Below are 57671 nucleotides of genomic sequence, written 5' to 3'. Positions count from 1 at the left end.
ATTCCACGTAACTAATAAGAACAACCACGAGGATCCCACGGGGATGTAGGTGATGTCCCCACACCATTTGGTATCGACAGCCGTAGCGGTGAAGTCTCGCATCACCAGATCCGGCACCGACGGAGCCGACTTGTCCGCGATGGTCGTGCGCTTGCTGCGGCGCAGGTGCCGGCCGACCACGTGGTGGATTCGCATCAGCCGGGTCACCCGTTTGCGGTTGATCTTGCGTCCGCGGGAGCGGAGTTCGGCGTGAACGCGCGGGGCGCCGTAGGCGCTGCGGTGCTCGGCATGGATGGCGCGGATCTCGGCGACTGTCGCAGCCTCCTCCGCCGCGTGCTCGGCGCGAGCATCCTCGGTGGCCAGGTGCCTGTAGTAACCGGAGCGGGAGGTTCCCAGCACCCGGCACAGCCGCTGCACGCCGAACTCGGCGCGATGGTCGGAGATGAAGTCCCAGCGGCGGGTCTTCACTTCACCTCTTTCGCGAAATACGCGGCTGCCCGGCGCAGGATGTCGCGTTCGAGCTGCCATTCCTTCTCGGCACCGCGTAACCGGGCGTTCTCTGCCCGCAGCCGCGCGAGCTCGTCCGCTTGGGTTTCCCCACCGGCGGTGCTGCGGGCCTCCTGGCGTCCATTGCGGGCGGTGTCCTTGCGGACCCACGTCCGTAGCGTTTCGCCACTGATGCCCAGGTCCGCGGCGACCGCCGCGTATGTGCGCTGGCCGTCGGCCGCGCGGTACAGCGCGATCGCGTCTTTCCGGAATTCCTCCGTGTACAGAGACTGGCGTCCCACTTCGACATCCCTCCTGGCTCTACTAGAACCATTGTCATCCCTGTAGGAGCGGGGCCTTGTCAACGCCCCGTTTCGAAGGTTTCGGGCTATGAATGGGCAGCGCCGGATCGGGCGGGGTGTCCAGACACAGCGCCCGCAGCGGCAGCGAGGACGAATGGTCTTGATACCGGACCGATCCTGCGCCAGAATCGCGAGGGTCCGAATACTCTCGGGCCTCCTCGATGCATCAAGTCGTTGTTATGTGGTTGTGGTGCAACGTCTCCAACGTTGGTGGGGTGGGCAGGGCCGAGGCAGTACTCGGCTGCCGGTCATCCCTTCGCCCGGCGGTGCGGGCATGGAGCGGTGCGCTGCAACATGCGGGATCAATCAGGGTGACGACCACGCTCACGGGGAGGGGTCAGACAATGGAGCGACCTCGCGCATGTTGCGTCCGAGCTGCTCATGCTGCCGTCTGCCCGTGGGACAGTGCGCGGATGTGCCCATCCCGCAGCCCGTAGTAGACGAGCGTGAGCAGTTTGCGGGCCGCGGCGACCTTGGCGATATTCCGGCCGCGGCGGGCTTCGATGCGTTTGCGGTCGGCCGAGATCTTGGACGTGTCCGGGTGTCGTTGGATGGCCTCGACCGCAGCCCAGCGGACCAGCTTGGAGCCCTGCTTTGTGATGTGACCGCGGTGCACCACCGTGTCTGATTCGCGGTGTTTGGGGGTCAGACCGGCCCATGAGCACAGGTGAGCGGGATCGGCGAACCGGTGCACGTCTCCGATCTCGGCGACAAAGACCGCGGCCAAGGTGGGTCCGACGCCGGGCAGTGCCTGGATTGCCGTATAGCCGCGATGGTGGTGCAGTTCGCCGGCGATCCCAGCGGTGAACCTCGCCTCGTGAGCATCTAGGACATCGATGAGTTCGAGTAAAGAGGTCACCCGCTGGGCATACGCGTCCCCGAGCGGCACCCGCGCCAGCTTCGCGCGTCCGGTGACACCGAACAGGTCCGACACCGGGATCAAGACTCCCGCCTTCGCGAGCACGGCGTGCACCTGGGCCTTCAGCCCCGAGCGCAGAGCCACGACCTTCGCCCGATAGCGCACCAGTTCACGTAGCTCCCGTGTGGCAGGCGGGGCAATCCAGGCCTCGGGTAACCGATGCATCCGCAGCAGATCCGCCAGATCGCCGGCGTCACGGACATCGTTCTTGACCCGCCGATACCGAAATCCCTTCACACCCAGCGGATGCGCGAGATGCACACTCGCGCCGGCCGCCTCTAAGGCATCAACAGCCCAGTACCACCCGTATGTGGCCTCGAGCACCACCTCCGGGTTCGGACCCGCCTTCTCGATCTGCAGCGCCAGCGCCACCGGGTCGTTGACGATTCGCACTACCGCCAGTTGCTCACCGGTGTCCGTCTGACGGACAATCACCGATCGCTGCCTGTGCAGATCGATCCCGACAATCTGTTTTCCTTCATACTCGTCCATAGGGGCCTCCTACGCCGTGATGGAACTTGAGACCCCCAGCATTCGCCAGGAACCACCTGGAGCGGGAGGCCCCGCCCCTACATGGCATCAGGGGTGTCCACTCCAAGGGTGCAGCCTCACGTAACTCCTCGATCTGTTCGTTGAGGTCGAACACCCGCAGTGCCGAGATCTCCTCGGGCAAACCGGCGGTGTCGCGGACGTTCAGCAGCCGGTGGTGCAAGGCCGCGTCATCGGCCCGCAGCGCCTCCCGGACCGGGTTCAGATGTGCTCGCTCGGTGCCCAGGACCTGACTGACAACGGAGTCCCAGATCGGGTAGAGCCGGGGGCGTTTGCGGGCGATCAGCTTGGTTGCCTTCGTTCGGCCGATCCCCGGCAACGCCCACAGGGCCGTTTCCAGGTCCCAGGCAGGCCACCCCGGGGTCAGCGAGTCCGGTTCGTCAAACCCGGTCCCGATCCGGGCCTACCGCCCGGAGAAGGGCGTTCAGCGCCTCCGCATCGGTGTCGAGGATGACCCGTGCCGCGGCCGGTGGGATCTGCACGGACAGGAACACCCGCCGCAACCAGGTCGTCCGCGGTGAACCGGTCCGCCTCCCCGGCCCGATTACCGGTGCTGGACCAGGAGTCGAAGTGCGCGCCGACGTAGGCGTCGTCGCCCAGGTACGGGCGGTCGTAGTACTTCGTCAGCGCCGCGATTGCCGCAGTATCCGAGTCGGTCGCGAGAGTGGTCGGCAGCCGCAATGTCATACCCCGCACCCTCTCACCCCCAGGCGACCGCGACCGGGAACCGAGACGAAGGGGTCGCTACGCGCCGAACCCGGAATCAGGGGCGGTGTCGGCCGCGGCGCGGCCGCCGGCCGTCTCCTGAGTTGGCTCATTTCGTTAGTGCGTGAGTCCGGGTCCGGTGATCTTGTCGATGAGGTCGCGGGTGTCGGGGTCGAGTTCGGGTGGGAATGTGTGTCGGGTGCCGTTGATCGCGATGGTGGCCGAGCGGAGAGGTCGGAGTCGTTTGAGGACGTTGCCGATCGCTAGTCCGCTGCGGTGTTGGGCCAGGTAGGACACCGCCAGGGCGGCGAACACGATGGTCAGGTGCGCTTCGATCGCGTCGCGGGTGCGGTGGAAGATCGGCCTGGCTCTCAGGTCAGTTTTCGACATGCGGAACGACTGCTCGACGTGCCAGAGGTCGTGATACTTGCCGATCACCTCGCCGGGTTCCATCAGGGTGGCGGGGATGTTGGTGACATAGCCTTTCTTAGGTCGAGTTCGACCTAAGAAAGGTTAGGACGATGTCGGGGTTATGCCGACATGGGTCGCATCGTTGCTGGTAGTGGCCTCGTCACCGGTGGATTGTTCGGCATAATCACAGGCCTTGCAGCCAAGCCAGAAGTGAGTCCGGTGGCGTGTAGTCACCCGCCACGACGTCCGGTTGACGTGTCCGTTCGAGAGCGCGTCGTTTGATGTCCATGTCGGCGTGTAGGTAGATGCTGGTGGTCGCGGTGGATTCGTGGCCGAGCCAGAGTGCGATGACCGCGGTGTCGATGCCGGCGGCGAGGAACCGCATCGCCGCGGTGTGTCGGAGGGTGTGGACGGTGACGTGGGTGCCGGCGAGTTCTGGACAGGCGCGTGCTGCCCGGCGCACGTGGGTGCGCAGCCGTTGCCCGATCGCGTCGACGGACAGTGGTTCGCCTCGCGGGTTGGGGAACAACGCGTGACCCGGATGCGTGTGTCGTTCGTGCAGATAGGTTTTCAACAACGCGGCGGTGGCGGTTGTCAGGGGTGTGGCGCGGTGCTTGCGTCCCTTTCCGGTGCAGGCAACATGCGCGGCGGTGCCGAGATGAACACTGTCGACGGTCAAGGAGATCAGTTCGCTGACGCGCAGCCCGGTGTGGGCAGCGAGCGTGAACATCGCCTGGTCCCGTCGTCCGGTCCAGGTCGTGGTGTCGATCCCGTCGAGCAGTGCTTTGACCTGCGTGGCGGTGAGGTAGCTCAACTGCGGTCGCGGGTGAGCCAGAGTGCGATGACCGCGGTGTCGATGCCGGCGGCGAGGAACCGCATCGCCGCGGTGTGTCGGAGGGTGTGGACGGTGACGTGGGTGCCGGCGAGTTCTGGACAGGCGCGTGCTGCCCGGCGCACGTGGGTGCGCAGCCGTTGCCCGATCGCGTCGACGGACAGTGGTTCGCCTCGCGGGTTGGGGAACAACGCGTGACCCGGATGCGTGTGTCGTTCGTGCAGATAGGTTTTCAACAACGCGGCGGTGGCGGTTGTCAGGGGTGTGGCGCGGTGCTTGCGTCCCTTTCCGGTGCAGGCAACATGCGCGGCGGTGCCGAGATGAACACTGTCGACGGTCAAGGAGATCAGTTCGCTGACGCGCAGCCCGGTGTGGGCAGCGAGCGTGAACATCGCCTGGTCCCGTCGTCCGGTCCAGGTCGTGGTGTCGATCCCGTCGAGCAGTGCTTTGACCTGCGTGGCGGTGAGGTAGCTCAACTGCGGTCGCGGGTGTTTCTTGACGGGGATCGCCTGAACTGCCGCGATGGTCTCGAGGTGCTCGGGCATGGTCGCGCACTCGAAGGCCAGCACCGCCTTGATCGCGGCCAACCGCAAATTGCGGGTGGCGATACTGTTGCCCCGTTCGTTCTCGAGGTGGTCGAGGAACGCGGTGACGCACCGGTGGTCGATATGTGCCAATTCGAGTGCGTGGGGCGGGATCTGCGTGCGTTCGGCGACGAACGTGAGCAGCAGTGCCCAACTGTCACGGTAGGTCCGGATCGTGGCCGGGCTCAGCGCCCGCTGGGTGAGCGCGTAAGTGGTGAAGTACCGCTGCAGAATCGGGGCGAGACGGTGGTTCATCACCACTCCTGGCCGTGGTCGAGGCGCCCGGCGGCGATCGCCGCGACTTCCGGGGCGGCCTGCAGATACCAATAGGTGTCGACCGGGTTGCAATGCCCGAGCCAGAAGGACAATACGGCGAACGTGTGCCCGGGATCGCGTCCTGTCCGGTAGGCCTCGACCATCGTCAGGGTGGCGAAACTGTGGCGCAGATCGTGCAGGCGTGGACGGGCGCCGGCACGATGGTCCAGTCCGACACGGCGGACCAGCTGGCCGAAGCCACCGCAGACGGTGGAGTAGGAGACCGCGGTGCCTGTGCCGGTGACGAACAGCGGCCGATCGGTGCCGGTGCCCAGATCGCGTCGAGGCGGGTCGTGGAGGTAGGCCCGTAACGCCTCGGTGGTGCTGTTATCGAGGCAGACGATGCGTTCGCGACCGAGCTTCGCGTGCCGGATCATCAGGGTGTTCTGCTCGGTGTCGAGGTCGCCGACATTCAGGTGCAGCGTCTCACCGATGCGCATTCCGGTGACGAAGAGCAGCCCGATGAGGGTGCGCATGGTGGCGGCACGCAAGGGTGTGAACATCGCATCGGTGGCGTCCATGAGGTCGACGACCTCGCAGGTCGAATACAGATACGGGGTGGCTCGGCGAGACGAGGTCGGTGTCTGCCGGGAGGCCGGCACGACAACGGGTAGGCCGGATCCGGCGAGGTAGAGCGCGAAGCCCCGCACGATCGACAAGCGAGCCGACACCCAGGAAGGTGCTGCCTGATCAGGGAGGTTCGCCCAGGTCAGCGCATCGGCGTTGCTGAACAGCAGACCGTCGTCGCGGCTGTCGGGCAGCGAGGCGACGAACTGCGGGAGCAATCGTTCTATCTTGCGGCTCGGTTGGAATCCTCGTGCGATGCGGAAGTCGAGGTACTCGTCGATGAGGACAGTCCAGGTGGGCATCACTGCCCCCTGACCGGCCACGGGCGGGCAAGGGGACGCATCGACGCGAGGTCGAACGACGAGTACGCCATGGTGACCTGCCGGGTGGCGTGACCGAGCAGCTCACCGACCTCCTCGAACGTGCCGCCACCGACGAGCACGGCGCGAGCAGCACTGTGCCGCAACCGGTGTGCGTGCACCATCCCCAGACCCGCCGTGCGGGCATTGCGCTCGACCACCTGCGTCACCGCCCCGCGGGTCATCGGCACCGGCGCCCCGTAGTTCGTGAGGAATACTTCACGGTGAGGGGTCGGAGTGGGACGCCGCTGCAGGTACTCCACCAAAGCAGAGCCGACATCGCCGGGAATGGGCAACTCGAGGACGTTCCCTCCTTTGACCCGCACCCTGACTTTCGCATGCGCCCAGTCGATGTCGTCGAGGCGAAGTCCGCCGACTTCGCCGGCACGGAATCCGAGCCGGGACATCAGGACCAGCAGTGCGTAATCGCGGGTTCCGCCCAGAGTGTGCCGATCGGGTGCCGCTAACAGGCGTACCAGTTCGTCCGGGTGTAGCGCCTTGGGGATCTTGCCGGACCGATGAGTGATCACCGGGCCGACTGCGCCGGTCAGATCCGAGCTCATCTGTCCGGACATCCACGCAAACCGCAGAAAGATTCGCAGCGCAGTTGCCTTGAGTTTCAGTGATTGTGGAGCGTAACGTTCGCCCAGATCTGTGACATACGAACGGACCTGTGGCCCCGACAACTGTTCGAGGTCGACCGCAGCTGCCGACTGCGCGACAGTGTTCAGGAACGCTCGTGCGTGTCGGGTGTAGCACTGGCGGGTCATCTCGGATGCGTTCTTACCCGTGATCAGGTAACGGTCGAAGTCCTTGATCGCGTCGTCGATCATGATCCAGCGAGTGCCATCGTCGGTGGTGGACATGGCTGTGTTTCCTTCCCTTCGACACCAGGGAACACCAGCATTACGCCTGACTCGGCATTCGGTGATTATGCCGAACAATCCACCGGTGACGAGGCCACTACCAGCAACGATGCGACCCATGTCGGCATAACCCCGACATCGTCCTAACCTTTCAACCCGATCAGCGACCGGGCCCGCTCGATCGATGCGGTGTCGAGGCTGCGTCCCTTGCCGGTGGTCTTGACGAACCGGGTCGATTTCGGGGCTTTCGCCCCGTCGACGACCTCGCGGGCTCGGGTTTCCTGGGCGTTCAAGGTCTGGTTGTCGCGGACCGCGCGGCGTTTCGAGTACTGCCAGACCGCCCGCCACGACTTCGGGTGCCTGGCCGGATCCCAGACCGGTTCGGTGCGGTGACGGATGTTGTTGACGGTGCTCTTCGCATGCCGCGGCGTGACGGTGTCGATGACTTGTCCGTCGACGAAAACGTCTCCTTTCCAATGGAAATGGTTCGACAGATCGATGGGTGCTTTGGTGACGCGGGAGCCGACGATGAACTTCAGGCCGGCGTCGTCGAGGTCCTTCAAGTTACCGGCGGAGAGCATCCCGGCGTCGGCGGCGACGACCATCTCGACCCCGGTGATGTCGTGGCGGGTCTGGAACTGCCGGATGATCGGGACGATGGTGTGGGTTTCGGCCTTGTTCCCCTCGAAACATCCGACTTCCAAGGGGAATCCGGTCCGGTCGACGAGCAGACCGACCACGATCTGCGGATCGACGCGGCGTTCTTTCGAGTAGCCGACCTTGCGGAGCTCGTCTTCCTTCTCCGCCTCGAAATACAAGGTCGTGACGTCGTAGAGGATCAGGGACAGGCCACCTGTTTCGGCGGCATGCTCGAAACATTTCGTCGCGATCTGGTCCCGGTAGTCGCGGTCGACGATCCACCGCAGGTGCCGCTTGATCGTGGCGTAGCTCGCCGGGGCCTTCCCGAGGTCACGAACCACCCTGGCGGCGTCGAGTTTCGAGCCGGGCTCGACGATTCGGGCGATCACTAGATCCCGGAACACCTCGTCGCCGAGCACTCCGAAACCGAGCTGGTCGTAGAGACTTTCGAGGATCTGCCGCAGTACCACCGACCCCGTCGACGCGGTCCGCCCCGGCGCATCGACGACCGGCCGGTCATCCGCGGCTGGCAACAACACGCCCTGGCCCGCCGCCAGGACGCTCGCCGCCGGTGTTTGCGGGGTGACGCCCAGGTCGAGGGCCTGTTGATCGGGCTCGATCCACGCTCGGGCCCGCTCGAGAAGCATCCCGAGCTCGACATCGGTGTGCGCTGACCCGATGTGCTTGACGATCTCCTGCCGGCCGTTGACATAGCGGGCGACCTGCACCGCTGTGGCCCCGGACTTCGTCCGGACCCGCCTGATGAACGTCACCCGACGAGGGTAGACCGGCGCCGTTAGTGCGTGAAACCGCCGCCGTAGACACGAGAAGTGCCAGGTCAAGAGATTGGAACGTCATTCCTCACCGAGAAGTGAGCCAAGACAGGTTCGACGAACCCAATCTCGTGTCGGCGGCAGGGGTTGGTCCCGGTCCTCGGACTCGCCGAACAGGCCGGCCTGTCGGAGCTGATCGACGCCCATGTCGACCTCACCTCCACGAGGGTGGCCTCGGGTGCGGCGAACCCGGTCGGGAAACTGGCCTCGATCATCGGCGGGATGTGTACCGGAGCGGATGTCATCGACGACATGACCCTGCTCCGGGCAGGCGGGATGCCCGCCCTGTTCGACCAGGTCTACGCACCCGTCGACCCTGGGGATCTTCCTGCGCGAGTTCACCTACGGACACAGCCTGCAGTTCGGGGCGGTGCTGCGCCGGCATCTGATCGCCCTCGCCGCCCGCACCCCGCCGCTGCCCGGCATCGAGGACCGGGCGTTCCTCGACATCGACTCGTTGCTGCGCCCGGTCTTCGGGCACCAGAAACAGGGAGCGTCCTACGGGCACGCGGAGATCGCCGGCCGCGCTCTGCTCCGCAAGGGGCTGTCGCCGCTGGTCACGACCTTGTCCACGGGGCAGGCGGCGCCGGTGGTCGCGGAGATGCGGCTGCGGGCCGGCAAGACCGGATCCGGCCGCGGCGCCGCCTCCCAACTGCGCTCGGCAATCAGCACCGCCCGCGCCTGCGGTGCGACGGGCAAGATCATGGTCCGCTGTGATTCGGCGTTCGGAAACAAGGCCGTCATCGGTGCCGAGGTCACCGCCGGCATCGAGTTCTCCCTGGTGATGACCCGCAATCCGCGCATCACCCGGGCCATCGCCTCCATCGATGACGGCGACTGGATACCGGTGCACTACCCCGGTGCGGTCACCGACCCCAACACCGGGGAGCTGATCTCCGACGCCGAGGTCGCCGAGGTCGAGTACACCGCGTTCTCCGGACGCCACCGGGTCACCGCCCGCCTCATTGTGCGCCGGGTCAAGGACGCCAACTACCCGGATGCATTGTTCCCGGTGTGGCGTTACGACCCGTTCTTTACCAATTCCGACCTGCTGACCGTCGACGCCGACATCACCCACCGCAAACACGCGATCGTGGAAACGGTGTTCGCGGACCTGATCGACGTACCACTCGCGCACGTACCCTCCGGTCGTTTCGGCGCGAACAGCGCCTGGGTGCTCTGCGCCGCGATCGCCCACAACCTGCTGCGCGCCACCGGCACCCTCGCCGGCGGCCGCCACGCCGTGGCCCGCGGGGCCACGGTGCGCCGGCACCTGGTCAACGTACCGGCCCGATTCGCCCGACCTGCACGCAAAACCGTGCTCCACCTTCCAGCTCACTGGCCGCGACAAGACGACTGGACAACCTTCTGGGACAGCATCATCGACTACGAACCTCCGCAAGCGGCCTGACCCCGACACCCCGGCTACACGGCCCCGACCCAGGAATACCGAACGTGGATAAGCTGACAACCCGGTCAGCAGATCAGCCACGCCCCGAAAACCGTCGCCCATCGGCATCACCAAATAGATCGACCCGAAATCACCGAGATCACCGATCCACGGATTGAGGCTTAGAGTGCGAGAAGGGGCTGCGCCACCTTCGATTGACATCTGACCTGCGATGGATCTGCCCTCACAACGGTTGAGCAGGAATGCACCACGCATGGGCACACGAATGGCCGACTCAATCCTGACAGCACTTGACAGCAAGCTATCGTCATCGTGGGCGCTGACGCCGCAAAGACCGTCATTCCGAAACTGGCGAAGCGGGTCTCATCGCTCCAGAGGCAACTCCTCGACATTGCCAACGAAGTCGCTGCCGTGTCAGACGCGCCCTTTTCATCGGGTCCTGATCTCGATGCCCGGAATAGTGGGCAGGACTACCGCATACATCATCACCGAAGTATCCGGCAAAGAGTTCGTCTCCGCCGGGCACCTCGCGTCCTCCACCAGCCTCGCGCCCGTCACCCGACCGTCGAGATCATCCATCCGCAGAGAGCTCCGGTCACGACGCGGCAACAAGAAACTCAAACGCGTGCTCTGTCTTTCAGCGTTCGCAGCACAGCAAGGCCGCGAATATCGCGACTACGACGAGCGCAAACGAGCACGGGGCAAAAGCTATAACCTAGCCCCCCGTCCCGCACTCACCCGCCGGCGATGCGACGTTTTCTTCGCCATGCTTCGAGACGGCACCCCCTGCCAAGCATCCGACGAACCACCGCACCTGCTTAAGGGCGGCATAGTGGCACTACATGATGTCCCCGCTGGTCCTCGACCTTTCCGCGGACCTATCGCCGTCTCGGTGACCTGCCGGGTGCTGGGATGTCCCGGCAATCCATCTACAAATGGAGCACCACTCCCGTCTCGCAGTGGGACTGGGACGACGCCCACGTGATCAACGCCGCACTCGACATCCACGCCGACGAGCCGGCATTCGGTTGCCGGTTCATCACCGACGAGCTACCCGAGTACGGCATCACCACTGGTGAGAACCGTCCAGCGTCGGTGCTCGCAGCAGCGGATCTTCTCGGTGTTCGCCAAGAACGCGGTCTCAATCGCAAGGCCGGCCCGCCCGTCCACGACGACCGACGGCCCGCAAGTTCATTGTCGATCTACCAGATCGGCTGCGGCTCGCCGACATCACTGAGCTTCGACCGACGGCGGTAAGCTCTACCTCTGCGAGATCAAGTACTGCTTCTCCAACCGGATCGTCGGATACTCGATCGCCAAACGCATGACCGCGGGATTGGCCTGCTCCGCGTTAGGCCACGCCATCGCACTACGCAACCCGGTCGGCACGATTGTGCATTCGGATCGCGTTAACCGGTTCCGATCCCACGTGTTCGTGGACGCGTTGTTCAAAAAATGGGTTACACGTTTCCATGCAGCAGGTCAGCGCGTGCCTGCACCGAAAAAGTCCGACGTGGAGACCCAGGAACGGGACGTCGGCTGGCGTTGGGGAGTCGGGATTTGACATGAGTCTCCTCACATGACGCCAAGTTCGTCAATGGCGAATGCTGCACAGGCCCGTGCACGTTTGCATACGCGCGACGCCGGCTGACCTCGTTCTGAATGCACGATCGCGGAGGTCATGCTAGGCGGCACGCGATGAGCGACTTGGTGAGGCCATCGAACGTGCGCGGATCCCAGCTCACCAGTCGAGTCCACCGCTCCAGTCGATAGGTCACGGTGTTCGCGTGTAGGTGCATCCCCTTGGCCGTCCTGGCAACGGACATGTCCGACGACGCATACGCGAGCACCGCTTCCGCGAGATGAGGGTGTGCTCGGGCGGTCTCGACTGCGCCGGCAATCAGCGGTTCGATCAGATTCTCGTTCACTGCGACGCACGAGTACGGCCACACGTCTGCGAACCGGGCAACCGGACGAGCCTTTGACGTTGCCGCGATGGCGAAGCGGGCGTCGCACAGACTCATCATGGCTCCGACTAGCCCGCCGCGGATCATGCCGACTCCGACCTGCCCGTCCGCCAGGTTGCCCGTTGCGATCCCCACGATGTTCGGCAGGGAAGTGCCCTGCGCGACGAGATGTACGTCCAGGTCGTTGTAGGCGTACGCGATCCGCGCGCCGCTTCGCGTCATCTCGTCCTCGAGCTCTCTCGACAGTGCCGACTGGTCTCCGACACGTCGCCACAATAGAGCTATGAACTCGCCCTGCGGATCGAAGTCGAGAGCGTCGGCGATGCGCTCCGTCTCGGCGTCGAGTTGGCGGCCTTCGAGCAGCTCGACAAAGCGCTGCGACAGCGTGATCCGGTGGCCCTGCTGCGCTCGGGTGATGTCCCCGTGCGCGGCGGACAGCGCGGCCCCGATGACATGCAGGGACTCCATCATCAGGGCGGCGACGCTGGGAAGGACGGGTAGTGCGTCGCCCGCGAGATCGCACAACGTGCGCCATAGTTCGCGGTCCCCCACGTGATAGGAACCGAGCAGCACCTCGATCGGAATCCCTTGGCGCGCCCGGTGGTGGGCAAGTGTCACCACAAGCTCTAGATCCGTGGCGTCGGGCGGCCGACGCTCGGCGATCTCCTTGATCCGGCGCCTGTGCAGCTCGGCGACATCGGCCAGGTGTTCGTCGCGCGGGACCATTGCGTACTCCGGCAGATCCGCGCGCACCCGGCCCGTGACACCAGATGCTAGTTCCGGTAGCGAGGCCAGCGCCCGATCGCACAGCCGTCGCACGCTTGCCCACTCGTCCAAGAGGAATCCCTGCCTTAGTTTGTAGTTATCACTGAGAAGAGTACCCAGTCTCAGTCAGATCTTGCGCTTACCACCGAAGACAAAACCCGCTGACCGACACCATAATTGGTGCCTACTTACAACAATCTTGCATCTGGGTCGGCGGGGTCAAACGGCGTCGACCCAGTGACGTGTCCCTCTGGAGTGCGTGTGACTTCTACAGGTGGCCGGGCCGTCCGGCTCGAAGACAGATACCAGCTTGTTGACGGAGCGGTACTCCTGTCCGGGCTGCAGGCACTGGTCCGGATCCCCATGGAACAATGCCGACTGGATCGCCGAAACGGGCCGAACACGGCAACATTCATCTCGGGCTGTGAGGGTTCGCCGTTGGCCGGGTACGACCGCGAGCTCACCCGGCAGCGAAAGCTACTCGATGAGCACAACATTGTGTTCAAGCCGAGTGTCAACGAGGAACTCGGTGCCACCGCCGTATAGGGCTCCCAGCTGGCCTCGACAATGGAAGGCATGCCCTACGATGGCGTCGTCGGGATCTGGTACGGCAAGGCTCCAGGCCTGGACTGCCACCGATGCCCTGCGGCACGCCAATCGCGGCGGCTCCGCCGCACACGAGGGCGTACTGGTTCTCGTCGACGACGACTCGATCGCCAAGTTCTCCACCGTGCCCAGTTCGTCGGAAATGGCGATGGCCGAGATAGGGATGACCGTACTCTCGCCGGCCGATGCGCAAGATATTCTCGACTTGGGTCTTCACGGAATCGCGTTGTCACGGTATGCGGGCTGTGGACAGGGCTGAAGGTGGCGACGAATGTCGCGGACGGCGCCAGCACAGCCACCGTTCGCTCCGGCAGTGTCAATCCAGCATTCCTCGACCGGACAATCGACGGCGAAGATCCTTCGCACATAGTCTCGGCCAACTTCATGCAACCCACCCTCTCCGACCTGGAAAAGACGCTCGTGACGACGCGCGTCGAGCTGGCCCGTCGCTATGCCCACGCCAATGAACTCAACAAGGTCGTCGGCGATCCTTCGCCCGGGGTCGGAATCGTGGCGGCCGGAGCGACCTACCTGGATATTCGACAGGCACTGACCATGCTCGGCATCACCGAGGAAACACTGGCCTCGTCCGGGGTGCGCCTGCTGAAACTCGGTATGGTCTCGCCGCTCGAACCGAAGTCATCCACGAGTTCGCCGCTGGCCTCGATGAGCTCGTCGAGGAGAAGCGCGCCTTCATCGAGCTCGGAATCAAGGACCTGTTGTACGGCGCAACGAACGCCCCGGTGGTCCTCGGCCGGCGGCCGCCGGACGGAGACGTCCTGTTCCGGTCGAATGCCGACGTCTCCCCACGGTCATGGCCAAGGCCGTCGGCCCACGGATCCTCGAGCACCTGATGTCCCCTCCGCGCGCGTCTGGCTTGATCCCCGCGGGTCCAGGCGACCTAGGATCAACCTCCTGCCGTTGGCGGACCGCACGCCCTACTTCTGCTCCGGATGCCCGCACAATCGCTCGACCGAGACACCGGATAGCTCGCTCGTCGGTGCCGGGATCGGTTGCTAGAGTCTCGCGACATTTATGGACGAGGACCGGGTCGGCAACATCGTGGGCCTGACCCAGATGGGCGGTGAGGGCGCGGCGTGGATCGAATTGGCTCCCTTCGTTTCCCATGATCACATGCTCCAGAACCTCGGCGACGGCACCTACCATCACTCCGGATCTCTCGCCGTTCGCGCCTGCGTCGCGGCCGGCTCGAACGTCACCTATAAGTTGCTCCACAACGGCGCGGTTGCGATGACCAGCGGCCAACAGGCAGTCGGCAAGATGGCAATTCCCGAGATCGTCGCCGAACTCCTCGCCGAAGGCGTCGCCAGGATCGTCATCACCACAGAAGTTCCGAAGAGGTACAAGAGGATCTCCGCCTTCCGCGCGGTGTCGACGTGCGCCATCGCGACCGACTGGTCGAAACCTAGACCGAGCTGTCCCAGGTCAAGGGGGTGACCATGCTCATCCATGACCAGGAGCTGACGGCGCATATCACGGCTATTCCCATGATCATGGCATTCCCAGACGGCAGTGTTCGTCTACTCATAGGCCGGAGTGCTACCAAAAGCCGCACTCCACAAGCTCGTCTTCAACGGCAAAGAATTCATCTGGACCCGGCCGAGACTCAAGCTCGCAACTCGCACGGAGTTCAGGTCAGGTCTGTCCGAGCACTGTTCACAGTGCCACGAACTCACAAGTCGCATATCTGGGTAGAGTGCCGAACGTATCGTTTCTCGATTGGCTGCTCGAGAAGGACACCTTCCCGAAAACAACGAGCCGGCGACAAAGCAGTCGCGCTCCCGGTTCGACTCCTCACGTCGTTCGGGTCGATGCGGGCGACGTATCCGCAAGACCAGGTTATTCATCGTCGAAGAACGGTCGCACATTGCGTGCGGCCATGATCTCGTCGTTGCTCGTGCCAGCAGCCACCATCGGCCATACCAGGCTCTCGGCTGAAACGACAAAATCGATGACAACCGGCCGATCGTTGATAGCCCGGGCTTGGGCGACCACATCGGCAACGTCCTCTTCACGCTCGCAGCGCAACGCTACACATCCGTGTGCCTCAGCGAGTTTGACGAAGTCCGGTATCCGCTGAGTGTGCGCGGACAGATCCACGCTGGCGTATTTCTCCTTATAGAACAGGGTTTGGAGTTGCCGAACCATACCGAGTTTTCCGTTGTTGATAAGGGCAATCTTGACCGGAACTCTCTCGATTGCTGCTGTCGCTAGCTCCTGATACGTCATCTGGAAGCAGCCGTCACCGTCGATAGCCCACACCTCGCGTTCTGGGGCCCCAATCTTCACACCCAACGCAGCTGGGATCGCAAAGCCCATCGTGCCGAGCCCTCCCGAATTGACCCAGGTTCGGGGATTCTCGTACTGGATGAAATGCGCCGCCCACATCTGATGTTGGCCGACACCCGAAACGAAAACGGCGTCGGTGCCCGCGGCACGTCCTACCGCCTCGATGACGTACTCCGGTGACAGCATCCCATCGGAGGGACGGCTGTAGTTTAGAGGATACCGCGCACGAATATTGTCAAGATACGATCGCCAGTTGGCGAGATCAGCAAGTGGGCGCGAATCCTTCTTTACCAGTTCGATCAGCGCGGAAACTGCTCTCTTGCAGTCGCCAACGATAGGTACGTCGGCATAGCGGTTCTTGCTGATCTCCGCGGGATCGATGTCCACATGGATGATCTTTGCGTTCGGTGCAAACGAATCGATCCGTCCGGTAACTCGGTCATCAAACCGCGCCCCGAGCGCGATGATCAGATCGCATTTCTGCAACGCAGCTACGGCAGCGACCGTCCCGTGCATGCCGGGCATACCGTAGTGAAGTTCGTGACTATCGGGGAACGCTCCGCGTGCCATGAGGGTAGTGACGACCGGGATGCCGATTAGCTGTGCAAGCTCCATCAACTCGGCGGAGGCGTCCGCCTTGATCACTCCACCGCCTACGTAAAGAACGGGCGCGACTGCCTCGACAATCAGATTCGTGGCTGCTCCTAGTTGCTTTGTGTGAGGCTTCGGGACCTTTCGATATCCGGGTAGTGCGACCTCTTGCTGCCACGAGAATGCTGTAGTTGCCTGCAGGATGTCCTTCGGGATGTCGACTAGCACTGCGCCCGGCCGGCCCGATGACGCGATATGGAATGCTTCAGCGAGGATCCGGGGGATGTCATCGACGGACGTCACGAGGAAATTGTGCTTTGTGATCGGCATCGTCACTCCGCAAATGTCGACTTCCTGGAATGCGTCTGTTCCAATCAATCCGCGACCGACCTGGCCGGTGATCGCAACAACGGGCACGGAGTCCATCTGCGCATCTGCCAGGGGAGTGATCAGGTTCGTTGCCCCAGGCCCGGAAGTGGCCATGCACACGCCGACTCTGCCTGTGGCCTGCGCGTAGCCCGTGGCGGCATGGCCGGCGCCCTGTTCGTGCCGCACGAGGACGTGACGCACACGCGTTGACTCGTACAGGGGGTCGTACACGGGCAATATCGCGCCCCCAGGCATCCCGAACACACACTCGACGTCGAGTTCCTCAAGCGCACGGACGACAGCCTGGGCGCCAGTCATACTCTCCGGGGAACGCACCCGGCGAGGTTGTAATGCCGCGGTGACTTGCACTGAATCACTCGATAGCAGTGCCAGGCGTCGTTGCTCCGACTGGCTACTGACTGTCTCTACACTCACGGCATGTCGTCCTCGCACTAATGGGCAGGAGAGCACTTCCCGCCTAGGAATCTTGGTCTCAACGTGTATTCAATCGACCCGCACGTCAATCGACGACGCGCGATCGGGGTTGGGGGGAAAGCTACTCAGCTTTCCCGCACAGAACTCACGAAGCCTGTTTCGAGTCGCGAAATCGATTCCCCCGCACGACCGGGACTCGAGAATGCGCGCGAGACGCAGGTAGAAATTGTCGGGGGTGATCCCAAATTGAGGCAGGATCTCCTCGTCTCCTCCTCCGAACGGAGCCCAGGCGATCACGTACCCCAACATCGCCTGCTGATCCTCCGTGAGAGGCTTTAGATAGCCTGATGCTCGCCGGTCGATCATGCAATGTCCTTGCCGGCAAAGCCTGCTTCCAAACGTGTCTTCACTGCCCCGAGGTAGCGGGCGGCGTCGGCGCCGTCGACGATGCGGTGGTCGTAGGAGAGTGAGAGGTACGCCATCGACCGGACTTCGATCTGGAGTGATCCGCCGTCGCCGCGGGTGGGGACGAGGCGTTCGACGACGGCTCCGATTCCCAGGATGGCGGATTGGGGTTGGTTGATGATCGGGGTGTCGAACAGTGCCCCGCGGCTGCCGGTGTTGGTGATGGTGAACGTGCCGCCGGACAGGTCATCGGGGCGGATCGTATTGTTACGCACACTGTCTGCGGAGTCGGCGATCCGCCGGGCGAGGTCGGGGATCCGCAGCGCACCTGCATCGCGGATGACGGGCACCATCAAACCTCTGTCGCTGTCGACGGCCATCCCGAGGTGCACCGCCGAGTGGTAGGTCACCTCAGTGCAGTCGGCATCGAGCGAGGAGTTGATCACCGGGTGCTCGTCGAGCGCCTCGACGGCGGCGACGACGAAGAACGGCAGGAACGATAGCTTCACCCCGGTGCGGCGATGGAAGCTGTCTTTCTCCTGTGCCCGCAGCCGCGCGATGGCGGTGACGTCGACCTCGACGACGGTGGTCAATTGCGCTGACGTCTGGAGGGATTCGACCATCCGCCTGGCGATGGTGCGGCGAATCCGGGGCAGCTTCTCCACCCGGTCGCCACCGGCTGTCGGCGCAACGGTCGATGAAGGACCCGGCGTCGGGACGGGGTCCAGTGCCGGGGTCGGCGTGGCCACGGGGGCCGGAGCCGGTGTGGCCGCGGCGGCGCCTTCCTCCGCACCGAGCACAGCCACCACCGCACCAACCTCGACGAGCGCGTCTTCCTGCGCGACGATCTCGAGAAGAATGCCGGCGGCGGGGGACGGAATCTCGGTGTCGACTTTGTCGGTGGCCACCTCGAGCAACGGTTCATCGTGCTCGATGCGGTCACCGGGGGCTTTGAGCCAGCGGGTGATGGTCGCCTCGGTGACATTCTCGCCGAGTGACGGCAATACCATCGTGGCGCCGTTGTGGGTTGTGGTCATGTTAAGTCTTTCGGGGTCAGTCGACGAGGTTGAGGGCGGCGCGGACGATGCTGTCGGTGTCGATTCCGTGGTAGCGGTAGACGTCGTCGAGGGAGCCGACCTGCCCGAACTTGCTGACGCCGAGCGCGGCCCCGGGGACGTGGTTGATGCCGGTCAGGAATGCGAGGGTGTGCGGGTGCCCGTCGAGGACGGTCACCATCGGTGCCGCCCGGTCGGCGGGGAACACCTGGTCGAGGATCCAGGACGGGCCGTCGGCCAATCCCCGGCGGGCTTGCACCGCCTCGAACAACAGGCCGGGGCTGGTGACACACACGACGTCCGCGGCGATGCCCTGCTCGGCCAACCGGTCCGCGGCGGTGAGGGTTTCGGTGATCACCGCGCCCATGCCGACCAGCGTGACCGCCGGGGTGTCGGTGCGGCGGAGGATGTACGCGCCGGCGACCACCTGACGGCGGCGACGCTCGCGGGCCGCCGGATCGGTGGGGACCGCGGCCAAAGTCTGATCGACCGGGCGGGTCGACAGCCGCAGATACGACGACGACCCGTCCGGCCGGCCCAGCCGGGAGATGCTGTCCAGCAGCGTCCACTCGACGTCGATCGCGAACGCGGGTTCGTAGCTGACGCACCCGGGTTGCTCGAGGCCGATCGACGGGGTCTTGATCGACTGATGCGCACCGCCCTCGGCGGCCAGCGTGACCCCGGAGGGGGTGCCGACCAGGATCGACTGCCCGCCCGCGTAGATGCCGTACGACCAGGGTTCCAGCGCCCGTTCGACGAACGGGTCGTACATCACCCCGATCGGGAACAGCGGTTGCCCCCACCGGCTCCAGGTGGCGCCGAGTTCACCCATCAACCCGACCAGGTTGGTTTCGGCGATGCCGAGTTCCATGTGCTGCCCGGTGGGCTTTTCCCGCCAGTGCATGATCGTCTCGGCGTCGTCGTCGAACCAGTTGCGGCGCTCGTTCGGCGACCACACCCCCACCTTGTTCAGCCAGCCGGCCAGGTTGGTGGTCGAGGAGACGTCGGGGCTGACCGTCACCACTCGCTTCGCCGCCTCGGGGGCCTGGCGGGACAGGTCGAGCAGTGCCCGACCCAGGGCGGCCTGGGTGGTGGACGTCCCCGACGGGGTGCGACCGATGTCGGCCGGCACCGCGGGCGGGGTGCCGAATTCGACCTTCTCCCGCCGCAACCTGTCCGCGGTCGCCGCACACACCCGGCCCGCCGCACTGTCGGCCTCGAACCGGGCCCACGGGTCCTCGGGGTCCATGCCCAACTCCGCGGCCAGCTGCTCGTACTGCTCCACCGTCAGCAACGACGAATGATTCTGCGGATGCCCCTGGGTGGGCAGGCCGCGGCCCTTGATGGTGTAGGCGATGATCACCGTCGGGCGGGTGTCGTCGATCTGCCCGTAGGCGGCGCGCAGGGCGTCGAGGTCGTGGCCACCGAGGTTGCGGATCGCCCGGAGCAGGGTCTCGTCGTCCAGCTCGGCGATCAGCGACGCGATCGCCGCGGCGTCGGGGCCGTCGCCGGGCAACCGGTCCCGGACCTGCGCGGCGTCACAGCGCAGCAGCCGCTGGTATTCGGGGTTGGGCATGTCCAGGATCCGGGTCCGCAGCGCCGGCCCACCGGTCCGGGTGAACAGCGACTCGAGCAGGGTCCCGAACTTCACGGTCAGCACCTGCCACCCGGCGGCGGAAAACATCGCTTCGAGGCGGCCGGCGGCGATGTTGGGGACCACCCGGTCCAGGGACTGCCGGTTCAGGTCGACGATCCACACGATTTCGCCGAGTTCGGCGACGGAGTGATCGAGGATCGCCTCCCACACCGCACCCTCGTCCAGCTCGGCGTCCCCGACGAGCGAGTACTGCCGGCCGGTGCCGGCGCCGCCGATGTGGGTGTCGACGAAGCGGCGGGCGATGGCACCCCAGATCGGGGCGGTCGCCCCGATCCCGACCGATCCGGTCGAGTAGTCCACCGGGTCAGGGTCTTTCGACCGGCTGGGGTAGGACTGCAGGCCACCGAACTCCCGCAACGTCGTCAGATACTTCTCGTCCAGCTCCCCGAGCAGGTAGTTGATGCCGTGCAGCACCGGAGAGGCGTGCGGTTTGACCGACACCCGGTCACCGTGCCGGAGTTGCTCGAACCACAGCGACGTCATGATCGACACCATCGACGCGCACGACGCCTGATGACCACCGACCTTGAGCCCCGTCGGATTCGGGCGAACCCGGTTGGCGTGGTGAATCATCGCCGTCGACAGCCACAACACACGCTGCTCGATCTCGCGGAGGGTATCCCTCTCGATCGACCCGCCGGAGGAAAGGACAGACCCTTTAGTCCTGTGCTCGACCACCAGTGCGTTGTTCATCAGACTCTCCTTGTGAAATCGTGCTCGAGTTCAGTGATAGCTGGCCTCGGACTGGACGTCGACATAGTGATTGGTGCCACATGCCGTCCAGCAGGCGTAAGGGTGCTGCGGTCAACCTGGCTCACAGCCGCCGACTGTATTCGTGGGTGCGTAGACGATGATCAATCTGCCGCAGGGCATTTCCTGACCTAGCCGGGTCAGCATCAGTTCAAGAGACTGCCCGATTGCCCTGACCAGGATCTACGGGTGTACCGATAACCCAAGACCTAGTGGGTGTTCCGGCTTCGTCCGATCGATCAGATCGTGATGCGACAAACCTCTCGTACGACCACTGGATCAGCTTGTATCCGAGAGTACGAGCCGAATATAACGCCGCGGGTAATCCCCGCACCAACCTCATCCCGCCATCAGTGACTTCGCTCTAGAGGCCGGGAGAAACACATTCGTGGCGCAAGTAAAATGACAATCGATTCGACCGAATCAAACGAGTCCGCCACGTCACCATTTGGATCGCGCTCACACTGATAACAGATCAGTGCCGGTCATCGACTTCGTGACGACCCCTTTTGCGGCGTCAAGGGCTTGCGTGATATCGGCAAGGAGGTCCTCGACATGTTCGAGACCAACTGAAATCCGGACGACGCCTGCGCCGGGGCGCGCGCTCGGTTCGACAGGTCGATGCGTCAACGACGCCGGATGCTGAACCAGCGTGTCTACACCGCCGAGTGATACCGCATGGGTGAGTAGCTTGCACGCGTGAGTAAAGGCCGCGGCCGCCTCGTATCCCCCTGCGAGTTCAAATGCGACAATCGCGCCCGGACCATCCATCTGACGGCCGAGCAATCCCATCGGGTCTTGTCCAGGCAAGCCCGGATAAATCACCTTCGCCAGCGCAGGGTGTTCCACAACACGAGATGCGATCTCGCGGGCCGTAGCCTGCTGGGCATAGATACGGACCGGAAGAGTCCTTAGCCCACGGTGCAGGAGATACCCTGCCATCGGATGCAGCAATGCTCCCGTGATCACCCGGACTTGACGGAGGCGAGCAACCCACTCCTCTGTTGCAGCGATGACACCGCCCATTACATCACCGTGTCCACCAAGATATTTCGTTGCACTATGGAGAACCATTGCGGCCCCGTGGTCCGCAGGACGTTGAAGAACAGGGGTAGCGAAGGTGTTATCCACCAGAATGGGGATGTCTCTAGCTGCAGCCACCAGTGCGGAGATATCAATAAGTTCGAGTGTGGGGTTCGCTGGCGACTCAGCGACGATCAGTCCAGTCTCGGACGTGATAGCAGCGGCGACACCGTCTATGTCAGTCCATGTCACCTTCGAGCCCAGCAGCCCGGTCGACAGTAGATGGTCAGTTCCACCGTATGCCGGCCGCAGCCCAATAATATGTGGTTTTCCGGCCGACACAGTGGCGATGATGGCTGCTGCCAATGCCGCCATGCCGGAGGAGAAGGAGACCGCGCCGTCTGTTCCTTCCAAGGCTGCCAACGACTCTTCGAATCGCGCGATTCCGGGGTTCCACAAGCGCTGGTACACGGAAGACTGGCCCTCCCGCGGGGCGCCTCCGCCCGTCAGATGTTCATAGGAGTCCCCGCCACCTTCGATGTCAGACAGCGGGTTTGTCGTCGAGAAGTCGATAGATGGAACGTGAAGTCCTGCTTCGATCAGGCCATCCATACCTCCATGAACGGCGATCGTCTCAAGCCGAGCGGAACGTGAAGAAGTCATGATTCGAATAATAGGGATCCTGCCATGATAGTAGGCCAATCATGCAGCACCTACTATTCTTCTGTCGAAGATCGCAGATCCTGCACATGAAGGGGTAGACGTGACCACCGAATCGAAGAACACCGAACTCGACCGCATTGACCGGGCTCTCCTACGAGCCCTATCTGTGAACGCGCGCGCATCCGGCGCTACCCTCGCTCAAGAGTTGGCCGTCTCCGAATCGACGTTGTCGTTGAGACTGCGCCGACTCCAGTCGCTGCAGATCATCAGAGGCTTCCGGGTCGATATCGACCTCGCAGCGCTGGGCACGTCATTGCAAGCGCTCGTAGCCGTCCGCCTCGCAACTCACAACCGACAGCGTGTCGTAGCCTTCCAGGAATCCGCGCTGCACATTCCCGGCGTGCTCGGTATCTTCCACATCACCGGCGCAGACGACTTCCTCCTCCACGTCGTGGCGAAGAACGCACAAGAGCTACGCGACGTCGTCATTCAAAATCTCATCGAACAGAACGTGGTCGCACGTGCAGAATCCAGTCTGATCTTCGATTATGCGGAGGCTGACGGGTGGAAAAAGCTCCTTGACTAGAGCGCCACCGACTCTGAACACTCGACTGCTAGTACCGAGCTGTTGTAAATCGCACTGCGCTCGCTTCGGTTTCCGGCAGCTCATCAACTCGAGCTCGATGCCCTTCTCCGCCACGGGATGCCTGCCGTCGAGGGCAGCGACCACGTGGGCAGTCGCGGCCGGGTGACCTCGGCGACCGTCATTTCCCGGCCCGGTTCGCGCGACAGCGACGTCACCCCGACGTCGCGGATGCCGCCCGTGATGATGGCGTCATATGCGGTGCGCGCCGAATGGCAGTTGAGTGCGAACCAGCGCAACGCCACGCCGCGCTGGGACACGCACACCGATGGCCGCACTCTTCCGCTCCGGCAGCCACTGACCGCTCTCCAGTGCGGGGGGCAGCTGCACGCCCGACCGGCCCTCGACACGGTCGCACTCGAGGCCGAGGTCGGTACACACCGAGACCAGCGCCTCATCGAAGCCGCGAACGTAGCGCACGACGTCCACGATCAACTGTCCGGGCCGGCGCCAAGGTAATCTGTCCGCCCCGGTCGACCTTGATGACCGGCGTATCGTCGGTCCCCCGGTTCGGTGCGGCGGCCCGCGGCGTACACCCGAAGTTGGGCAACAGGGTGCTGTCGCCAACGTTCTCAGCACGGTTGGCAGCCAGTTCACGTTGCCGCGCCCAAGCGTCGAGAAACTCGGTCGGCCCGAGGTTCTCGACGGTCATCGGGTACGTGCTGAAACGGGCGGATCGGATCGCTCTGCTCACCGCTAGTGACACAAGCCCTGTGTCACCCGAGGATTCGAAGGCACACGCCACACCGACCGCGATACTGGCAGCCGCGCCGCCCTACGTTGCGGACACCGCGATTGCTTGTCCGACGTACAACCCGAGCTCAGCGGCGGGCCAACGTATGCGTGATGTGAATCTTGCAATCTGGCCAAGTTTTTCACATTCAGCGTCGAATGATCTGCGCCGTATATGACAGATTCTGTAGATCCTCCCATGCAGGGCATCGCAGGGTGACGCCGCTCATACTGTATGCCCAAGCGGTGCCGGCGCGTTGCTCGCAACCGATATCGCTTCACTGAACTGGGATGCGTTTCCTTCACAGAGTTGTCGACCAACCCCTCCCCGGCACCACATCGCCGCTGTCTGGTGGAGAGTTTATGTTCGCTCGTTGATGCAAGCCCCAGGTGGCGCCGCTCTCCCCTATCGCTTTTGAATCCCGAGTCGAAAGAATCCTCATGAGTCAGTCAGTATCGCAGAACGACTCGTCATCGGAGTCGCATGCAGCCAACGGGTCATCCGCTGCGCGATCGCGCCGCGAAGGAGATGACGCCTATCGCAAGGGTCTGACCCCACGCCACATCCGAATGATCGCAATCGGGGGCGCGATCGGAACGGGCTTATTTCTCGGAGCCGGAGGCAGAATTGCGACTGCTGGGCCAGCCCTCGTGGTCGCCTACGCCGTGACCGGACTATTCGCATTCTTCATGCTCCGCGCAATGGGCGAGCTCGTCCTACATCGTCCGACATCCGGCTCGTTCGTCTCTTACGCACGCGAGATGTATGGGGACAAACTCGCCTTCGTCGCCGGCTGGATGTACTGGATCCAATGGGCACTGGCGTCAATTGTCGATGTGACAGCGGCAGCTATCTACGTCCATTATTGGAGCTTCTTCACCAGCGTGCCGCAGTGGCTTCTCGCCTTCGCTGCCCTCACGATTGTGCTTACTATCAACCTTCTTTCGGTGAAGTTCTTTGGAGAACTCGAATTCTGGTTCGCCATCATCAAGGTCGGCGCCTTGGTCACCTTCCTTCTCGTGGGAAGTATGGTCCTCGCTTTCCAGTACCCGATATCGGGCGCACGCCCCGGGCTCCATCTCATCGCCGACCACGGGGGTTGGCTACCCAACGGGATGCTCCCACTCGTCCTTGTCGTCGTGGGCGTAACGTTCGCCTACTCCGGTATTGAACTGGTGGGTATCGCAGCAGGTGAGACGAAGGATCCAGTCGCGGTCATGCCGAAGGCGGTCAACAGCATCCTCTGGCGGATCGCGGTCTTCTACGTCGGGTCTGTGTTGCTACTTGTGCTCTTGCTCCCTAACAACATGTACAGCGCGTCCGAAAGCCCCTTTGTCACTTTCTTCGATCGGATCGGGATACCTTCCGCCGGCAATGTGATGAACTTCGTGGTGCTTACTGCCGCCCTTTCAAGCCTCAATGCCGGCCTCTACTCCACAGGCCGCATACTCCGGTCGATGGCAATGAAAGGTGCAGCACCACGATTTACCGCCAAGATGAGTCAGGCGGGCGTTCCGATTGGTGGCGTCATCCTGACCGCATTCGTGACACTGATCGGTGTTGGACTCAATTACATCGTACCCAGCGAGGCATTTGAGATTGCGATAAACGTCTCAGCGCTCGGGGTTCTTTCGACATGGTCCGTAATTTGCCTTTGCCAGATCAAACTTCACAGCCGCGCCCGACGCGGAGAAGTAGCTCGCCCCGCGTTCAAGGCTCCAGGTTCCCCCTATACGTCATATGCGACGCTCGGCTTCCTTGCTTGCATCCTCGGGCTGATGGCAATCGACTACCCAATTGGCACATATACCGTGTCTTCGCTGGTCATCATTGTTCCGGCTCTGACTCTTGGGTGGTACGCGATTAAGAGAAGTGGGCGTTCAGAATCTGCAGAGAGTCTGTGATTCCAAACGGGTGTCATTCTCCGCTAAACCCACCGCTAAGTATCTTGTGAGCCACCCGAAAGTTCTGCTCGATATACACGCCCACAGACTGATTGGCTACGGTCGACTCGCACCTCGACGTTCCCGCCCTCGGGATTCTCGTCGATATCCTTCCCTGTCACCCGTACCCAGATCCAGCCCTACAACGTCACCGGCCGGTGGACCGCCGCGGCCGCAGGCCTCGGAGTCGCGGCTCTCCACCCTCGACGTCGGCGATTCCGGTCCACGGCTCGTTCGGATCCCCCGCCCGACGACGTCGCTGCCCTGCGGAAGTACTGGATGATCGTGCCTGAGAACGACAGCGCCTAGCACAAGTGAGAACCGTGGTGGACCTGGTCTGGTCTGTTGCGGCGGCTCACAGAGGATTGTTTACGAGGAGCTGTAAACGATGCAGTCTGGGGGTCATACCCATCTGCGGCATCGCCGAATACACGCGGTCACGGTTATCGGAATCGCCGGCAATGCTGGCGGCCGCTCGTTGTGCACCAAATTGGACTCGTTCTACGCCGATTGCTCGGTGTGGCTGGGCCCCTCGGCCCGTGAGTACGTCGCCGCGCCCAGCGACTGGCCTGCGGCGGCCCCCGGCTCCGACACCAACCCTGTCTGCGGTCTGGTCGACACCCGTTGCAGCGGTATAGGTCCTGGAGTTCGAGTCGATTTCGGCGATCTCCACTCTGCCACACAGACACCGACAGGACTCCTGGGCCGGAGAACTTGCGACGTATAATTTCGTCGCAGACCACTCAGAAGTCTCGCGGGATCATTCAAGCGCAGGTTCACCCCCTCTGACCGCAAGAGCGCTCTCGCAGAGAATGGGCGGGCGTCACTCCCCGCCCGCGTGAACTTCAAGTAAGGTGCAGGGCCTTGGACGGCGCGACCCCGCCGTCGACAGACAATTCGACACCTTAGGAGTCACACCGTCGGCCTTAATGGCGATGATGCGGAACTGGGAGGACGCTGTAGTGGCGGGATGAGGATCCGCGGTAACGGTGGCTAGAGTTGAACCATGTTCTCTGCCGATGACCTCAGACTTTTTCTGGAGGTCGCGCGCCGTGGTCGGTTGACCGAGGCCGCCAAGTACCTGCAGATCAATCACACGACCGTCAGTCGTCACATCACCCGTCTCGAGCGTGCTGTCGAGAACCGCTTGTTCGATCGCACGTCGGAAGGATGGACACTCACCGACGCCGGGCTGCGACTGTTGGCCCATGCCGAGACCATCGAATCAGCAATGCGGGTGGCGCAGGAAGACTGTCTGTCGCGGGACTCCTCGCTGACCGGTCATGTCCGGGTGATCGCCCCCGACGGATTCGGGGCATATCTGTTGCTACCCGGCCTTGTAGGGCTCCAGCGTCAGCATCCTGATCTCACGATGGAGATCGTGACCGCGAACCGGCACGCATCCCTAACTCCCCGCGAGTTCGATCTGGCCGTCACTATTGAGCGGCCGCAAGCCCGCGCGGTGACTGTTCAGAAACTCGCCAATTACACGCTCGGTTTCTATGCATCAAGTGACTATCTCGCTTCGCATCCTCCGGTGGAGCAGATCGAGGATCTCTACAAGCACGTCTTGATCTGGTATGTCGATACCGCTCTGGACCACACCACGTTCAATTTGCTGTACGAAGTGCTGCCGAATGCGAAAGCACGGATCCAGACGAATAACATCGCTGGTTTCATCCAGGCCGCGGAAGCGGATCTCGGCATTGCGTTGCTCCCGTCGTTCATTGCCGACTGCAATCCCCGACTGCAACGCCTGACGGCAATCACCTCGAAGATCGAGAGAAGCTATTGGATGTCCATCCCGCGCGACCTCGTGCGCCTAGCGCGGGTTCGCGTTATGGCTGAGCACATCGAGCAACTTGTCGCGGACCATCCCAGCGGGCTGTTCACAGCCCACTAGATCAGCCGCCGACTCACAGCGGTCTCCACGCTGAACGATCGGACCGCGGCGTTCCGCTTCCTGCCCCAGGTCCTGGACCTGCTCGCCGTGTCCACCGCACCATCGATTTCGAGGGTGTCGAATCTTGAGGCGCCGGCTCCGTGGGACACCAGCACGGAGTTGTCGAAACTGCTTTACTCGGGGTGACCCCGCAACGATGTGCCCGAGATTTGGCAGCAGGCACCGAGCGAGCCCAGGGGGTGTTCATAGGGGCCGAGGGCTCGGTCCTAACCCCCGAATTCGGGGTGGCCCTCGAACCGCAGCGGCTGCGCGATCGGCACCGTGCTACGTGATAGTCGCCCGTTCCTCCTCCACGGACAGTGGAGACGTACACGACCCGATCAGCCCAGGCTGTTCAGCGCGGCCGCCAATGCACGGGCGGTCTCGGGCCGGTAGGTGTAGTGGAAGTTGCGCCCCTCTTTGCGGACCTGCACGAGCCCGGCGGTCCTCAGCGTTTTGACGTGATAGGAGACGGTCGAGGCGGAGACATGGGATTCGTCGACCAGGTCGGTGCAGGCCATCTCGTCGACGGCGGCGATGCGCCGGAGGAGATCCAACCGCACGGGGTCCGCGAGTGCTTTGAGGATGTCCACCTGCTCGTCGAGAGTTGGTGCGGCGTGAAGCACGGGCACTCCTAATCCTTCGATATTTCTACGAATGGCCAACATTCCAACTATAGCTGGCGATGCCCTTCGCGCCTCCGTGACGAACAGAAACTGGCCCTGACCTGCGTTCTGCAGAATTGCACAGCCTTGCTCCACATTGGCCATTGCCGTTCGTTCACCTGCAGCTGAGACTTGAGCCACACCGAAGAGGAGTCGGGCCCTACATCACAGCAGACCCTTCACCGCTTCGGACCCCAACTCCCTGGCCGCACCCCGCGGCTACCCAAGTACATACCCCCACATCCCTCTTGGTCCCGACTCCGTGCGGCGACCCCCTCCCGAGAGGAGACCCCGACCATGAGCTCACCGACAGCGCCGTCGGGTGAAAAGAAGCCCAACTCGCCGCGCATGGTCGCACTGGGAAGTTTCGTCGGGACCACGATCGAGTGGTACGACTTCTTCCTGTACGGCACGGCCGCGGCCCTGGTGTTCAGCCCCCTCTTCTTCCCCGACGTCAGCCCCGCGATCGGACTCATCGCAGCCTTCGGCACCTACGCGGTCGGCTTCCTCGCCCGCCCCATCGGGGGCGTCGTCGCCGGCCACATCGGTGACCGGGTGGGCCGCAAGGCGATGCTGGTGGCGTCGCTGCTCATCATGGGAGCGAGCACCACTCTCATCGGCGTCCTTCCCACCCACGCCTCGATCGGTATTTGGGCGCCGATCCTGCTGCTCGTTCTCCGTCTCGCACAGGGATTCGGCGTCGGCGGCGAGTGGGGCGGCGCAGCACTGATGTCCGTGGAGTCCGCACCCGCGAACCGACGCGGTTTCTACGGGAGCTTCACCCAGATCGGTGTTTCGGCCGGCATGCTGCTTGCCGTCGGAGCGTTCAGCATCGCTCGCACCGTCCTCGACGAGGAAACATTCCTCGCCTGGGGATGGCGGATCCCCTTCCTCATCAGTGGACTGCTGGTCTTCGTCGGCCTACTGATCCGTATCGGCCTGTCCGAACCGGAGAAGTTCGCCGAAATGAAGAAGAACGACACCATCGCCGAAAGGCCTGTGGTTGAGTTGTTCCGCAACGAACGACGTGCGGTGTATCTGACGACCGGAATGCGATTGTCGCAGAACGCGATCTACTACCTCTACACCGTGTTCGGCATCGCCTACATCGCCCGCAGTCTGGGCTCGGCCACCAGCATCGGATTGAATTCGGTCCTGATTGCCTCGGCCATCGGACTTGTTTCCGTACCGATGTGGGCCGCGCTGTCCGACAAGTTCGGCCGCCGCCCGCTGTACCTGTTCGGTGCCGTCACCAGTGCACTGTTCATCGGCCCGTTCTTCCTCCTCGCCGACACAGGGAACCCAGTGCTGATCACCCTTGCAATGGTGATCGGATTGAACTTCTTCCACGACGCAATGTACGGTCCACAAGCGGCCTTCTTCTCTGAAATGTTCTCCACCGGAGTGCGATACAGCGGAGCATCAGTCGGATATCAAATCGGTTCGGTGTTCGCCGGCGGCTTCTCACCTCTGATCGCGACAACACTGCTCGCAGTCGGAAACGGAAGCCCGTGGCTGGTCGTCGGGTACTTCACCGTCCTCAGCGTCATCACCGCGGTTTGCGCGTACCTCGCACCGGAGACCAACAAGAAGGACATCGATCTCGACCCCCGCTCAGCACCGCAAAACCCTGCCGCAGTAGACAACCACGACTCCCCCGCCCCCTTGAAGGCCTAGCGGAGGCGTCCTTCGACGCCCGCGCACTCGCCAAATGAAACGAAAGGCAATGCCTCATGACCAGCACCTCCTCGGCCACCACCATCAACGGTGTCGACAAGCAGGCCCTTCACGCAACGATCGACGCGGTCCGCGAGACCCCCGCACTCGCCCAGGTGACGTTCTCGCTCGGATCCGAGTGGCTCGACGGCTGCCATCAGCGTTCGACCACGGGCGAGCTGCACCAGAACGGCGGGCTGGTGAGCAGCCGGGAGGCCTCGTACGTCCTCGAGTCCGATGAGCCGGCGGCTTTGCTGGGCACGGACAAGGCTGCCAGCCCCGCCGAGTATGTGCTCCAGGCGCTCGCCGGCTGCTACGCGGTCACCTACGCCACCAACGCGGCCGTGCGGGGCATCGAACTGTCCTCGCTGCGGCTGGAGATGCAGACAGATTTCGATCTCCAGGGCTTCCTCAACCTCGATGACTCTGTGCGTCCCGGTGCCCAGGAGATCCGAATCGACGTGCACGCCGAGTCGCCGAACGCCTCGACCGAGCAGTTGCAAGAGCTGACCGACGCCGTGCAGAAGCGTTCGCCGATTCGGGATACCCTCGCCAACCCGGTGCAGGTCGTCACCACCCTGGTCAAGTAGCCATGTTTCCCCTGACCGTCGACCATCTGCTGTGGCGGATGAGCAATATTCATCCGCAGTCGGAGGTCGTGAGCATCGCAGGAGAGGCCGGCGGGGCGGCGACCACGCGGTGGTCCTTCCCGGAGGTGGCATCGAGGGCACGGCGACTGGCCGCGGGTGCGCAAGCGGGTTTGGGCATCGGATCGGGAGAGACCGTCGCTGTTTTTGCGTTCAACACTCTCGAGCACTTCGAGGTATTACTGGGTGTTCCCCTCCTCGGCGCCGCGGTCAACAGCCTCAACGCACGTCTGAGCGCCGAGGTGTTGATCGACCAGGCGTTGTCTCCCCGACCGGCCGCCGTGGTGGTCGACGGGGAGATGATGGACCACCCAGTCCTCGGCGATAGCGCCAGAGCCGTCCTGGCCGCGTTGCGCGAATCCGACGTGGCGTTGATCGTGGTCGGTGACCATGACTGGTCCGAGTACTCGGATTCATTCGTCCGGTACGAGGACCTGGTCGAGCTGGGTGGAAAGGCAACGGTCCCAGCGGCCGTCAGCGATGAAGACATCACTGCGTACCTGTTCCACACCAGTGGCACCACTGGGCGTCCCAAGAGCTATCCGGTCAGCCATCGCGCGGTCATGCTGCACACCCTCAGCCAGGCCACCACGGAAGCGTCGGGACTGAGCAGAGACGATCGGGTCCTTCCCCTCGCACCGTTCTTCCACGTGAACGGTTGGGGGCTTCCGCTCACCTGCGCTCTCACTGGGGCGTCGTTGATCCTGTGCGGAGGCGACTTGGCGGCGGATCGAGTGGCGACAATTATCAGCGACGAATCCGTCACCATCGCCGCCGCGGTCCCGACGATCTGGCACGACGTATGCGCGGCAGTCTCGGCCGGCCGTGCACCCCGCCCAGGCAGTCTCCGCGAGGTCTTCAGTGGTGGGAGCGCGGTCCCACAGCCGGTCGTGCGCGCGGTGGCGACGGTTCTCGGTGCCACTGTCGGTACGGCGTGGGGCATGACCGAGACCATGGCGTGCAGCACCTACGAACGCACCGACCCCACGACCTCCGCCGGTGTGCCCATTCCGCTGGTGGAACTACGTATCGATGAAGATGGGTTCGATCAGGATGGCTCCGGCCCTTCCATGGGTCGGCTGCAGGTGCGCGGGCCGTTCGTCGTCGGTGTTCGGGACGGCAGTACGGATTGGTTCGACACCGGAGATATCGCGTCGATCGACGAACGGGGTCGACTCAGCCTGCACGACCGGGAGAAAGATCTGATCAAGTCCGGTGGTGAGTGGATTGCGACAGCGGAACTCGAGCAGTACCTGTGCACCCATCCGGCCGTGTCGTCGGCCGCCATCGTGGCGATGGCGCATCCGCGATGGATCGAGCGACCACTCGCTTACATCGTGGTCGCCGACGACGCCACCGGGGACATCGACGTCGCGCTTCGCGCGCACGTCGGTGAGCGATTCCCCCGATGGTGGATTCCCGACCACTTCATCGTCGTCGACGCACTCCCCCGAACGGCAGTGGGAAAGGTCGACAAGGCACGTCTGCGGACGCAATCAGCTTCCGAAATACAAACGCAAAGCGAGGCAATAGCATGACCACATCCACCGACGATCTCGTCCGCACCGAGCACCGCGGAGAGGTGGCCTGGCTGACCATCAACCGGCCGAAAAAGCTCAACGCACTGTCGGTCGAACTGATGCAAGAGCTGGCGCAGGCCTTGACCGCCGCGGAAGCCGACCCGGCGATCAAGGTCGTCGTTCTGCAGGGTGGGGAGAAGGCGTTCAGTGTCGGCTACGACATCGCCCAGGAAGTGGAGATGGGTGTCTCGACCGCCGAGCAGTGGCATGCCGGCCTGACCAACAACATCGGGCTGTCGATGCAGGTGTGGCGCCTGAAGAAACCGGTCATCGCCGCCGTCTCCGGATGGTGCCTGGCCGGTGGCTGCGAACTGGCGATGGCCTGCGATCTGATCATCGCCGCCGACGACGCCCAGTTCGGTGAGCCGGAGATCCGGTTCGGGTCCGGACCTGTGACGCTGTTGATGCCGTTCCTGCTGGGGCAGAAGGCCACCAACGAACTGCTCTACACCGGAGACATCATCGACGCCGAACGAGCCGCGACGCTCGGGATGGTCAACCGTGTGGTCGCCAAGACCGACCTCGAAGCAACCGTCGACGTCCTCGCTCGCAAGATTGCGCTCACTCCCCTGTCGATCCTTCGGTACACCAAGCGTGCCATCACCCGCGCGTACGACGCGATGGGGCTGACCAGTGCGGTCGAGTCGAATCTCGATATCGCCGCGGTGCTGAATTCGGCCGAGACCCCCGAGCGCGCCGAGTTCACCGAGCTCGTCGCGTCCAAGGGACTCGGGGCCGCGCTGGCGTGGCGGGACGAGCGGTACGGCGCCGTCGAGCAGTAACCATTCGGTACCGGTTGCGTGAGAACCCTTCTCCCGCAACCGGTGTCCGAAGTCTGATCTCGCCGGCACGCCTTTCCGGCCGAGGGGCCGGCGGGTTTGGAGATGACACCCGCCTTATAGTTTGATGATTCTACGAATATAAATCTTTAGGAGATGATCGTGACCGAACTGATGGAGCGCCAGTCCGTTGCCGACCCGACCACCGACGCGGTGGAGCCGGGAACGCTGCCCCCACTCGGCGTGGTTCCCAAGAGCATGCACGCGCAGGTCGTGCGCCCGGAGCGGTACGGCGATCCCGCCACGGCGTTCGTGCACGAGGTCGTCGACACCCCGCACCTCGGTACCGGTGAAGTACTGATCGCCGTGATGGCAGCCGGGGTCAACTACAACAACGTCTGGGCGGCCCGCGGCTACCCGGTCGATCAGGTCGCCACTCGGCAGCGCCGGGGCGAGAGCGAGGACTTCCACATCGGCGGCTCGGACGCCTCCGGCATCGTCTACGCCGTCGGTGAGGGTGTCAGCGGCATCCAGATCGGCGACGAGGTCGTCATCCATCCGGGCGTCTGGGACCAGAACGACCCGTGGATCAGCGCCGGCCGCGACCAGATGATCGCCCCGAGCGCGAAGATCTGGGGATACGACACCAACTACGGCTCGTTCGGCCAGTTCGCCCGAGTGCAGGCGCATCAGGTTCTCCCCAAGGCTGCGCATCTGAGTTGGGCCGAAGCCGCCGCACCCACCCTTGTGGGAACGACCGCGTACCGGATGCTGCACGGCTGGAAGGGCAACACCGTCACCGAGGGCGATCTGGTACTGGTGTGGGGCGGATCCGGTGGTCTGGGAACCCAGGCTTGCCAGCTCGTGCGCGAGGCGGGCGGCCGGGCCGTGGCCGTGGTCTCCGACGACGACCGCGGCGCCTACGCAATGAAGTACGGGGCCATCGGCTACATCAACCGGCGCGAGTTCGATCACTGGGGCGTCCCGCCGCTCGTCGACGACACCGAAGGCCAGAAGAAGTGGACCGCCGGTGCCCGTGCGTTCGGCAAGAAGCTCTGGGAGATCGCCGGCAGCCGAGAAGACCCGGCGATCGTGTTCGAGCACCCCGGTGCCTCCACCATCCCCACCAGCATCTTCGTGTGCCAGCCCGGCGGCATGGTCGCCATCTGCGCCGGCACCACCGGATTCGACGCCATGGTCGACCTGCGGTACCACTGGACCCGCCAGAAGCGACTGCAGGGCTCGCACGGCACCAACGACGAACAGGCCATCGCCTACAACCAGCTCGTCGTCGACGGGAAGATCGACCCGGTCGTCGGCCGAGTCCTCCCCATGGCCGACATTCCGCTCTCCCACGCCCAGATGGGCCGCGGCGAAGAGGTCTTCGGCAACACCGTCCACCTCATCGGCGCCACCACCCCGGACGAGGGTCGACGGCCCTGACCACCCGCAACGGCATAGCAGAACCACAAGCAAAGGTGCACAACATGTCCCGAGCATGGAGAGTCCGCCAGTACGGAGAACCCGCCTCCGTCCTGCGGCTGGAAGACACAACCGAACCGACCCCCGGGCACGGGCAGGTCCGGCTTCGCGTGGCCGCCACCTCGTGCAACTTCGCCGACGTTCTGCTGTGCCGGGGCGAGTATCAGCAGAAGCCGGTCCCGCCGTTCACTCCGGGCCTCGAAGTGTGCGGGTGGGTCGACGACATCGGCGGTGGAGTCGATCCGCGGTTGCTTGCCTCGCGGATCGTCGGGCAGCCGATTCTTCCGCACGGCGGCTTCGCCGAGGTCGCCCTGATGAACGCCGACGAGGCCTACGTCGTTCCCCGCAACATCGACGACACCACCGCGGCCACCTTGCATCTGACCTACCTGACGGCGTGGCTCGGTTTGCACCGGCGGGCCGCGATCAAGGCCGGCGACACTGTCGTGGTCACCGCCGCCGCCGGCGGTGTCGGCTCGGCGGCCGTGCAGGTCGCCCGGGCGGCGGGCGCGACCGTGATCGCGATCGTGTCCGACGAGGGCAAAGCCGTCACCGTCTCCGGTCTCGGAGCGGACGTAGTCGTCGTCCGCTCCCGCGGGGACGTGATCGAGCAGGTCAAGGCCGCCGCACCGGACGGCGCCGACATCGTTTTCGACTCGGTCGGCGGCCAGGCGTACGAGCAGGCAACGAAATACATTGCCTTCGAAGGACGCATCGTGGTCATCGGATTCGCCAGCGGCTACATCCCCAGGCCGCACCTCAACCACGCCTTCGTGAAGAACTACACCATCGCCGGCCTGCACTGGTCGTTGTACCGCACACATCGCCCGGATCTCGTGCACATCGCCCAGGCAGCGATCTTCGAGATGGCCGCTGCCGGCCTGATCGACCCGCTGATCACCGCCCGTGCCGGTCTCGACGATGTGCCCGATGCCCTCGAGGAACTCGCCCACGGACGTACCCAGGGAAAGACGGTCATCACCGTCTGACGTCGTCCATCACCGACACACTAGAAACAGGAGTGCGGAAGAAATGACCGCCATTGCAGAGAAGGCCACCTCGTTCGAGGACCAGGGGGGAGATTACGAACATCTCCGCGTCGAACGCCGGGGCCCGGTTGCGCTGATCACGCTCGACCGTCCGAAGGCCCTCAACGCCCTGTGCAACGCCCTCACCGAGGAGCTGACCGCCGCCCTCGATGCCACCGAAGCCGACGACAGCATCGGCGCCGTCGTCCTGACCGGCAGCGCCAAGGCCTTCGCCGCCGGCGCCGACATCAAGGAGATGCAGCCCAAGTCCTTCACCGACGTCTACCTCGAAGACTTCATCACGGCCAGCTGGGAACGCGCCTCCACCACCCGCAAGCCCATCATCGCCGCGGTCGCCGGCTACGCCCTCGGCGGCGGCGCCGAACTCGCGATGAGCTGCGACTTCATCATCGCTGCCGAGACCGCCAAGTTCGGTCAGCCAGAGATCACCCTCGGGATTCTGCCCGGCGCCGGCGGCACCCAGCGTCTGGCCCGCGCGGTCGGCAAGTCCAAGGCGATGGACATGGTCCTGACCGGTCGCACAATCGACGCCGAGGAGGCGGAGCGCATCGGGCTGGTCGCTCGGGTCGTTCCGGCCAGCAACGTGGTCGATGAAGCGGTCAAGGCAGCGGCGAAGATCGCCGGGTTCTCCCGGCCCGCGGTGCTGATGGCCAAGGAGTCGGTCGACCGCGCGTTCGAGACGACCCTGTCGGAGGGGCTGCGCTTCGAGCGGCGGATGTTCCATGCTTCCTTCGCCACCGAAGACAAGGCCGAGGGGATGTCGGCGTTCCTCGACAAGCGCACCCCGATGTTCACCCATCGCTGAAAGCGAGAGAATCCATGTCTGCACCCATTTCTCTTCCGCGGATCATGCGGATCGGCGGCGGCGCCGTCGCCGAGATCGGCGAGGTGGTCAACGGCCTCGGGCTGACCCGCCCGTTGGTGGTCACCGATTCCTTCCTCGTCGGCACCGGCGCGGCGGAACAGATGATCAAGAACCTCGAGGCCGCCGGTCTGTCGCCGCGCCTGTTCGACGGTACAGTCCCGGATCCGACCACCGTTTCCCTCGACGCGGGCGTCGCCGCGATCGCCGAGCACGACTGCGATTCGGTGATCGGGTTCGGCGGCGGCAGTCCGATGGACACCGCCAAGGCCCTCGGGATGCTCGGCCGCCAGGGCGGGCAGATGCGCGACTACAAGGCTCCCCGCAACAATGTGGGACCGGCCCTGCCGGTCATCGCGGTCCCCACCACCGCCGGAAGCGGGTCCGAGGCCACCCAGTTCACGGTCATCACCGACAGCGTCAGCGACGAGAAGATGCTCTGCCCGGGCCTGGCGTTTCTGCCGGTCGCCGCGGTCATCGACTACGAGTTGACCGTGTCGATGCCGCCGCGGCTGACCGCCGACACCGGCGTCGATGCGCTGACCCACGCGATCGAGGCGTACGTCAGCAAGAAGGCGAACCCGTTCTCGGACAGTCTCGCCCTGACCGCGATCGGCACCATCGGCCGCGTCCTGCGCCGCGCCTACACCGACGGCGGTGACGCCGAAGCCCGTGAGCAGATGATGCTCGCCGCCACCCAGGCCGGCATCGCGTTCTCCAACTCCTCCGTTGCCCTCGTGCACGGGATGAGCCGCCCGATCGGCGCCCACTTCCACGTCGCCCACGGCTTGTCGAACGCCATGCTGTTCCCCGCGGTGACGGCATTCTCGGTCGGTGCCGCGCAGTCGCGGTACGCCGACTGCGCCCGCGCCCTCGGGGTCGCCGCCGTCGGCGAGGACGACACGCCCGCCGCGAACAACCTCGTCGACGCACTGCGCGAGCTGTGCCGCGACGTGGCCGTGCCCACCCCCAAGGCGTACGGGATCGAAAAGGACCGGTGGAACGAGCTGATCCCGCTGATGGCCGCGCAGGCCCTGGCCTCCGGGTCACCGAACAACAACCCGCTCGTCCCGACCGACGCCGAGATCCGCGACCTCTACGCCCAGATCTACGGCTGAAAACCCCTCCAGGAGAAACCTTCACATGACTGCCACCCTTCCCACCCCGGCGACCGACACCACTGGCTCTCGGCCGGTCGATATCGACCACTACATCGCCGGTCGTGTCGATGCCCGCGGCGCCGCCACCCGCGCCGACGTCTACAACCCCGCCACCGGGCAGGTGACCGGCAAGGTCGCGATGGCCACACCCGCGGACGTTCACACCGCGGTCACTGCCGCCGCCGATGCCTTTCCGACCTGGTCGGCCACCCCCGCGCACATCCGGGCCCGCGTGATGTTCCGGTTCCGCGACCTCGTCGAACAGCACTCGGATCGGCTGGCGGCGATCATCACCGCAGAGCACGGCAAGGTGCACTCCGACGCCAAGGGTGAGGTCACCCGCGGCCTCGAGGTCGTCGAATTCGCTTGCGGCATCCCGCAGCAACTCAAGGGTGAGTTCTCCGAGAACGTCGGCCGCGCCGTCGACGGAGTCACCTTCCGCCAGCCCCTCGGCGTCGTCGCGGGCATCTCGCCGTTCAACTTCCCCGCCATGGTCCCGATGTGGATGTTCCCCGTCGCTTTGGCGTGTGGGAACACGTTCGTGATGAAGCCGTCCGAGAAGGACCCCACCCTCAGCGTCGAACTCGCGAAGTTGCTGACCGAGGCGGGTCTGCCGGACGGGGTGTTCAACGTCGTGCACGGCGACAAGGTCGCGGTCGACGCGTTGCTGACCCACGATCAGGTGGAGGCGATCAGCTTCGTCGGGTCCACTCCGATCGCGGAGTACATCCACAGCACCGCTGCCGCGCAGGGCAAGCGCGTGCAGGCCCTCGGCGGGGCGAAGAACCACATGGTGATCATGCCCGACGCCGATCTCGACCAGGCCGTGTCCGCGCTGATGGGTGCCGCCTACGGCTCGGCAGGGGAACGCTGCATGGCCATCTCCGTGGCCGTGCCGGTCGGGGAGGAGACCGCGAACGCCCTGCGTGAGCGGTTGATCGCCGCTCTTGCCGACCTGAAGGTCGGCCCCGGTACCGCCGCCGAGGTGGAGATGGGCCCGTTGGTGACCGGTGCGCACCGCGACAAGGTCGCCTCTTACATCGACCTCGGCGTCGAGGAGGGCGCCGAACTCGTCGTCGACGGACGCGAGCGGATCCCCGCCAACGCCGGCGACGGGTTCTTCCTCGGCGGCACCCTCTTCGACCACGTCACCCCGACAATGCGGATCTACCTCGAGGAGATCTTCGGACCGGTCCTGTCCATCGTGCGCGCCGAATCGTTCGAGAAGGCCCTCCAGTTGGTCAACGATCATGAATTCGGTAACGGCACCGCCATCTTCACCGCCGACGGCAACACCGCCCGCACCTACCTCGCCCAGGTCAAGGCCGGCATGGTCGGCATCAACGTCCCGATCCCCGTGCCGATGGCCTTCCACTCCTTCGGCGGCTGGAAACGCTCCCTGTTCGGTGACCACCACATTCACGGACCCGAAGGCGTGCGGTTCTACACCCGCAACAAGACCGCCACCACCCGCTGGCCCAACGACACCCAGACCCGCACCGACTTCTCCATGCCCACCCATGAGTGAGGTCCGATTCGGGCGGTGCGGATACACCCTTACCCATGATCGCCCGGCTGTTGTGGCCGAACCGCGCACCATCGCTCTCGGTGGCAGTGACGAGATCAGGTATCTCCGCCAGGGGCCGATCGGCCGGATCGTGCTCAATCGCCCGAAGGCATTGAACGCGCTGACCACATCGATGATCGACCAACTCCACCGTGCTATCGACGAATGGGAGAAGGATCCGGGCACCGCTGTGGTACTGGAGAGTTCGAGTGCGAAGGCGTTTTGCGCCGGTGGGGACATCCGCCAGATCCGTCAGAACACTGTCGCCGGTGCATACGGCGACAGTGACGACTTCTTTGCCTCCGAGTACCGCCTCAATGCCCGGATCGCGGAACTCACAACCCCCTTGGTCTCGCTGATCGACGGGATCTGCATGGGCGGCGGAATGGGATTGTCCGTGCATGGTGCGTTCCGTGTCGTCAGTGACAAGGCGGTGCTGGCGATGCCCGAAACCGCGATTGGGTTCTTCCCGGATGTCGGCGGTAGCTATTTCCTGTCCCGCCTTCCAGGTGCGCTCGGGATGTACCTCGGGTTGACGGGCTACCGTCTCGATGCTGGTGATGCCATGCACACCGGGCTGGCCACGCATCGGGTTGCCGACGTGGCCCTCGTGGTGTCGGCGCTGGAGAAAAACCCGCAAACGCCGATCGATGAGGTGCTGCGCTCACTGCCTCCCGCAGCCCCGACTACCACCAGCCGGTTGGCTGAACACCGATGCGAGATCGATTGGTGCTTTGGCGCACCGAGCGTGTCCGAGATCTACTCCCGCCTGCGTGATCATCACAGCTCATGGTCACGGGAAATTCTCGCGGTACTCGATTCGGCGTCCCCGCAGAGCTTGGAGGTGACGTTCGCGGTGTTGACGGCGGGCAAACAACGGAACCTGCTGCGCTGTTTGAAGATGGAGCTGGATGTCGCCACCCATCTCGCCCGTACGTCCGACTTCGTCGAAGGCGTCCGCGCGGGTTTGGTCGACAAGGATCGATCCCCCGTTTGGGGAAAGTCGCTGTTCGGGGGGTTCGACGCCGGTGGGTCGAGCGTATGGCACCGGCTGCCGTAGCCTGCTGGGACGCCGCGGGATGCTTGCTCTGGGGGATGTGGCGATGTCCCCCAGAGTGATCCACGTGGTTACCGCTGGTGCGGGTCTCGTCCTGGCCGGCGTTCTGACGCTGGTCCTCGTCCGAGTGGAGGATCCCACCGCGGGACATGGCCAGCCCTCGGCCTCACTCTGCGCACGGTGGCCTTGATGTGCGGCGCTCCCCTGCTCGCCGGTGGGGTGTTGTGCTGTGTGTGGGCGCGCCCGTTGTCCTGCTACGTCGACGACGACATTCCGCGATCATGACTCTCCAACTTCGCGCGAACCGCGACACCGAATGTGGTTGTCCCAACATATTTTCGATCATTTGTTGGGCATCTTCGGTGTCGAGAACTTGGGCGTTGACCCAGCGACCGCCGGTGTGATCTGATTCTCACATCCAATACTTCGATAGATTTAGGAGTATCAAAATGATTCCTGCGCCTCCGCCCAGCACCCCTCCGGACAACCCTCGACCCACATTGTCGTGGACCAAACGCGTCATCTGCGCGGTCCTCGTGATCACGCCGGTCGTACTCGCCCTGTCCGTTCCGCTGTACCAGCGCACCGAGCCCACCCTCGGCGGTTTGCCGTTCTTCTACTGGTTCCAGATGACGATGGCGGTCGCCGCCGCCTGCGGATGCGGCGCCACCTACTTCATCGCCTTCCGCAACGAGACCGAAACCGGTGACACACAATGAACTTCAACGGTGTCACCTTCGGTGTGTTCATGGTCCTGTTCGTGTTGGTGACCGGAATGGGCTTTGTGGCCAGTCGATGGCGCCGCGCAAAGAACGAGCATCAACTCGATGAGTGGGCCCTCGGCGGCCGCGGCTTCGGCGGATTCATCACCTGGTTCCTGCTGGGTGGCGACCTGTACTCCGCCTACACCTTGATCGCTGTACCCGCGGCGATCTTCAGTATCGGCGCCTTCGGCTTCTACGCGATACCCAACGCGGTAGTCCTCTACTCGCTGGGATTCCTGTTCCTGCCCCGCCTGGTTCGGCTGGCCCACGAGAAGGGTTATGTGACGCTGACCGACTTCGTCAACGACCGCTTCAAATCACCAGCCCTCGGCCTGGCGATCACCCTCACCGGACTGCTTGCCACCCTGCCCTACCTCGCGCTGCAGCTCGTCGGCCTCGAGGTCGTCTTCGCCTCCATGGGTATCCAGGCCGGCCCGAACGCCAGCTGGATCGTCCGCGACCTGCCGCTGTTCATCGCATTCGGTGTTCTCGCGGCCTACACCTACTCCTCGGGTATCCGCGCACCGGCACTGATCGCGTTCCTCAAAGACGGGCTGACCTACATCGTGGTCATCGTCGCCGTCATCGTCATCCCGATCAAACTCGGCGGCTTCGGACAGATCTTCGCCGACGCCGGCGCCGCGATCGCCGAGCGCACCAACTCCCCCGACCCGGAAGCGGCGGCGATCAGCGTCAACGCCAGCGTCTACATGACCCTCGCGCTCGGATCCGGGATGGCGTTCTTCCTGTACCCGCATGCCATCACCGGTGTCTTCGCCGCCCGCGGCGCCCGCACGGTGCGCCGGAATATGTCCGTCCTTCCGATCTACACCTTGCTTCTGGGCTTCGTGGCGTTGCTGGGCATGATGGCCCTGGCGGCCGGAATCGAACCCCTCAACGGCAATCCGCAGTTCGCCGTGCCGCAGTTGCTGCAAGAGATGTTCCCCTCGTGGTTCGTCGGGGTCGCCTACGCCGCGATCGCGATGAGCGCCCTGGTGCCTGCGGCGATCATGGCGATCGGCGCCGGGAACCTGGTCAGCCGGAACATCATCCGCCAGTTCTCCCGCTCCGAGACCACCAGCCGCCGGGAAACCGAGATCTCCAAGGTGGTGTCCGTGCTGGTCAAGCTCGGGGCGCTGGTGTTCGTCCTGACCCTCGACAGCCAGTTCGCCCTCAATTTCCAGTTGCTCGGCGGTATCTGGATTCTGCAGACCATCCCCACGGTGCTGCTCGGCCTGTTCACCGAACGCTTCGCCGACAAGCGGGCACTGCTGGCAGGGTGGGCAGTCGGTATCGCCTACGGCACGATCGCCGCCTACAACGTCTCATCACCCAAGGCCAGTCACTTCGGCGGCTCGACGGCGGCCCCGTTCTTTCTGTCCTCGCCGATGTACATCGCCATCTCCGCGCTGATCCTGAACCTCGTCGTGACGCTCGTCTGGAGCGGTATCACCTCGACACTGCGCCGTACCCGGCAGATCAGCACCACCGCACCGGTATCACCCGAATCGACCGCACCCGGCACGAACGCCGGTGCCGTCGCTAACGCCCCCGCCGCCCACTGACCTTCAGGAGTGCCGATTTCCATGACTGCCACCATCAACCGGACCGACGACGGTCCAGTCCGGATTCTCACCGTCGCAAACCCCGCCAAGCGCAACGCATTCAGCGGCGATATGGCCCCACAACTGCGGAAGTTACTGCTCGAGGCCGATCAGACCACGTCCGTCCGGGCCATAGTGATCACCGGTGACGCCAACACCTTCTCGTCCGGACACGATCTGCAGGAAGTCCTGCACAACCCGGAGACAGCAGGTGACCCCGAGGCCAATGCCGCCTTCACACTGCCCGCCGAGCTCGGCACCCCGGTCATCGCGGCCGTGAACGGCGCAGCCTACGCCGCCGGCTTCATTCTGGCACTCAATTGCGACATCCGGATCGCCGGCCACAACGCGAAATTCTGCGCCGTTGGCGCCCGCATCGGCCTGGTCCCCGTCGGCGGGCAGTTGAGTCGCCTGCTGGACATCGTGAGCTACCCGGTCGCGTTCAAGATGCTGGCCACCGCCGCACCGGTCGCCGCCGACGCCGCCCGCGAATCCGGATTCGTCAGCGAAGTATGCGACCCGGCCGACACCCTCGACCGCGCACTCGCGCTCGCACATCAGATCGCGGAGGTCTCACCCGCCGTGGTGCGGGCGATCAAGACCGGCCTCCGGGTGACCCTGCACGACGGACTCGACGCCGGCACCGCACTCGAACCGCTGCTCGCCGCGGTGGTCCGCGATCTGCCCGACGGAGACGAAGGTGTGCAGTCCTTCCTGCAGAAGCGGCCACCGCAGTACCCGGATGCACCCGCCGACCTGCAGGACAGACTCGACAAGGTGGGAGCGGACCGATGACCCAACGAATCCGCGAAGACGCCGTCCGCGACCTTGCCGTCCGCTACGGCGTCGCCGCCAACGCGGTCACCTTCGCCACCAACGGCGTCGACGCCGGCCGGATCGCAGTAGCAATCGGCCGTCCCGTCGCCGTGAAACTGGTCGCCGACAACGTCGTCCACAAGAGCAAAGCCGGTGGAGTCCTCCTCGGAGTGGCGCCGGAGGACACCCACCGCCGCACCGACGAGCTCCTCGAGAAGCAGCGTGCCATGGGTGCCACGGTCCGCGGCGTCACCGTCGAGGCCATGGTGGACTCCGGTCTCGAAGCCGTGGTCGGCGGTCTCGACGCACCCGGCTTCGGCCCGGTGGTGATGTTCGGCCACGGTGGTGTCGACATCGAAACACTCGACGATGTGGTGTTCGCCCTGGCCCCGATCGATGCCGTCGAGGCCCGGCGGATGGTGTCGAGCACCCGACTCGGACGGGTCATCGAGAAGCGGTTCCCGCAGCGCCTCGACGACGTCGTCGAGATGCTCGTCGCCGTCGGCGGGTCGTCCGGCCTGCTGCTCAACGAGGACATCACCGAGGTCGACTTCAACCCGGTCGTCGTCACCTCCGATCGCATCGTCGCCGTCGACGCCCGAGCAACCGCACTCGATGTCACCGAATGCCATGTTCGTCCGGTCCCCGATCCAGCTGCCAGTTACGAGGCCTTGCGGCCCGCCATCTACCCGCGATCTGTGGCCATCGTCGGTGCCTCCGCCGACGAACGGAAAATGGGATTCCGAGCGGTGCGCAGCCTCGTCGACTTCGGCTACACCGGCCAGATCGTGCCGATCAGCGGCAAGAACACCAGCATCTACGGTGTGTCGACCGTGCCCGATATCGATGCGCTTCCCGAGAACATCGATCGCGCGGTCCTCGCGCTACCGGCCGCAGCGGTACCCGACACGTTGCGTGCGCTCGCCGAACGCGGCACCCGCACCGCGCACATCCTCACCGCCGACACCCCGCGGTTCGACGACATCCTGAGCACGAACGACTTACGGGTACTCGGCCCCAACTGCATCGGCCATTACACGCCGTACGAGCGGATGACCATGATCGGCACCGACGCCTCCAGCACGACTGAGGGGCACCTGGCGGTAGTGTCGCAATCCGGCACCTACGCCGGTGACATCCTGCGGCGCGGGACCGAGCTCGGACTGCAGTTCAGTTTCGTCAGCTCGGTCGGCAATTGCGACGACGTGAGCCCCGCCGAACTGCTCGCCTTCTGCCAAGCCGATCCGCGGACGCACGCTGCCGCGTTCTACCTCGAGGACGATCGGTGGGCCGGTGAATTCTTCCGGCTCGCCCGGACGATGACCAAGCCCGTCGTCCTCCTCAAGGGGGGCCGCACCGCCGCCGGCGGAGCCGCCGCCGCATCGCACACCGGTGCCCTCGCCAGCGATCCGCAGCTCCTCGAAGATGCCGCCCGCCAAGCAGGAGTGCTTCTCGTCGACGACCTCGACCAACTGCTCGACGTCCTCACCGCCCTGCAATTCGTTCCCGCGCTCGACGGGGACAATCTTGCCCTGATCGGCAGCGGCGGCGGTGTCGCCGTGGTCGGCTCCGACCGTGCCGACCGGTGGAATCTGCAGATGGCACCGTTCGCCGAATCCACCCGCGAACGCCTCGCATCGTTCGAGGCCCCGGGAACCAGCCTGTCGAATCCGATCGACATCCCGATCTGGTCCCTGTTCGACGAGACCGGCAGCTTCACCGGCTCCATCGTCTCCACTGTGGCAGCCGACGACTCGATCGACGCGATCTGTGCGTTTCTCGACCTCGGCACCGTGTTCGACATGCAGGCCGTCGAGCCCGGAAACAAGCTGGTCCGGTCGCTGACCGAGGACCTCGTCAACGCCGACCGTGGTGGTATCCCGCTCGCGCTGGTGCTGCGGAGCGGATTCGACGAGAACCAGGACGAGTTGGTTCGACAGCTCCGGCCCGTGGCGGCCGCCGCCGGTGTCGCCCTGTTCGATTCCGTGGACCGGGCGATCGACGCTCTCGGTGGTGTCCGGTGGCTGACCCACCGCAGTAAGAACCCCGGAGGCGAGCTGTAGTGAGCCCATACGACGCCGAGCTCCAACCAGCGCCCGAGCACACATCGGCCGCTGCGCCAGCGCAACGCCCCGCAACCGCGCTCACACTGATCGCCATCAGCACATTCCTGTCGATGAGCGTGTGGTTCTCGGCGTCGTTCGTGGTCCCACAACTCGTGGCGGTCTGGAACTTGTCCACCGCAGCATCGTCATTGCTGACCATCGCCGTCCAGTTCGGCTTCGTCATCGGCGCGGTCACCGCCGCCGCCACCGGCCTGGCCGACGCCGTACCCGGCCGCATCCTGATCTTCGGCGGCGCCGTCGGCGCCGCCCTCGCCAACCTCGGCCTACTCTTCGCCGATGGCCTCGCCGCCGCCATACCTCTGCGGCTACTCACCGGCATCTTCCTCGCCGCGGTATATCCGCCGGCATTGAAAGAGGTCTCCACCTGGTTCCGAACCGGGCGCGGCACCGCACTCGGAGTCATGATCGGTGCGCTCACACTCGGGTCGGCACTGCCGCACCTGGTCAACTCGTTCGGAGACGTGCAGTGGCAGCACGTCATCACCGCCACCACCATCATGACTGCGGCGGGTGGCGGCCTGATCCTGCTACTGCGCACCTCCGGCCCGTACCCGTTTCCCCGGCAGCCGTTCAGCATCACCGCTGCCATCACCAGCCTCCGGAACAAACACGTCGCTCTCGCAAACATCGGCTACATGGGCCACATGTGGGAGCTCTACGCCATGTGGGCTTGGGTCGGGACATTCCTCGCCACCCTTCCTGCCATCGCCACCCGCCCCCACCCCGACGCGACCGCGTCCGCGCTCTCATTCGCCTGCATCGGTGCCGGCGCAATCGGGTGCTTCGTCGGAGGCCGCCTCAGCGACCGGTACGGTCGGGCACAATCGGCACTGATCTGCCTGATCTGCTCGGGAACCGCAGCGATCGCGCTGAGCATCCTCGACACCGCGCCACTACCGATCGTGCTCGCGCTCTGCGTATTCTGGGGATTCTGGGTCATCGCCGACTCGGCGCAATTCTCAGCGCTGGTGACCGAACACGCCGATCCGGTCTACGTCGGCGGAGCAGTGTCCATCCAACTCGCACTCGGCTACCTCACGACCACCCTCACCCTGTGGCTGGTCCCGGTCCTGGTCGAACACCTGTCCTGGTCTGCAGCACTGCTGGCCCTTGCGCTGGGACCCGTCATCGGGGCAGCCGCGATGGCTCTCCTGATTCGTGCAGACCACGACATCACCACGCCGCCGAACCACTGAGCAGACAGAGAACGACCAGTGAACTCCGAGCCCCCTTGCCCCGATAAGGTCGCCCGCATCGCGCGCATCCTCGCCGATCCGATGCGACTACACCTGCTGACGATCATCGCCCGGGCAGGGGAGATTTCGTGTACGCACCTCGTAGACGACGCAGACGTCGGTCCATCCACCGTCTCCTACCACGTAAAGATGCTCACCGAAGCAGGACTGGTGACCGTGACCATCGACGGCCGGCACCGCTACGTACGTTTCGAACGAGAAACCCTGTGCCGCTTCATCGAAATCATCACCCCTCGATCGACCATGACTCACCCAACCAGCGCCGATGAACCCGACGAGTAGGCGCTCAGCAGACGAGGAATCACGAGCCCCCTCGCCAGCACAAGGACATCCATGACCGACCCACATCCTCTGCCGCTGCTCACTCCCATGCAGTTGCTCGACATCAATACCCGACTCGGACTCGAGCACCGAAAACTAAGCAAGGCGATCGACTCCGCGCTCCGCCCACATGGGCTGACGCATGCCAAGTTCGAGATCCTCAACGCCCTGGTATCGGCGACGACCCCGATGACGCTTCTCCCCCTCGCTGCCCAATTACAGCGCCATTGGACGACGACAAGCTCTACCGTCGACCGCCTCGAAGCCCAAGGACTGACAATTCGGCACACGAATCCCGACAACCGACGTCAATCGCTGTTGGAGCCCACCGCCGCCGGCCGATCGACACACTGCGCCGCTCAACAATCCCTGCACACTCTGATCGAATCGACCCAACTAGTCCGCTCACACTGCGATGCACCGACCGAATGCACCGCCACCTCTTTACCCACGTCGATCACGCGCGGCCTATTCAACGGGTGTTCCGGGTCGATAGACTTTGCGTGATAACCACGCGTCGAGCCGGGTCTCTCCCCCAGTCGTTCATCGCGACCGGACTACTGGCACACGGAAGGCATCCCCGCTATCCATACACAGCATGGTTCATGATCAGACCAGCTACTTACATGTGGTAGCCAACGAACGCCGGGGAGCGCGCCCCGCGGCAAATCCCACCCAGGCACATCAACAGTGCCAGCCGCGAAACGACCGCCGCAGCACTCTCGAGGCGATGCTCCAACTCGCGCCCATTGCCGACGCCGACGACCACCGGCGAGATTCTTATGCATCCGTCCGGAGCGTCAATGTCACAACGCTATTCTGTTTTCATGACTTCGGCGTCGCACGAGAACGACCCTGGTAGGGACCGGCTGTCCATGACGGCGCTCGGTGCTCGTATCAGGACGGAACGCCAACTCCGACGACTGTCATTGGAGGACCTGGCCCGGTCAAGCGAGGTGAGCCGCAGCATGCTGTCGGCGATCGAACTCGGTGCCAAAGTTCCTACCGTCCTGGTCCTCGATCGAATCGCCGTCGCGCTCGGCGTCAGCGTCTCACGATTGCTCGACGAGGAACGTGAAGGTCGTGCGATTCACCTTCCTGTCGCTGCACAGCGGGTGGTGTCGGACGCCGCGGGTTGGCGACGCAAAATAACGTCACCCGTCGTACACGGCCTGGACTTCGAGACAGGCCGACTCGAGTTCGACCCGCTGGTAGATGCGGGAGAGTTCGCTCCGCACCACAAGGGGTGGATCGAGCACATCACCGTTGAGCGTGGCCAACTCGAGATCACCCTCGCAGGCCAGGCATACCTGCTTGGCGAGGGCGACGCGCTCTATTTCGAATCGGATGTCATTCACGCATTCAGGAACCCGGGCCGGTCCAAGACCGTGGCATTCATCGTCATGTCCGGTGGCCGACGACCGCTCTGACGCCCCTTCCCGATCCCCGCCACCCTCGTCACGCACAGTTCTCGCATGACCAGTGTGCTTAGAGACAATGCGCGCGCCCACTCTGCCCGACGGCAGAGTGACATGGCCAGCCAGCGACGGTTTGCACAACCGTCTGATCCTGCGCGTTTAAGGCCGCTTCGGTGCGACGCACCGCGCAACTACGACGCAATCCGCTCGACCTCCAGACAGGCTGCACACCGATTGGTTTCATAATTTCTCTCCCAGTCGACTCGGCCTATAACGCCGAACCTCGCGTCCTGAGATCGCAAATGCCCTCTTGCACAAAAAATCCGAGGATGACCTCGCGTAATTGCGGTCTTGACGTCGGCTCCACTAAAGAGGAATATCTTCCCCATCGTTCGATCCCAGGCTCCGCCAGCGACACTCGATACGGAAGGGTTGCGAAGCACCCAACGGCGACACCGCATCCCTAGTCGGCACGATGTGGCGCGCAAGATACGAAACCGCGGTCTCAACGCGCTCCTCGACCCACTCAGAGGTCCTGATCCGCGCCGACCGTCGGGCACCGCATCCTCTAACGTTTCGCCATTTCCGGTCGCCATTCGAGATCGCTCCGACCCGGCTTCAGCTCGTACCGTCACAACGCCCGCACTTTCGCCACCCGATCGTGCCCGTCGATCACGGAACACTGCGATCCGCAGACTATTTGACATACACAACCGGATCCACCGCGTCCGGCCTGCGCGGTCAGAAAGTTTTTGTGACTCAAAGGCCTTGACTTCCATTCCTCTAAAGAGGAATATTTCCCACATGCCAGACTGTGGCTGCCGTCACACGCACCACGCCGAGAGTTAAGAAGGCGTTTCCTATGACCGTTCGACCCGGACCCCACAACCTCAGCGATCATGGTCCCCAACATGAAACCGAGTTGAAGAGAGTTCTCGGGATGCCCTCCCTGGTCTTCTTCGGATTGGCCTACATGGTGCCACTGACCGTATGGACCACGTACGGAGTGGTAACGACATCCACCGAGGGACATCTCCCAGCGGCTTACATCGTGACAACGCTCGCGATGCTGTTGACCGCATACAGCTACGGCCGCATGGTCGTGGCGCATCCCCGAGCAGGCTCCGCCTACGCCTACGCGAAGAGCGCATTCGGCAAGGCAGTCGGATTCATCGTCGGTTGGGTGCTTCTGCTGGACTACATCTTCCTGCCGATGATCTGCTACCTCGTCATCGGCCTGTACATGCACGACTACTTCCCCAGCATTCCGATGTGGATGTGGATAGTGGGATCCGTCCTGCTCACAACGCTGCTCAATATCATCGGCATCCGTGTGATCGCAGGAGTCAATTTCATCTTCATCGCGGCACAGTTCGTCTTCATTGCCGTCTTCGTCGTCTTGTCGGTTCGCAAGCTGGGCGAGAGCGGCGTGCACTCTTTCACCACCCCATTTCTCTCCTCCGGGATGAATGTCGCCGCAGTCTTCGGCGGCGCCGCCATCCTGGCCCTCTCATTTCTCGGCTTCGACGCAGTCTCCACACTCTCAGAGGAAACGAAGAACCCGACCGTTCGGATTCCGCGCGCCATTCTGCTGTGCACGGTTCTCGGCGGTGCGCTGTACATTCTCGAGTCCTACATCGGACACCTCATCTTCCCGGATTACACCCTGTTCAGCAGTGTCGATGTCGCAACCGTGGATGTGATGAAGCATGTCGGTGGAGACCTTCTCAATAGTTTCTTCACTGCCGCCTATGTCGCCGGCTGTTTCGCCTCTGCATTGGCAAGTCAGGCAAGCGTGTCCAGGATCCTGTTTGCGATGGGGCGTGACGGCGTACTGCCAAAACCGATCTTCGGACATCTGCATCCCCGCTTCCGTACTCCCGTTGTCCCGAACATCATTGTCGGTGCGCTGGGCCTGTCCGCGCTGTTCATCAGCCTCGAGAAGGCGTCGTCGATGATCAGCTTCGGCGCCCTGGCGGCCTTCACCTTCGTGAATCTTGCCGTCATCAAGCACTATGTAATCGACAAGGGCAAACGATCGCCGGGAGACCTGCTCCGATACGCCCTCGTACCCGGTCTCGGCGTCGCCTTCAACGCCTACCTGTGGACCAGCCTGAGCGGCCCGACCTTTGCAATCGGACTGACCTGGCTCGCTGTGGGAGTTGCCTATCTTCTCACGCTCACGCGGGGATTCTCCCGGCCGGTCCCCGATCTGTCGATGGACAAGGCTGATCACGAAGGAAACGGCGACATCGAGGTAGCGGCCCAGGCCGCGCGCTGACACACTCCACCAGATCTCGTCCACTCTGATAATCGAAAGCAAACCAGGGGGATACACCTCCCCCACAAAGCATCTGGAAAAAATCCGCTCGAAAGGGACAGTAATGACCATCTCCCCGCTCAACGATCTCAATCCAGGACTGGATGCCGATTCGTCGGTTGATCTGCAAGAGCTCGCCCAACAGCACCTCATCATGCACTTCACCGGCGCTGGCGCCTACAACGAGGCGCCCCCGCGAGTCATGGTGTCAGGTGATGGATGCTGGTTGACCGATTCCACCGGCAAGCGCTACCTCGATGCACTCGCCGGCCTGTTCTGTGTAAACGTCGGATACGGGTACGGAGCGGAGATCGGTCACGCTGTACAACAGCAGATGGCCACACTGCCCTATTTCTCGAACTGGGGGTACGCGCAGCCCCCGTCGATCCTCCTAGCCGCAAAGATCGCGGAACTCGCCCCCGCCGGCCTGGACCGCGTCTTCCTCACTTCCGGTGGCTCCGAATCGAACGAGGCCGCTGTCAAGCTTATTCGCCAGTACCACCAGGCCCGGGGAGAGCATTCCCGGATGAAGTTCATTGCCAGGCGTGTGTCGTACCACGGAACCTCGTACGCGGCGCTCTCCCTCAACGGCATGACAAACTTCAAAAAGGTCTTCGAGCCGCTCATGCACGGAACCCGACACATCTCCAACACCAAACGCTACAAGCGTCCCTTCGGCGAAACCGAGGAACAGTTCACTGCTTTGCTGCTGCAGGAACTGGAAGCACTCATCGTCCAAGAAGGCCCCGATACCGTCGCCGGCATCTTCCTCGAACCCCTCCAGAACGCGGGCGGCTCGCTCACCCCTCCGGAAGGCTATTGCGCTGGCGTACGCGAGATCTGCGACCGCCACGGCATCCTGCTTGTGGCCGACGAGGTGATCTGCGGATTCGGCCGCCTCGGCGAGTGGTTCGGGTCCACCCGTTACGGAATGGAACCAGATATCATTACCTTCGCGAAGGGCGTGTCCTCGGGCCACGTTCCTCTGGGTGGGATGATCACGACGAGCGCAGTGATCGATACCGTTCTGTCAGGTCCGCAGGGCATGTATCTCCACGGCTTGACCTTCGGAGGCCACCCGGCGGCGTGCGCGGCGGGACTAGCCAACATCGCCATCATGGAGCGCGAAGACATCCTCGGACATGTCCGCCGCACCGAACCGTACTTCCGGGCACGTTTGTCCGAGCTGCTCGAACACCCGCTCGTCGGCGACCTTCGCGGCGACGGATTTCATTACTCGCTGGAATTGGTAACCGACAAGAACGCAAGGGCCTGGCGCAGCACGATTTCATCGAATGACTTCGTCGCTCAACACCTCAACCCCGCGCTGGTCGATGCCGGCATCCTCTGCCGAGCAGCAGTCGACCACGAAGGAACACCCCTGATCCAGTTCTCGCCGCCGCTGGTCTTCGATACCGACGACATCAACTTCCTCGTCGACCACGTTCGCACCGTACTCGACGCGATGAGCAACATCGACGGGCTCACCGCTTGATGCTCGTCGTAGCTCCACCACACCTGCACGAAAGGTACAAAAGATGACCACCGAAGTTCCCTCACGGACCCGCATTCCGGTGCACCCCGACGCCGCGGAGTTCCTCGGCCGCGATCACCAGCTCTTCATCAACGGCGAATGGACTACACCGCGAGATGGGGGCATGTCCGTCAGCCTCGACCCCGGCTCAGGTGAGCAGATCGCGACGTTTGCAGTAGGCGGGAAACAGGACGCCCATAGGGCGGTTGCAGCCGCCGTGGCAGCCTTCGAACCAGACGCACCGTGGCGAGTGATGAGCGCGGCGAGCAGGGCACGATTACTGTTCGCACTCGCCGATCTGATGGAAGAGCACCAAGAGGAGCTCGCGCATATCGAGGCGCTAGACAGTGGCAAACCACTAGCGGTGGCGCGTGACTTCGACGTCGCATACGCGATCCGCCACGTACGCTACTTTGCCGGCTGGACCAACAAGATCGAGGGCGCCACAATCCCTGTCGACGTACCAGATATGATGTGCCGCACCGAACGTACACCGGTCGGTGTCGCAGCCCTCATCGTCCCGTGGAACTACCCCATATTGATCGCCTGCTGGAAACTTGCGCCCGCACTGGCCGCCGGATGCACCACCGTCCTCAAACCGGCAGAGCAGACCTCACTGTCCGTACTACGTCTAGCCGAACTGATCTCCGACGCCGGGTTCCCTCCAGGGGTTGTAAACATCCTTCCTGGATCCGGGTCGGAACTCGGGCCCGTCCTGGTCGAACATCCAGAGGTCGAAAAGATTTCGTTTACTGGGTCGACGCGGGTAGGCGAAGAAATCGCCCGCCGTGCCGCGACAGGCATCAAGCGCGTCACCCTCGAACTCGGAGGCAAGAGCGCCAACATCATCTTCGCCGATGCCAACCTCGATCACGCAATCGAAGGCGCCGCGGCCGCGATCTTCTCCAATACCGGGCAAATGTGCAGCGCTGGGTCACGGTTGTACGTCGAACGTCCGATCCTGGACACCGTGCTCGCCCGCCTCAAGGAACATACCAAGACCATCGTCGTCGGTCACCAACTCGATGAGGACACCCAGATGGGGCCGCTCATCTCGAAGAGCCAAATGACGACGGTGTGCAACTACCTGGATCGCGCAGCGTCCGATGGCGCACGCACCGTCGTCGGCGGGAACCCTCACACTGACCACGACGGAATCTTTCTCGAACCAACCGTACTCACCGACGTCAACGACGACGATGCCATCGTCCGCGAGGAAGTTTTCGGACCGGTCCTCGTCGTACTCCCCTTCGACGAACTCGACGAGGTCGCACGGCGCGCAAATGACAGCGAGTATGGTCTCGCCGCAGGAATCTGGACGCGCGACATTGCCAAGGCGAATCGACTGTCGAATCTCCTTCGAGTCGGAAGCGTCTACATCAACACCTACGGCCAAAGCGATGCAGCAGCACCCTTCGGCGGCTTCAAGAAGTCCGGCTACGGACGAGATATGGGCCGCCAAAACCTCGAATACTTCCTCGAGACCAGGACCGTGTGGACAGACCTACGCCTCTAAAACTCCCCGCGCAGGACGTGTGTGCCAGGCCCGCTCAAATTCTGGACCACGCGACACTCACGTCCCGTCCGCACCACGTGGCCAATCCAAAGGGAATCAATGACTTTCGAGTAGAAGGTCGCGAGGATGAGAGGAGCAGTTATAACGACTGAACGTCGGCGGAATCTTCGGTCCATCCGGACGAGAACGCAGCAGAATAGAATCCGCCAACGACCTGCTCCAGTCCGCACTTGTCGAGTTACGTAGCGCGTGCTCATGTGGATGAAGCGACTTGTGGTGCATGATGCGACCCGCGTGGTAGATGAGTTTTCTCTGCGTTTGGTGCCGGATGCGTTGTGGGAGATCGTCGAACCGCTGGATCCCTCGGTTCGCCGCACGGCCACAGGCGGCGGCGTCCCGGTGGACGACCGCGCAATGTGGCACCGCGCCGCCCCCATCGGGGCGTCCTCCGGCGACGTCGACCGGCATAGGCTGTTGTCGTCCAGCGACGATGTTGCTGCGCAACAACGGAGACCGACGATATCGGGGTTTCGCGAAAACCGGTGCGTCGAAGATTTCGGACTTGGGGGGGTCAGGTCGTGCTGGCGGAGCGCAGAATCGATCGCCTTGCTCAGTTTTCGGTGTTCGAGTCCCGGCCGAGCGTTGATGTCGAGCAAGTGCGTCGGAGTCAGCAGCGGGCTGCGCCCAGCAGAGTGGCACCTCTCTGTGGCAAGTCGCCGAATCGGTTCGGGTCCAGCTCAACCGTCGATCGCCTGGAAATGCAGGGATTGGGAACTCGACGCACGAATCCCGCGAAATCGTCGCCAGTCACTCGTGGTGACTACAAAACACGCGGTCGAACAACACATAGAGCCGCCCCGATATCTCTTCGCGCACTCATAGAGTCGACACAGCTGCACCCCTTCAAGCGGCAACTCAAGCGGCAACTCGATCTAGAGATCGCAGTACCGGGCGCTGTTGGCCGCCTGAGTTGGCAGTATCGAGGGCCCCTGATAATTCCGGACCCGAGAGCATGAACTTGAGCGATCGCGTTCTGAGCACGACACCTCGGGCGGAAATCCGCACCTTGCGCCCGTCGCCATCGCCGACCCGCCACCGCGCCGCGTAATCCCAACGGCGCCAGCAGCACGATCGCTTGGCCGCGGCGGCCGACAATGGTGTCCCGATCATAACTGTCGAGCAGTCGGGTCACCACCTCGTCCAGACCTCGAGACACCGACGCCACCCTCCGACCTGCCACGGCTGCCTAAAGGTCGCGCAGTTCGTCTTGGAACGATCGATTGCTGGATGGCTCGTGTTGTGCGCTCGCCGCCATGACTAACCATCTCGCATCGGCTCGTGCGACGGTGATATTCGTAAGGATTCGTTGGATCGACTCGGTGGCATGGCGTGTAAACAGACTGGCACACGCGATCACAGCATGAAGGATCAGCAGCGGCATTTGGAAGACCTCCTAGGTCTGCTGCGACGTGGCTTAGCACCGGATACCTTATGAACGGAGGTTCTGATTGCGCATCCTGAATCAAGCTGACCGTCAGAAGAGTTCTGGTACAAGCCACTAACTGCCGCCGAGTCGCCTCCGATAACCGAGTCAGTCGAGTAAGTTCACAGCGCTACCCCTCAATCGCACCAATGCCGAGGCATCAGCACCGCGCTGCCGAACACCGTGGCCTGGGTATCAGCTCCTCGGTGGATGTCATCCATCTCAGAAGGACACTCGATCAAGCAGTCCCAACTTGCTCGCTGACAAGGGATCAGCCAATCGACCGCGCGAGCGGATACCAGGCGTCGAGTCTGTATGTGGTCTGCGCGTCGCATATTCCCATCGCCACGGTGTCCCGGAGCCGGTCGAAGAACTGTGACATAGACAGGCCGAACCGAACGAACACCTCTTCTGTCGGCGGGCCTCCATATGGACCCCATACTTCGGCGAACCGCACGATCTCGTTAACCTCATCGCGCGAGTACTGGCGCGATGAGGTGGGCGCAGCTTTTTGCAATCTCCGCCTGCGTTCACGCCGATAGCGCTGTACCTGGGCGAACACACGGTCGTCCCGGTGGTCCGTTCCTGTGTCGCGAGGGACCGAGACCACTGAGAGTCCAGGGGAAGAGACGTTCATTGCTGAGTCCTAGATGATGGTCGGCAGCGCTGTGCACGCCGACAATGTGCTGGGTCGATGTCAATGAGTGCGGGCGGTCGGCGCGCTGTCCAATTCCTTGATCCGCCAGACAAGACTGTCGAGAGCCGCCTTGGGGAGCACACCGGACTGCGAGTACACCAGCGCGCCCTTGTGGAAGGCCACGACGGTCGGGATGGAGGTTATTCGTGCCACCGCAGCCAGTTGTTGCTCGGCCTCCGTGTCGACTTTGCCAAATACGACATTGTCGTGCCTGTCGGATGCGCCTTCGAACGTCGGATAGTGCCCCGTGGAGTGGTGGACTTCGGATCGGCTCGCGGCATGCGCGGTGATCAACGAGTCGCGGTGAATACTAGGCTGTTCCACTCGAGCCGGTCAACGACAACGCCGGCTCGGTAGCGTGTCCCTTCGCGGCGATCACCGCACGGAGCTCGTCCATGCTCACGTCGGAGACGTAGCGGCGGGTCACTTGCCACTCGTCGTGCTGCTCGATCACCACCGCGGTTGCCAACCGCAAGAACGCGGCCGGATTCGGGAAGATCTCCACGACATCGGCTCGACGCTTGATTTCCTTGTTCAACCGCTCAATTGGATTGTTGGACCAGATTTTTTGCCAATGCGCCTTCGGAAACGCGGTGAAGGCCAGCACATCGTGTTTGGCTGCTTCCATCAACGCCGCAACCTTCGGGAACGACCCGGCGAAGGTATCGGTGACTTGGTCCCACTGCGCGGCGACCTCCACCGGATCGGTGTGCGCGAAGATCGTCTTGACCGCCGCCATCACCGGCGGCACATGCTTGGCCGCCACTGCCGATCGGATGTTGCGCATGAAATGAACCCGACACCTCTGCCACGATGATCCCGCGAACTGCTGCATCACAGCAGCTTTGAGACCGCTGTGCGCATCAGAGATCACCAGATGCACCCCCGACAGACCACGGTCTTTGAGGCTGGTGAGGAACTCGCGCCAGAACTCGTAGGATTCACTGTCGCCGACCGCGGTGCCCAGGACCTCGCGGGTGCCGTCGATGGACACCCCGGTCGCGACCACCAGCGCCTGGGACACCACGTGCGCACCGACCCGGACCTTGCAGAAGGTGGCGTCGAGGAACACGTACGGAAAACTCGTGTGCGTCAGCGTGCGCTCTCGGAACCGGGCTATCTCGCCGTCCAGACCGGCACAGATCCGCGACACCTCCGATTTCGAGATCCCTGACCCGACTCCCAACGCGCCGACCAGGTCATCGACGCTGCGAGTCGATACGCCGTGCACATACGCCTCCATCACCACCGCATACAGGGCTTTGTCGATCCGCCGACGCCGTTCCAGCAAGGACGGAAAGAACGACCCGGACCGTAGCTTGGGGATCTTGACCTCGACATCGCCGCTGGTCGTGGAGACGGTCTTGGTGCGGTGGCCGTTGCGATGGGTGGTGCGGGTAGCGGTGCGTTCGTAGCGGCCGGCGCCGAGCTTCTCGGTGGCTTCGGCTTCGATCAAGGCCTGCAGGCCGGTGCGGATCAGTTCGGCGAACACGCTGGCGCTGTCGGCGCCGGTGAGTGCGTCGAGTTGGGCGAGCAGTGCAGAATGGTCGTGGGTCA

General features: G+C 63.7%; 44 protein-coding genes and 7 pseudogenes (1 of these 51 only partly in view). 31 read left to right on the top strand and 20 right to left on the bottom strand.

Annotated features, from left to right (window positions below):
• Window positions 1–15: 15 nt before the first annotated feature.
• From ROP_RS41740 to ROP_RS35895, 10 genes and pseudogenes are all read right to left on the bottom strand, one after another.
• A pseudogene (locus ROP_RS41740) lies at window positions 16–788 on the bottom strand (IS3 family transposase); the annotation flags it as partial.
• Window positions 789–1227: 439 nt separating this feature from the next.
• A complete protein-coding gene (locus tag ROP_RS35930; RefSeq protein ID WP_015890905.1) occupies window positions 1228–2259 on the bottom strand; it encodes an IS110 family transposase in 1032 nt (343 codons plus the stop codon).
• On the bottom strand, window positions 2246–2635 hold the full coding sequence (locus ROP_RS44920) for a DUF6308 family protein (RefSeq protein ID WP_015890904.1): 390 nt from the start codon (window positions 2633–2635) through the stop codon (window positions 2246–2248). Before ROP_RS44920 ends, ROP_RS35930 begins: the two co-directional genes overlap by 14 nt.
• 44 nt (window positions 2636–2679) lie before the next feature.
• Window positions 2680–3003: a DUF6308 family protein gene (locus ROP_RS44915; RefSeq protein ID WP_015890903.1), complete on the bottom strand. Its 324-nt coding sequence runs from the start codon at window positions 3001–3003 to the stop codon at window positions 2680–2682.
• Between the two features lie 135 nt (window positions 3004–3138).
• Window positions 3139–3510 (bottom strand): annotated as a pseudogene (locus tag ROP_RS35920) (IS1634 family transposase); the annotation flags it as partial.
• Window positions 3511–3616: 106 nt separating this feature from the next.
• Entirely contained in the window at window positions 3617–4246 is a 630-nt protein-coding gene (locus ROP_RS35915; protein WP_015890901.1) for a tyrosine-type recombinase/integrase, read from the bottom strand.
• On the bottom strand, window positions 4243–5103 hold the full coding sequence (locus ROP_RS35910; RefSeq protein WP_015890900.1) for a tyrosine-type recombinase/integrase: 861 nt from the start codon (window positions 5101–5103) through the stop codon (window positions 4243–4245). Before ROP_RS35910 ends, ROP_RS35915 begins: the two co-directional genes overlap by 4 nt.
• Entirely contained in the window at window positions 5103–6032 is a 930-nt protein-coding gene (locus tag ROP_RS35905; RefSeq protein ID WP_043826982.1) for a tyrosine-type recombinase/integrase, read from the bottom strand. Before ROP_RS35905 ends, ROP_RS35910 begins: the two co-directional genes overlap by 1 nt.
• The gene (locus ROP_RS35900) at window positions 6032–6955 is read right to left on the bottom strand and encodes a tyrosine-type recombinase/integrase (protein ID WP_015890898.1); all 924 of its coding nucleotides are present in this window, start codon (window positions 6953–6955) and stop codon (window positions 6032–6034) included. The genes ROP_RS35905 and ROP_RS35900 overlap by 1 nt, the downstream gene beginning before the upstream one ends.
• 146 nt (window positions 6956–7101) lie before the next feature.
• Window positions 7102–8367 (bottom strand): annotated as a pseudogene (locus ROP_RS35895) (IS1634 family transposase); the annotation flags it as partial.
• 83 nt (window positions 8368–8450) lie between these two features.
• On the opposite strand from ROP_RS35895, the pseudogene ROP_RS35890 reads away from it, so the two are divergent.
• The 3 pseudogenes from ROP_RS35890 to ROP_RS44460 all read left to right on the top strand — a co-directional run.
• Window positions 8451–9838: pseudogene (locus ROP_RS35890) on the top strand (IS1380 family transposase).
• A 211-nt stretch (window positions 9839–10049) separates the two neighbouring features.
• Window positions 10050–10481: pseudogene (locus tag ROP_RS45320) on the top strand (transposase); the annotation flags it as partial.
• Between the two features lie 199 nt (window positions 10482–10680).
• A pseudogene (locus ROP_RS44460) lies at window positions 10681–11331 on the top strand (DDE-type integrase/transposase/recombinase); the annotation flags it as partial.
• A gap of 186 nt (window positions 11332–11517) precedes the next feature.
• On the opposite strand, the gene ROP_RS35880 reads toward ROP_RS44460, so the two are convergent.
• Window positions 11518–12642 carry a helix-turn-helix domain-containing protein gene (locus ROP_RS35880; RefSeq protein WP_015890891.1) on the bottom strand — a complete coding sequence of 375 codons (1125 nt, stop codon included), beginning with the start codon at window positions 12640–12642 and terminating at the stop codon, window positions 11518–11520.
• Window positions 12643–12831: 189 nt separating this feature from the next.
• Between ROP_RS35880 and ROP_RS43270 the strand changes: the two genes are divergently transcribed.
• From ROP_RS43270 to ROP_RS40595, 4 genes are read left to right on the top strand one after another with little or no spacing between them, the layout of a single operon-like run.
• A complete protein-coding gene (locus ROP_RS43270) occupies window positions 12832–13116 on the top strand; it encodes a hypothetical protein (RefSeq protein ID WP_015890890.1) in 285 nt (94 codons plus the stop codon).
• A gap of 40 nt (window positions 13117–13156) precedes the next feature.
• Window positions 13157–13435 carry an oxidoreductase gene (locus ROP_RS40600; protein WP_015890889.1) on the top strand — a complete coding sequence of 93 codons (279 nt, stop codon included), beginning with the start codon at window positions 13157–13159 and terminating at the stop codon, window positions 13433–13435.
• A gap of 2 nt (window positions 13436–13437) precedes the next feature.
• A complete protein-coding gene (locus tag ROP_RS42875; protein WP_015890888.1) occupies window positions 13438–14196 on the top strand; it encodes an oxidoreductase in 759 nt (252 codons plus the stop codon).
• 15 nt (window positions 14197–14211) lie between these two features.
• The gene (locus ROP_RS40595; protein WP_015890887.1) at window positions 14212–14634 is read left to right on the top strand and encodes an oxidoreductase; all 423 of its coding nucleotides are present in this window, start codon (window positions 14212–14214) and stop codon (window positions 14632–14634) included.
• Between the two features lie 402 nt (window positions 14635–15036).
• Here the strand turns inward: ROP_RS40595 and ROP_RS35870 are convergent, their stop codons facing one another.
• The 5 genes from ROP_RS35870 to ROP_RS41725 all read right to left on the bottom strand — a co-directional run bounded on the left by ROP_RS35870 (window position 15037) and on the right by ROP_RS41725 (window position 22434).
• Complete coding sequence (locus ROP_RS35870; RefSeq protein WP_015890886.1) at window positions 15037–16815, bottom strand: acetolactate synthase large subunit; 1779 nt, start codon at window positions 16813–16815, stop codon at window positions 15037–15039.
• A gap of 135 nt (window positions 16816–16950) precedes the next feature.
• Window positions 16951–17247, bottom strand: a complete 297-nt coding sequence (locus ROP_RS35865; protein ID WP_063721434.1) for a hypothetical protein — start codon at window positions 17245–17247, stop codon at window positions 16951–16953.
• A complete protein-coding gene (locus ROP_RS35860) occupies window positions 17244–18323 on the bottom strand; it encodes a 2-oxo acid dehydrogenase subunit E2 (protein WP_015890884.1) in 1080 nt (359 codons plus the stop codon). Before ROP_RS35860 ends, ROP_RS35865 begins: the two co-directional genes overlap by 4 nt.
• 16 nt (window positions 18324–18339) lie before the next feature.
• Window positions 18340–20691: a transketolase-like TK C-terminal-containing protein gene (locus tag ROP_RS35855; protein ID WP_015890883.1), complete on the bottom strand. Its 2352-nt coding sequence runs from the start codon at window positions 20689–20691 to the stop codon at window positions 18340–18342.
• A gap of 516 nt (window positions 20692–21207) precedes the next feature.
• Complete coding sequence (locus tag ROP_RS41725) at window positions 21208–22434, bottom strand: trans-sulfuration enzyme family protein (RefSeq protein WP_015890882.1); 1227 nt, start codon at window positions 22432–22434, stop codon at window positions 21208–21210.
• A 100-nt stretch (window positions 22435–22534) separates the two neighbouring features.
• Between ROP_RS41725 and ROP_RS35850 the strand changes: the two genes are divergently transcribed.
• Window positions 22535–23020 carry an Lrp/AsnC family transcriptional regulator gene (locus tag ROP_RS35850; RefSeq protein WP_015890881.1) on the top strand — a complete coding sequence of 162 codons (486 nt, stop codon included), beginning with the start codon at window positions 22535–22537 and terminating at the stop codon, window positions 23018–23020.
• Window positions 23021–23048: 28 nt separating this feature from the next.
• Here ROP_RS35850 and lipB read toward each other — a convergent pair.
• Window positions 23049–23771: pseudogene (lipB, locus tag ROP_RS41720) on the bottom strand (lipoyl(octanoyl) transferase LipB).
• 479 nt (window positions 23772–24250) lie between these two features.
• On the opposite strand from lipB, the gene ROP_RS35840 reads away from it, so the two are divergent.
• Entirely contained in the window at window positions 24251–25714 is a 1464-nt protein-coding gene (locus ROP_RS35840; RefSeq protein WP_015890877.1) for an amino acid permease, read from the top strand.
• Between the two features lie 1045 nt (window positions 25715–26759).
• On the top strand, window positions 26760–27656 hold the full coding sequence (locus tag ROP_RS35835) for a LysR family transcriptional regulator (RefSeq protein WP_015890876.1): 897 nt from the start codon (window positions 26760–26762) through the stop codon (window positions 27654–27656).
• A 380-nt stretch (window positions 27657–28036) separates the two neighbouring features.
• Here ROP_RS35835 and ROP_RS35830 read toward each other — a convergent pair whose 3' ends face one another.
• Complete coding sequence (locus ROP_RS35830) at window positions 28037–28327, bottom strand: ArsR/SmtB family transcription factor (protein ID WP_080512552.1); 291 nt, start codon at window positions 28325–28327, stop codon at window positions 28037–28039.
• A gap of 330 nt (window positions 28328–28657) precedes the next feature.
• Between ROP_RS35830 and ROP_RS35825 the strand changes: the two genes are divergently transcribed.
• The 21 genes from ROP_RS35825 to ROP_RS35730 all read left to right on the top strand — a co-directional run bounded on the left by ROP_RS35825 (window position 28658) and on the right by ROP_RS35730 (window position 53934).
• Complete coding sequence (locus ROP_RS35825) at window positions 28658–30037, top strand: MFS transporter (protein ID WP_015890874.1); 1380 nt, start codon at window positions 28658–28660, stop codon at window positions 30035–30037.
• A 56-nt stretch (window positions 30038–30093) separates the two neighbouring features.
• Window positions 30094–30666 carry an OsmC family protein gene (locus ROP_RS35820; protein ID WP_015890873.1) on the top strand — a complete coding sequence of 191 codons (573 nt, stop codon included), beginning with the start codon at window positions 30094–30096 and terminating at the stop codon, window positions 30664–30666.
• Between the two features lie 2 nt (window positions 30667–30668).
• On the top strand, window positions 30669–32261 hold the full coding sequence (locus tag ROP_RS35815) for an AMP-binding protein (protein WP_015890872.1): 1593 nt from the start codon (window positions 30669–30671) through the stop codon (window positions 32259–32261).
• Window positions 32258–33085 (top strand): enoyl-CoA hydratase/isomerase family protein, encoded by an 828-nt coding sequence (locus ROP_RS35810; RefSeq protein ID WP_015890871.1) that lies wholly within the window; start codon window positions 32258–32260, stop codon window positions 33083–33085. Before ROP_RS35815 ends, ROP_RS35810 begins: the two co-directional genes overlap by 4 nt.
• A 159-nt stretch (window positions 33086–33244) precedes the next feature.
• A complete protein-coding gene (gene ccrA / locus ROP_RS35805) occupies window positions 33245–34525 on the top strand; it encodes a crotonyl-CoA carboxylase/reductase (RefSeq protein ID WP_015890870.1) in 1281 nt (426 codons plus the stop codon).
• 44 nt (window positions 34526–34569) lie between these two features.
• Window positions 34570–35553 carry an NADPH:quinone oxidoreductase family protein gene (locus ROP_RS35800; protein ID WP_015890869.1) on the top strand — a complete coding sequence of 328 codons (984 nt, stop codon included), beginning with the start codon at window positions 34570–34572 and terminating at the stop codon, window positions 35551–35553.
• A 43-nt stretch (window positions 35554–35596) separates the two neighbouring features.
• The gene (locus tag ROP_RS35795) at window positions 35597–36418 is read left to right on the top strand and encodes an enoyl-CoA hydratase (protein ID WP_015890868.1); all 822 of its coding nucleotides are present in this window, start codon (window positions 35597–35599) and stop codon (window positions 36416–36418) included.
• A 14-nt stretch (window positions 36419–36432) separates the two neighbouring features.
• On the top strand, window positions 36433–37593 hold the full coding sequence (locus ROP_RS35790; protein WP_015890867.1) for an iron-containing alcohol dehydrogenase: 1161 nt from the start codon (window positions 36433–36435) through the stop codon (window positions 37591–37593).
• Between the two features lie 25 nt (window positions 37594–37618).
• Window positions 37619–39163, top strand: coding sequence for a CoA-acylating methylmalonate-semialdehyde dehydrogenase (locus tag ROP_RS35785; protein WP_015890866.1), 1545 nt, complete (start codon window positions 37619–37621; stop codon window positions 39161–39163).
• A 52-nt stretch (window positions 39164–39215) separates the two neighbouring features.
• Window positions 39216–40262 carry an enoyl-CoA hydratase/isomerase family protein gene (locus tag ROP_RS35780; RefSeq protein WP_015890865.1) on the top strand — a complete coding sequence of 349 codons (1047 nt, stop codon included), beginning with the start codon at window positions 39216–39218 and terminating at the stop codon, window positions 40260–40262.
• A 446-nt stretch (window positions 40263–40708) separates the two neighbouring features.
• Window positions 40709–40978, top strand: a complete 270-nt coding sequence (locus ROP_RS35775) for a DUF3311 domain-containing protein (RefSeq protein WP_015890864.1) — start codon at window positions 40709–40711, stop codon at window positions 40976–40978.
• Window positions 40975–42588, top strand: a complete 1614-nt coding sequence (mctP, locus tag ROP_RS35770) for a monocarboxylate uptake permease MctP (RefSeq protein WP_015890863.1) — start codon at window positions 40975–40977, stop codon at window positions 42586–42588. The genes ROP_RS35775 and mctP overlap by 4 nt, the downstream gene beginning before the upstream one ends.
• Before the next feature lie 21 nt (window positions 42589–42609).
• Window positions 42610–43422, top strand: coding sequence for an enoyl-CoA hydratase/isomerase family protein (locus ROP_RS35765; protein WP_015890862.1), 813 nt, complete (start codon window positions 42610–42612; stop codon window positions 43420–43422).
• Entirely contained in the window at window positions 43419–45506 is a 2088-nt protein-coding gene (locus ROP_RS35760; RefSeq protein ID WP_015890861.1) for an acetate--CoA ligase family protein, read from the top strand. The genes ROP_RS35765 and ROP_RS35760 overlap by 4 nt, the downstream gene beginning before the upstream one ends.
• Window positions 45506–46765, top strand: a complete 1260-nt coding sequence (locus tag ROP_RS35755) for an MFS transporter (RefSeq protein WP_015890860.1) — start codon at window positions 45506–45508, stop codon at window positions 46763–46765. Before ROP_RS35760 ends, ROP_RS35755 begins: the two co-directional genes overlap by 1 nt.
• Window positions 46766–46783: 18 nt before the next feature.
• The gene (locus ROP_RS35750) at window positions 46784–47107 is read left to right on the top strand and encodes an ArsR/SmtB family transcription factor (RefSeq protein WP_015890859.1); all 324 of its coding nucleotides are present in this window, start codon (window positions 46784–46786) and stop codon (window positions 47105–47107) included.
• A 51-nt stretch (window positions 47108–47158) separates the two neighbouring features.
• Window positions 47159–47653: a MarR family winged helix-turn-helix transcriptional regulator gene (locus tag ROP_RS42870; protein WP_015890858.1), complete on the top strand. Its 495-nt coding sequence runs from the start codon at window positions 47159–47161 to the stop codon at window positions 47651–47653.
• 242 nt (window positions 47654–47895) lie between these two features.
• Entirely contained in the window at window positions 47896–48576 is a 681-nt protein-coding gene (locus tag ROP_RS35745) for a helix-turn-helix domain-containing protein (protein WP_148222543.1), read from the top strand.
• 928 nt (window positions 48577–49504) lie between these two features.
• Window positions 49505–50845 carry an APC family permease gene (locus ROP_RS35740; RefSeq protein ID WP_231869023.1) on the top strand — a complete coding sequence of 447 codons (1341 nt, stop codon included), beginning with the start codon at window positions 49505–49507 and terminating at the stop codon, window positions 50843–50845.
• 103 nt (window positions 50846–50948) lie between these two features.
• Window positions 50949–52379: an aspartate aminotransferase family protein gene (locus tag ROP_RS35735; RefSeq protein WP_015890855.1), complete on the top strand. Its 1431-nt coding sequence runs from the start codon at window positions 50949–50951 to the stop codon at window positions 52377–52379.
• A 43-nt stretch (window positions 52380–52422) separates the two neighbouring features.
• Window positions 52423–53934, top strand: coding sequence for an aldehyde dehydrogenase family protein (locus tag ROP_RS35730; protein ID WP_015890854.1), 1512 nt, complete (start codon window positions 52423–52425; stop codon window positions 53932–53934).
• Between the two features lie 2180 nt (window positions 53935–56114).
• Here ROP_RS35730 and ROP_RS35725 read toward each other — a convergent pair.
• Window positions 56115–56408, bottom strand: a complete 294-nt coding sequence (locus ROP_RS35725) for a thioredoxin family protein (RefSeq protein WP_231869022.1) — start codon at window positions 56406–56408, stop codon at window positions 56115–56117.
• 16 nt (window positions 56409–56424) lie between these two features.
• A protein-coding gene (locus tag ROP_RS35720) for an IS256 family transposase (RefSeq protein ID WP_012690772.1) crosses the window boundary here: on the bottom strand, window positions 56425–57671 show its 3' portion. Its footprint extends 1 nt past the window's final position; the window shows 1247 of its 1248 coding nt (coding positions 2–1248); its start codon straddles the right edge of the window (only 2 of its three bases are visible, at window positions 57670–57671); it ends in the stop codon at window positions 56425–56427.

It is taken from the genome of Rhodococcus opacus B4 (genome assembly GCF_000010805.1).
GTDB lineage: Bacteria > Actinomycetota > Actinomycetes > Mycobacteriales > Mycobacteriaceae > Rhodococcus_F > Rhodococcus_F opacus_C.
This window is presented reverse-complemented; position numbering and strand designations above follow the sequence as displayed.

Bases quoted from the DNA above. Each gene is read 5' to 3' on its own strand.
- ROP_RS35930 (WP_015890905.1), bottom strand. From the start codon at position 2,259: ATGGACGAGTATGAAGGAAAACAGATTGTCGGGATCGATCTGCACAGG.
- ROP_RS44915 (WP_015890903.1), bottom strand. From the start codon at position 3,003: ATGACATTGCGGCTGCCGACCACTCTCGCGACCGACTCGGATACTGCG.
- ROP_RS35910 (WP_015890900.1), bottom strand. From the start codon at position 5,103: ATGAACCACCGTCTCGCCCCGATTCTGCAGCGGTACTTCACCACTTAC.
- ROP_RS35905 (WP_043826982.1), bottom strand. From the start codon at position 6,032: ATGCCCACCTGGACTGTCCTCATCGACGAGTACCTCGACTTCCGCATC.
- ROP_RS35900 (WP_015890898.1), bottom strand. From the start codon at position 6,955: ATGTCCACCACCGACGATGGCACTCGCTGGATCATGATCGACGACGCG.
- ROP_RS40600 (WP_015890889.1), top strand. From the start codon at position 13,157: ATGGCGTCGTCGGGATCTGGTACGGCAAGGCTCCAGGCCTGGACTGCC.
- ROP_RS40595 (WP_015890887.1), top strand. From the start codon at position 14,212: ATGGACGAGGACCGGGTCGGCAACATCGTGGGCCTGACCCAGATGGGC.
- ROP_RS35865 (WP_063721434.1), bottom strand. From the start codon at position 17,247: ATGATCGACCGGCGAGCATCAGGCTATCTAAAGCCTCTCACGGAGGAT.
- ROP_RS35860 (WP_015890884.1), bottom strand. From the start codon at position 18,323: ATGACCACAACCCACAACGGCGCCACGATGGTATTGCCGTCACTCGGC.
- ROP_RS35855 (WP_015890883.1), bottom strand. From the start codon at position 20,691: ATGAACAACGCACTGGTGGTCGAGCACAGGACTAAAGGGTCTGTCCTT.
- ROP_RS41725 (WP_015890882.1), bottom strand. From the start codon at position 22,434: ATGACTTCTTCACGTTCCGCTCGGCTTGAGACGATCGCCGTTCATGGA.
- ROP_RS35840 (WP_015890877.1), top strand. From the start codon at position 24,251: ATGAGTCAGTCAGTATCGCAGAACGACTCGTCATCGGAGTCGCATGCA.
- ROP_RS35835 (WP_015890876.1), top strand. From the start codon at position 26,760: ATGTTCTCTGCCGATGACCTCAGACTTTTTCTGGAGGTCGCGCGCCGT.
- ROP_RS35825 (WP_015890874.1), top strand. From the start codon at position 28,658: ATGAGCTCACCGACAGCGCCGTCGGGTGAAAAGAAGCCCAACTCGCCG.
- ROP_RS35820 (WP_015890873.1), top strand. From the start codon at position 30,094: ATGACCAGCACCTCCTCGGCCACCACCATCAACGGTGTCGACAAGCAG.
- ROP_RS35815 (WP_015890872.1), top strand. From the start codon at position 30,669: ATGTTTCCCCTGACCGTCGACCATCTGCTGTGGCGGATGAGCAATATT.
- ROP_RS35810 (WP_015890871.1), top strand. From the start codon at position 32,258: ATGACCACATCCACCGACGATCTCGTCCGCACCGAGCACCGCGGAGAG.
- ROP_RS35800 (WP_015890869.1), top strand. From the start codon at position 34,570: ATGTCCCGAGCATGGAGAGTCCGCCAGTACGGAGAACCCGCCTCCGTC.
- ROP_RS35795 (WP_015890868.1), top strand. From the start codon at position 35,597: ATGACCGCCATTGCAGAGAAGGCCACCTCGTTCGAGGACCAGGGGGGA.
- ROP_RS35790 (WP_015890867.1), top strand. From the start codon at position 36,433: ATGTCTGCACCCATTTCTCTTCCGCGGATCATGCGGATCGGCGGCGGC.
- ROP_RS35785 (WP_015890866.1), top strand. From the start codon at position 37,619: ATGACTGCCACCCTTCCCACCCCGGCGACCGACACCACTGGCTCTCGG.
- ROP_RS35775 (WP_015890864.1), top strand. From the start codon at position 40,709: ATGATTCCTGCGCCTCCGCCCAGCACCCCTCCGGACAACCCTCGACCC.
- mctP (WP_015890863.1), top strand. From the start codon at position 40,975: ATGAACTTCAACGGTGTCACCTTCGGTGTGTTCATGGTCCTGTTCGTG.
- ROP_RS35765 (WP_015890862.1), top strand. From the start codon at position 42,610: ATGACTGCCACCATCAACCGGACCGACGACGGTCCAGTCCGGATTCTC.
- ROP_RS35760 (WP_015890861.1), top strand. From the start codon at position 43,419: ATGACCCAACGAATCCGCGAAGACGCCGTCCGCGACCTTGCCGTCCGC.
- ROP_RS42870 (WP_015890858.1), top strand. From the start codon at position 47,159: ATGACCGACCCACATCCTCTGCCGCTGCTCACTCCCATGCAGTTGCTC.
- ROP_RS35740 (WP_231869023.1), top strand. From the start codon at position 49,505: ATGCCCTCCCTGGTCTTCTTCGGATTGGCCTACATGGTGCCACTGACC.
- ROP_RS35735 (WP_015890855.1), top strand. From the start codon at position 50,949: ATGACCATCTCCCCGCTCAACGATCTCAATCCAGGACTGGATGCCGAT.
- ROP_RS35730 (WP_015890854.1), top strand. From the start codon at position 52,423: ATGACCACCGAAGTTCCCTCACGGACCCGCATTCCGGTGCACCCCGAC.